Origin of the sequence: Stenotrophomonas sp. CCNWLW57 (assembly GCF_037203925.1) — a bacterium.
Classification (GTDB): domain Bacteria; phylum Pseudomonadota; class Gammaproteobacteria; order Xanthomonadales; family Xanthomonadaceae; genus Stenotrophomonas; species Stenotrophomonas rhizophila_A.
In genome coordinates this window covers 380,314-437,984 of the sequence record NZ_JBBCBJ010000003.1, presented here as the reverse complement: position 1 = coordinate 437,984, position 57,671 = coordinate 380,314, and the positions used below count along the sequence as shown (strand labels likewise).

General features: G+C 65.8%; 52 protein-coding genes and 1 tRNA gene (1 of these 53 running past the window's edge). 42 read left to right on the top strand and 11 right to left on the bottom strand.

Annotation, left to right across the window (positions count from 1 at the left end; all coding sequences use genetic code 11):
• On the bottom strand, positions 1-2,155 hold the 5' portion of the coding sequence (locus V9K91_RS09865; protein WP_336443200.1) for a UvrD-helicase domain-containing protein. It extends 566 nt beyond the left edge of the window; only the first 2,155 of its 2,721 coding nucleotides appear in the window; it begins with the start codon at positions 2,153-2,155; its stop codon lies off the left edge, out of view.
• A 134-nt stretch (positions 2,156-2,289) separates the two neighbouring features.
• Positions 2,290-3,510: an MFS transporter gene (locus V9K91_RS09860; RefSeq protein WP_320457165.1), complete on the bottom strand. Its 1,221-nt coding sequence runs from the start codon at positions 3,508-3,510 to the stop codon at positions 2,290-2,292.
• Between the two features lie 86 nt (positions 3,511-3,596).
• Between V9K91_RS09860 and V9K91_RS09855 the strand changes: the two genes are divergently transcribed.
• The 17 genes from V9K91_RS09855 to V9K91_RS09775 all read left to right on the top strand — a co-directional run bounded on the left by V9K91_RS09855 (position 3,597) and on the right by V9K91_RS09775 (position 21,086).
• On the top strand, positions 3,597-4,139 hold the full coding sequence (locus V9K91_RS09855; RefSeq protein WP_336443153.1) for a D-Ala-D-Ala carboxypeptidase family metallohydrolase: 543 nt from the start codon (positions 3,597-3,599) through the stop codon (positions 4,137-4,139).
• 156 nt (positions 4,140-4,295) lie between these two features.
• A complete protein-coding gene (locus tag V9K91_RS09850) occupies positions 4,296-4,556 on the top strand; it encodes a hypothetical protein (RefSeq protein ID WP_093536000.1) in 261 nt (86 codons plus the stop codon).
• Between the two features lie 30 nt (positions 4,557-4,586).
• Positions 4,587-6,260, top strand: coding sequence for a type IV secretory system conjugative DNA transfer family protein (locus tag V9K91_RS09845; protein WP_336443152.1), 1,674 nt, complete (start codon positions 4,587-4,589; stop codon positions 6,258-6,260).
• A gap of 406 nt (positions 6,261-6,666) precedes the next feature.
• The gene (locus tag V9K91_RS09840; protein WP_068852741.1) at positions 6,667-7,125 is read left to right on the top strand and encodes a hypothetical protein; all 459 of its coding nucleotides are present in this window, start codon (positions 6,667-6,669) and stop codon (positions 7,123-7,125) included.
• Between the two features lie 41 nt (positions 7,126-7,166).
• Complete coding sequence (locus V9K91_RS09835; RefSeq protein WP_184126969.1) at positions 7,167-8,288, top strand: VirB8/TrbF family protein; 1,122 nt, start codon at positions 7,167-7,169, stop codon at positions 8,286-8,288.
• Positions 8,285-9,061 (top strand): TrbG/VirB9 family P-type conjugative transfer protein, encoded by a 777-nt coding sequence (locus V9K91_RS09830; RefSeq protein WP_093535996.1) that lies wholly within the window; start codon positions 8,285-8,287, stop codon positions 9,059-9,061. The genes V9K91_RS09835 and V9K91_RS09830 overlap by 4 nt, the downstream gene beginning before the upstream one ends.
• The gene (locus V9K91_RS09825) at positions 9,058-10,311 is read left to right on the top strand and encodes a TrbI/VirB10 family protein (RefSeq protein ID WP_336443151.1); all 1,254 of its coding nucleotides are present in this window, start codon (positions 9,058-9,060) and stop codon (positions 10,309-10,311) included. Before V9K91_RS09830 ends, V9K91_RS09825 begins: the two co-directional genes overlap by 4 nt.
• Positions 10,312-10,326: 15 nt before the next feature.
• The gene (gene virB11 / locus V9K91_RS09820; RefSeq protein ID WP_068852730.1) at positions 10,327-11,376 is read left to right on the top strand and encodes a P-type DNA transfer ATPase VirB11; all 1,050 of its coding nucleotides are present in this window, start codon (positions 10,327-10,329) and stop codon (positions 11,374-11,376) included.
• Complete coding sequence (locus tag V9K91_RS09815) at positions 11,376-12,329, top strand: lytic transglycosylase domain-containing protein (RefSeq protein WP_249832660.1); 954 nt, start codon at positions 11,376-11,378, stop codon at positions 12,327-12,329. The genes virB11 and V9K91_RS09815 overlap by 1 nt, the downstream gene beginning before the upstream one ends.
• Before the next feature lie 45 nt (positions 12,330-12,374).
• On the top strand, positions 12,375-12,776 hold the full coding sequence (locus tag V9K91_RS09810; protein ID WP_068852724.1) for a TrbC/VirB2 family protein: 402 nt from the start codon (positions 12,375-12,377) through the stop codon (positions 12,774-12,776).
• The gene (locus V9K91_RS09805; RefSeq protein ID WP_083214171.1) at positions 12,769-13,077 is read left to right on the top strand and encodes a VirB3 family type IV secretion system protein; all 309 of its coding nucleotides are present in this window, start codon (positions 12,769-12,771) and stop codon (positions 13,075-13,077) included. The genes V9K91_RS09810 and V9K91_RS09805 overlap by 8 nt, the downstream gene beginning before the upstream one ends.
• 89 nt (positions 13,078-13,166) lie before the next feature.
• Positions 13,167-15,614: a VirB4 family type IV secretion/conjugal transfer ATPase gene (locus V9K91_RS09800; RefSeq protein WP_068852720.1), complete on the top strand. Its 2,448-nt coding sequence runs from the start codon at positions 13,167-13,169 to the stop codon at positions 15,612-15,614.
• Between the two features lie 65 nt (positions 15,615-15,679).
• On the top strand, positions 15,680-16,489 hold the full coding sequence (locus V9K91_RS09795) for a hypothetical protein (protein ID WP_141236185.1): 810 nt from the start codon (positions 15,680-15,682) through the stop codon (positions 16,487-16,489).
• Positions 16,490-16,568: 79 nt separating this feature from the next.
• The gene (locus V9K91_RS09790) at positions 16,569-17,711 is read left to right on the top strand and encodes a type IV secretion system protein (protein WP_095362698.1); all 1,143 of its coding nucleotides are present in this window, start codon (positions 16,569-16,571) and stop codon (positions 17,709-17,711) included.
• Positions 17,617-18,270, top strand: a complete 654-nt coding sequence (locus V9K91_RS09785) for a DUF4189 domain-containing protein (RefSeq protein ID WP_336443150.1) — start codon at positions 17,617-17,619, stop codon at positions 18,268-18,270. Before V9K91_RS09790 ends, V9K91_RS09785 begins: the two co-directional genes overlap by 95 nt.
• Positions 18,271-18,934: 664 nt before the next feature.
• A complete protein-coding gene (locus tag V9K91_RS09780) occupies positions 18,935-19,456 on the top strand; it encodes a DUF4189 domain-containing protein (protein ID WP_336443149.1) in 522 nt (173 codons plus the stop codon).
• Between the two features lie 379 nt (positions 19,457-19,835).
• Entirely contained in the window at positions 19,836-21,086 is a 1,251-nt protein-coding gene (locus V9K91_RS09775) for a hypothetical protein (protein WP_337308184.1), read from the top strand.
• Positions 21,087-21,166: 80 nt separating this feature from the next.
• On the opposite strand, the gene V9K91_RS09770 is transcribed toward V9K91_RS09775, so the two are convergent.
• The 6 genes from V9K91_RS09770 to V9K91_RS09745 all read right to left on the bottom strand — a co-directional run bounded on the left by V9K91_RS09770 (position 21,167) and on the right by V9K91_RS09745 (position 27,019).
• On the bottom strand, positions 21,167-21,403 hold the full coding sequence (locus V9K91_RS09770) for a DUF1653 domain-containing protein (protein ID WP_210130541.1): 237 nt from the start codon (positions 21,401-21,403) through the stop codon (positions 21,167-21,169).
• 59 nt (positions 21,404-21,462) lie between these two features.
• Entirely contained in the window at positions 21,463-22,788 is a 1,326-nt protein-coding gene (locus V9K91_RS09765; RefSeq protein WP_336443147.1) for an XVIPCD domain-containing protein, read from the bottom strand.
• Positions 22,785-23,468, bottom strand: a complete 684-nt coding sequence (locus V9K91_RS09760; RefSeq protein WP_336443146.1) for a hypothetical protein — start codon at positions 23,466-23,468, stop codon at positions 22,785-22,787. Before V9K91_RS09760 ends, V9K91_RS09765 begins: the two co-directional genes overlap by 4 nt.
• Before the next feature lie 137 nt (positions 23,469-23,605).
• On the bottom strand, positions 23,606-25,396 hold the full coding sequence (locus V9K91_RS09755) for a sensor domain-containing phosphodiesterase (protein ID WP_307106792.1): 1,791 nt from the start codon (positions 25,394-25,396) through the stop codon (positions 23,606-23,608).
• Positions 25,397-25,500: 104 nt separating this feature from the next.
• Complete coding sequence (locus V9K91_RS09750; protein ID WP_068852711.1) at positions 25,501-25,869, bottom strand: response regulator; 369 nt, start codon at positions 25,867-25,869, stop codon at positions 25,501-25,503.
• Positions 25,862-27,019 carry an ATP-binding protein gene (locus V9K91_RS09745; protein ID WP_307106793.1) on the bottom strand — a complete coding sequence of 386 codons (1,158 nt, stop codon included), beginning with the start codon at positions 27,017-27,019 and terminating at the stop codon, positions 25,862-25,864. The genes V9K91_RS09750 and V9K91_RS09745 overlap by 8 nt, the downstream gene beginning before the upstream one ends.
• A gap of 157 nt (positions 27,020-27,176) precedes the next feature.
• Here V9K91_RS09745 and V9K91_RS09740 point away from each other — a divergent pair, with 157 nt between their 5' ends.
• The 9 genes from V9K91_RS09740 (at position 27,177) to V9K91_RS09700 (ending at position 36,671) form a co-directional block, all read left to right on the top strand.
• Positions 27,177-30,275, top strand: a complete 3,099-nt coding sequence (locus tag V9K91_RS09740; RefSeq protein ID WP_336443145.1) for a response regulator — start codon at positions 27,177-27,179, stop codon at positions 30,273-30,275.
• Complete coding sequence (locus tag V9K91_RS09735; RefSeq protein WP_068854687.1) at positions 30,272-31,096, top strand: CheR family methyltransferase; 825 nt, start codon at positions 30,272-30,274, stop codon at positions 31,094-31,096. Before V9K91_RS09740 ends, V9K91_RS09735 begins: the two co-directional genes overlap by 4 nt.
• Complete coding sequence (locus V9K91_RS09730; RefSeq protein WP_336443144.1) at positions 31,096-31,680, top strand: chemotaxis protein CheB; 585 nt, start codon at positions 31,096-31,098, stop codon at positions 31,678-31,680. Before V9K91_RS09735 ends, V9K91_RS09730 begins: the two co-directional genes overlap by 1 nt.
• Complete coding sequence (locus tag V9K91_RS09725; protein ID WP_336443143.1) at positions 31,677-32,792, top strand: hybrid sensor histidine kinase/response regulator; 1,116 nt, start codon at positions 31,677-31,679, stop codon at positions 32,790-32,792. Before V9K91_RS09730 ends, V9K91_RS09725 begins: the two co-directional genes overlap by 4 nt.
• 54 nt (positions 32,793-32,846) lie before the next feature.
• Positions 32,847-33,305, top strand: coding sequence for a manganese-binding transcriptional regulator MntR (gene mntR, locus V9K91_RS09720; protein ID WP_095362687.1), 459 nt, complete (start codon positions 32,847-32,849; stop codon positions 33,303-33,305).
• Entirely contained in the window at positions 33,298-33,822 is a 525-nt protein-coding gene (gene tadA / locus V9K91_RS09715) for a tRNA adenosine(34) deaminase TadA (protein WP_336443142.1), read from the top strand. The genes mntR and tadA overlap by 8 nt, the downstream gene beginning before the upstream one ends.
• A 66-nt stretch (positions 33,823-33,888) precedes the next feature.
• A complete protein-coding gene (gene orn / locus V9K91_RS09710; RefSeq protein ID WP_093535972.1) occupies positions 33,889-34,461 on the top strand; it encodes an oligoribonuclease in 573 nt (190 codons plus the stop codon).
• 89 nt (positions 34,462-34,550) lie between these two features.
• A complete protein-coding gene (locus tag V9K91_RS09705; RefSeq protein ID WP_068852687.1) occupies positions 34,551-35,420 on the top strand; it encodes an EcsC family protein in 870 nt (289 codons plus the stop codon).
• A 135-nt stretch (positions 35,421-35,555) separates the two neighbouring features.
• Complete coding sequence (locus tag V9K91_RS09700; RefSeq protein ID WP_336443141.1) at positions 35,556-36,671, top strand: alkene reductase; 1,116 nt, start codon at positions 35,556-35,558, stop codon at positions 36,669-36,671.
• A gap of 65 nt (positions 36,672-36,736) precedes the next feature.
• Here V9K91_RS09700 and ppsA read toward each other — a convergent pair whose 3' ends face one another.
• The gene (gene ppsA / locus V9K91_RS09695; protein ID WP_336443140.1) at positions 36,737-39,115 is read right to left on the bottom strand and encodes a phosphoenolpyruvate synthase; all 2,379 of its coding nucleotides are present in this window, start codon (positions 39,113-39,115) and stop codon (positions 36,737-36,739) included.
• 144 nt (positions 39,116-39,259) lie between these two features.
• Between ppsA and V9K91_RS09690 the strand changes: the two genes are divergently transcribed.
• The 15 genes from V9K91_RS09690 (at position 39,260) to V9K91_RS09620 (ending at position 55,928) form a co-directional block, all read left to right on the top strand.
• Positions 39,260-40,081, top strand: coding sequence for a pyruvate, water dikinase regulatory protein (locus tag V9K91_RS09690; protein WP_068852678.1), 822 nt, complete (start codon positions 39,260-39,262; stop codon positions 40,079-40,081).
• Between the two features lie 86 nt (positions 40,082-40,167).
• Entirely contained in the window at positions 40,168-40,680 is a 513-nt protein-coding gene (locus V9K91_RS09685; RefSeq protein WP_093535966.1) for a DUF1249 domain-containing protein, read from the top strand.
• A gap of 61 nt (positions 40,681-40,741) precedes the next feature.
• A complete protein-coding gene (locus tag V9K91_RS09680) occupies positions 40,742-41,230 on the top strand; it encodes an 8-oxo-dGTP diphosphatase (RefSeq protein ID WP_336443139.1) in 489 nt (162 codons plus the stop codon).
• Between the two features lie 221 nt (positions 41,231-41,451).
• Positions 41,452-42,066 carry a phosphatidylcholine/phosphatidylserine synthase gene (locus V9K91_RS09675; protein WP_068852670.1) on the top strand — a complete coding sequence of 205 codons (615 nt, stop codon included), beginning with the start codon at positions 41,452-41,454 and terminating at the stop codon, positions 42,064-42,066.
• Positions 42,063-43,055, top strand: a complete 993-nt coding sequence (gene phaE, locus V9K91_RS09670) for a class III poly(R)-hydroxyalkanoic acid synthase subunit PhaE (protein ID WP_336443138.1) — start codon at positions 42,063-42,065, stop codon at positions 43,053-43,055. Before V9K91_RS09675 ends, phaE begins: the two co-directional genes overlap by 4 nt.
• Positions 43,052-44,119: a class III poly(R)-hydroxyalkanoic acid synthase subunit PhaC gene (gene phaC, locus V9K91_RS09665; RefSeq protein WP_068852663.1), complete on the top strand. Its 1,068-nt coding sequence runs from the start codon at positions 43,052-43,054 to the stop codon at positions 44,117-44,119. The genes phaE and phaC overlap by 4 nt, the downstream gene beginning before the upstream one ends.
• A complete protein-coding gene (locus V9K91_RS09660) occupies positions 44,119-44,490 on the top strand; it encodes a YfeK family protein (RefSeq protein WP_336443137.1) in 372 nt (123 codons plus the stop codon). Before phaC ends, V9K91_RS09660 begins: the two co-directional genes overlap by 1 nt.
• Before the next feature lie 88 nt (positions 44,491-44,578).
• The gene (locus tag V9K91_RS09655) at positions 44,579-44,785 is read left to right on the top strand and encodes a PspC domain-containing protein (RefSeq protein ID WP_336443136.1); all 207 of its coding nucleotides are present in this window, start codon (positions 44,579-44,581) and stop codon (positions 44,783-44,785) included.
• Complete coding sequence (locus V9K91_RS09650; RefSeq protein ID WP_083214167.1) at positions 44,782-45,234, top strand: hypothetical protein; 453 nt, start codon at positions 44,782-44,784, stop codon at positions 45,232-45,234. The genes V9K91_RS09655 and V9K91_RS09650 overlap by 4 nt, the downstream gene beginning before the upstream one ends.
• 130 nt (positions 45,235-45,364) lie before the next feature.
• Positions 45,365-45,580 (top strand): hypothetical protein, encoded by a 216-nt coding sequence (locus V9K91_RS09645; protein WP_095362682.1) that lies wholly within the window; start codon positions 45,365-45,367, stop codon positions 45,578-45,580.
• Positions 45,581-45,691: 111 nt separating this feature from the next.
• The gene (locus V9K91_RS09640) at positions 45,692-48,067 is read left to right on the top strand and encodes a Tex family protein (RefSeq protein WP_336443135.1); all 2,376 of its coding nucleotides are present in this window, start codon (positions 45,692-45,694) and stop codon (positions 48,065-48,067) included.
• A 161-nt stretch (positions 48,068-48,228) separates the two neighbouring features.
• Complete coding sequence (locus V9K91_RS09635) at positions 48,229-50,463, top strand: PAS domain-containing protein (RefSeq protein ID WP_210130528.1); 2,235 nt, start codon at positions 48,229-48,231, stop codon at positions 50,461-50,463.
• 203 nt (positions 50,464-50,666) lie between these two features.
• Entirely contained in the window at positions 50,667-52,493 is a 1,827-nt protein-coding gene (locus V9K91_RS09630; protein ID WP_093536028.1) for a methyl-accepting chemotaxis protein, read from the top strand.
• A 503-nt stretch (positions 52,494-52,996) separates the two neighbouring features.
• On the top strand, positions 52,997-53,881 hold the full coding sequence (locus V9K91_RS09625) for an AraC family transcriptional regulator (RefSeq protein WP_179197408.1): 885 nt from the start codon (positions 52,997-52,999) through the stop codon (positions 53,879-53,881).
• A gap of 184 nt (positions 53,882-54,065) precedes the next feature.
• Positions 54,066-55,928, top strand: coding sequence for a methyl-accepting chemotaxis protein (locus tag V9K91_RS09620; protein WP_336443134.1), 1,863 nt, complete (start codon positions 54,066-54,068; stop codon positions 55,926-55,928).
• Positions 55,929-55,981: 53 nt separating this feature from the next.
• Here the strand turns inward: V9K91_RS09620 and V9K91_RS09615 are convergent.
• Positions 55,982-56,068, bottom strand: a tRNA-Leu gene (locus V9K91_RS09615).
• Between the two features lie 124 nt (positions 56,069-56,192).
• Here V9K91_RS09615 and V9K91_RS09610 point away from each other — a divergent pair.
• Complete coding sequence (locus tag V9K91_RS09610; RefSeq protein ID WP_336443133.1) at positions 56,193-56,573, top strand: response regulator; 381 nt, start codon at positions 56,193-56,195, stop codon at positions 56,571-56,573.
• Here the strand turns inward: V9K91_RS09610 and V9K91_RS09605 are convergent.
• A complete protein-coding gene (locus V9K91_RS09605; RefSeq protein WP_249832637.1) occupies positions 56,555-57,511 on the bottom strand; it encodes an SOS response-associated peptidase family protein in 957 nt (318 codons plus the stop codon). The genes V9K91_RS09610 and V9K91_RS09605 overlap by 19 nt on opposite strands.
• Positions 57,512-57,671: the final 160 nt, after the last annotated feature.

The window sequence follows — 57,671 nt, the reverse complement described above, 5'->3', positions numbered from 1 at the left end:
GAAGCTGCTGCTGCAGTCGCTGCAGGTATTGGTAGATCGCATCCTGCAGGCGGTCGCGCGCGGCCACCTGGAAGGCCTGCAGGACCGGGCCCTGTACCGGTGCCAGCGAGCCCACCTGCTTGGCGATCTGCCCGGGGTTCCTTGAGACGAAGCGGCTCGAGGCGTCGCACAACGCCTGCGGGCAGCGAAAGGTGCGGGTGAGGTGCAGGATCTGCGACGGCCCGAAGGTCGCTTCGAAGTGGGTCATGCAGCTCACATCCGCGCCGGCGAAGCGGTTGATCGACTGCCAGTCGTCGCCCACCGCGAACAGGTGCCGCCCCGGCGCCTCCACCAGTGCCCGGCACAGCCGCGCACGGGCACGGGAGGCATCCTGGAACTCATCGGCCATCACCAGCAGATAGGGCGATGCGTAGCGGCCCTGTTCGAGATGTTCTGCGGCCTGGTTGAGCATGTCCTCGAAGTCGATGGCATTCTCGGCTGCCAGCGCATCGTCCCAGGCGTGCAGGATCGGGGTGGCCAGCTCGAGGAACAGCCGGTAGCGGTGCTTGAAGCGGTCCTCGGGCAGCTGGCGCAGGCGCCCGGCCAGGTCGGCCACGGCAAGGCCGTTGCTCTTGGCGTGGCTGATGAAGGTACGCAGCAGGCCGATGAGGTCGCTGTCCGGCATCGGCCTGGCACCTTCCGCAGGCAGCTCGCGGTCCGGGTTGGGGTCGAGCCCGATGCGGTGCGCGCTCAACGCCGTTTCGAGTGCCTCGAACAGCGCGCCGCTGCGCAGCTGTCCGCTGCTGGTCTGCAGCTGTAGCGCATCGCGGCCGCGCGGGTGCGGACCGGCGCCGTCACCCGTGCGATGCGTGTGGTACAGCGTGGTGCCCGGATAGAAGAAGTCCGCGCGCCCCGGTTGCCAGGTATCGGTGGTGGTATCCAGCACCGGGTGCGGTTCGTAGGTGTATTCAACGCCGTTGTAGAACAGCCAGTCGGCAATCACGCATTCTTCGATGTTGCCCACGCGTTCGCCACGAAGCGTGCGCACATAGCGGTGACCCTCGGCGTCCCAGCCGTCGGCCGGCGCGGCCTGGCCCTGCGGCGGCAGGTCGCGCGCGAACACCAGCCGGAACATGTCCCACTGGGTGCGGAAGTGCAGCGACCGGTCCTTGAGGCGGTCGATGATGTCGGCCAGCTGTTCGAAGCCCTGGGCGGCGTCCACGGCCCATGCAGGCACCTCCGGCATGCGCCCGGTGACCTTGCCGATGATCTGCCGACCGAGCGCGTGGAAGGTACAGGCGGTGACGTCGCCGGCAGGCAGGCCCAGCCGATCAAAGGCGGCGCTGGTGCGCTGCTGCAGTTCGCCGGCCGCTTCGCGGTTGAAGGCCAGCATCACGATCTGGTCCGGTGCCATCAGGCCGCGCTCGACGGCATAGGCGGCCTTGGCCACCATCGTCGAGGTCTTGCCCGAACCGGCGGCGGCCACCACCAGCATCCGGCTGTCGAAGCACAGCACCGCGCGTGCCTGCTCGTCGCTGAGGGGCAGCCGCTCCACGTGGCTCAGCAGTGCTGCCGCATCGGTCCGTTCGCGTTGCAGGTGCGCTTCATTGCGTGACGCCCACACCGCCGTCCAGTCGCCCGACCAGCGCAGCAGGTCATCCTCGATCACCGCAGCGTTCCCGGCGAGCTGCGGGCGCAGCGCAGGATCGTCGAACACCGCCCACAGCGCATCGTCGTCCAGCGCCAGCACCGGGCGCGCGTACAGCAGCGCATGCTGGTGTTCCTGGGTCAGCCAGCGGTCCGCGGCATCGGCACCCGCCATCACCGCGTCGACCTGTTGCAGCCACTCACGGATCTGCGCCAACGCTGCATTGGCCTCGCCCACCGCGTGGTCCTGTCGATGGACGTGCGCACTGGCGCTCCACAGCGCTTCCAGTTCGTGCGCCTGCGCGTTGGGGAGCCCGCCCAGGCGAAGCTCACCCTCATCGGTTGCCATGCACAGCGTGGTCCATACCGCACCGCGCTCAAGCTGCCATGCCTGGGTTGCGCTGATCGGCAGGGAAAACACCTGCGCGTCGACGGTGAGCTCGAAACGGTCATCGACCCGGCGCAGCCGCCAGTCCGGCGAACGCGAGAGGCGTCGGCCCCACGGGGAAGGGGACCAGTCGTGGATCATCGGTACATCCAGGGAAGCGGGCACGTACCGGAACGGGCCGGCACCGGGGAGAGGTGGGTCGCCATGATAGGAAAATCCCAAGCAAAAAGCCCCGCCGGAGCGGGGCTTCTTCAGCGCGGCGCCACGTTCGCGGATCAGCGCTCGCAGGCCACCACCGCACCGGTGCGCGACTGGCGCTGCACCAGTACTGCCACGACCCACAACAGCAGGCCGCCCAGCGCGGTGGCCGCACCGACATAGCCGGTCACGGCGGGGCTGAAGCCGGCGCCGATGGCCAGGCCACCGAACCACGGGCCCAGCGCATTGGCGGTATTGAACGCGGCATGGTTGGACGCCGCGGCCAGGGTCTGCGCTTCGCCCGCCACGTCCATCAAGCGGGTCTGCAGCACGGCGGCGAGGGCGCCCATGGTGCCTACCGCGATGATCATCGGGAAGATCGTCCACACCGAGTTGGCGGCCAGCGGATAGGCCAGCAGCACGACGATCGACCACAGCAGCACGATCGCCGCCGCCCGGAACTGGAAGCGGTCCACCAGCCAGCCGCCGGCGACATTGCCGATGATTGCGCCGATGCCGAAGATGCCCACCGCCACCGGCATCCACGATTCGGCCAGGCCGGTCACCTGCACCAGCGTCGGCGCCAGGTAGGTAAACACGCAGAACATGCCGGCAAAGCCCACCGAGCCGATCGCCAGCGCCAGCCACACCTGTGGCCGGTTGAACGCGCGCAGCTCGCGCATCGGCGAGGTCCGCACTTCATCCGGGTCCGGCAGCAGGAAGCGGGCAATCATCAGCACCGTGGCAATCGCCAGCACGCTCACCAGCGCGAACGCGGTGCGCCAGCTCAACTGCTGGCCCAACCAGGTGGTGAGCGGATTGCCGACCAGGATCGCCACCGACAGGCCAAGCAGCACCTTCGATACGGCGGCGCCACGCTGCGCCGGCGGACTGATCGCGGCGGCCACCAGCATGGCCACGCCGAAGTAGGCGCCGTGCGGCAGGCCCGCGATGAAGCGGGCGATCAACATCGTCAGGTAATCCGGGGCCAGCGCGCTGGCCAGGTTGCCCACGGCATAGAAGCCCATCAGGCCCAGCAGCAACGTGCGGCGTGCATACCCCGCGCCGGCGAAGGCCAGCACCGGTGCACCCACCACCACGCCGATGGCATAGGCACTGATCAGGTGGCCGACCTGGGTCTCGCTGATCGACAGCCCGCGGCTGATCTCCAGCATCAGGCCCATGCTGGCGAATTCGCTGGTGCCGATGGCAAAGCCGCCGAGCGACAGCGCCAGGATGATCAGCGTGCGCTGGCGCGCGGTGAGGCGCGCGGCCAGGGGGAGGGGAGTGGGGCTCATGGGCAGCAGGCGGAGAATGAAGCGGCCCATTGTACTGCTGCGGCGCAACATATGGCCGGAATCAAGGTGTCCGGTGCTGGAATGCTGTGGCGTGGCCGCTGGAACCGGGGATCGGTTTCGCCTTTTCTTCACGCGACCTTCACGTCCGCGAGGTGCGCACGCTCCACGCTTGGACCATCCCATTCCGCGTGTGGTTGCCGATGCTGCTGACGCCGAACTTCCATCTAGAAGAGTTCACCCGGACCGCGACAGGGCTGCCCAACGTGCCCAACCGTGCAGAGCGCGCCGCGCTACAGGCTTTGGCTACAAACGTGCTGCAGCCGTTGCGCGATTCAATTGGTAAACCGGTGTACATCACGTCCGGCTTCCGCTCGGCCGCGGTCAATCGCGCCGTAGGCGGGGTGGCTGACAGCCAGCACCGCAGTGGCCAGGCCGCAGACATCCAGGTGGAGGGGATGAGCTCCATGGCGCTGGCGAGACGCATCGTCGCGCTGCAACTTCCGTTCGACCAGCTCATCGAAGAATTCGGTGAGTGGGTGCATGTGTCCCATGCACCGCAACCCCGGCGACAACAACTGACCGCGGTGAGACGTGCGGGAAGTACACGCTATCTTCACGGCTTGCGATGAGTGTTGAACGCGATCTCGTTACATTGTCCCGCCACGCGCAACATTGTTGCGAGTACACCTGTATTCACAGCTGTATTGTAAGTAATTTCTGATTGGCATCGCCGTAAACGTGCATTAGCATGCGCGCATTGGCATCGACCCGAGGGAGCGTGCGTGATGGTGCAATTCCCTCACGCACTGCGGGTAGATGGCAGGTTTCAGCTGGTGGCTTTGACATATTCGCCGGTCTACAGTCCGGCCGATGTGTTCGGCTTCGCCGTCCTCACTTCCGACGGCGCGCGGCTGACCGATGTGGTGTCGCTTGATGAGGCGCACCTGCACTGGTCGCTGTTGCGCGAGGAAGCGAAGACGGCCCTTGGGGAAGTTGAAGCAACCGGTACACGCGCGGCGCCACGCAGGCGTCGGCGTCAGTCGTAGCGCCTTCGGGTGCGTCATGGAGGATTGGGTTTGTCCACGCAGAAGATCGTTGTCACCGCTGTTGTCATCCTCTTGACCGCACTTGTTGGCTACTGCCTTGCCGGCTACCTCACGCTGCTGTTGCTCGGCCTCGATACCGGGCTGTTCAAGTGGAATACCTACTACCAGTACGTCCAGGCGATGGACCAGCCGGCGGTTGCGCCGTACCTGACCAAGATCAAAGCGGCGGGCGTGGTGGGCTTCAGCCTGCCCATCGTGGCCTGCCTGGTTGCGCTGTTCTTCGTGCTGAAGCCGAAGAAGAAATCCCTGCACGGCGATGCCCGCTTCGCGGACGCCGCAGACCTGGCCAGGCACGGTCTGTTCAAGAAGACCGACAACGGCATCGTGGTGGGCAGCTTCGGCGGCAAGCTGGTCCGCCTGAGTGGCCAGCAGTTCGTGATCCTCGCCGCGCCGACCCGTTCGGGCAAGGGCGTGGGCGTGGTCATTCCCAACCTGCTCGAGTACGGCGAGTCGGTGGTGGTGCTGGACATCAAGCAGGAAAACTTCGATCTCACCAGCGGCTGGCGTGCCAGCCAGGGCCATGAGGTGTTCCTGTTCAATCCGTTTGCCGAAGACCGCCGCACCCATCGCTGGAACCCGCTCAGCTACGTCTCCGACGACCAGGCCTTCCGTGTCTCGGAACTGATGAGCATCGCCGCGATGCTGTACCCGGATGGTTCGGACGAGCAGAAGTTCTGGATCAGCCAGGCGCGCAATGCGTTCATGGCCTTCACCTTGTACCTGTTCGAGAACTGGGACGACGAGCGTCGCCAGGGCTTCCCCGGCGGGCAGGGCACGCCGACGCTGGGCGCGGTGTTCCGCCTGTCCACCGGCGATGGCAGCGACCTGAAGAAGTACCTCAAAGCCCTGTCCGAGCAGAAGTTCCTGAGCGGCAATGCGCGTTCGGCATTCGCCAACCTGCTGTCGCAGGCCGATGAAACCTTCGCGTCGATCATGGGCACGTTCAAGGAGCCGTTGAACGCCTGGATCAACCCGGTGCTGGACAAGGCCACCAGCGCCAACGACTTCCTGCTGACCGACCTGCGCAGGAAGAAGATGACCATCTACATCGGCATCCAGCCCAACAAGCTGGCTGAAAGCCGATTGATCATCAACCTGTTCTTCAGTCAGATCATCAACCTCAACACCAAGGAACTGCCCAAGTCCAACCCGGACCTGAAGTACCAGTGCCTGCTGTTGATGGACGAATTCACCGCGATCGGCAAGGTGGACATCATCGCCTCGGCGGTGTCCTACATGGCCGGTTACAACGTGCGCCTGCTACCCATCATCCAGAGCATGGCCCAGCTCGACGCGACCTACGGCAGGGACGTCTCGCGCACCATCATCACCAACCACGCCCTGCAGATCCTCTACGCGCCGCGTGAGCAGCAGGATGCCAACGACTATTCGGAAATGCTCGGCTACACCACCGTGCGCAGGAAGAATGTCACGCACGCCCGTGAAAAGACCCACAGCTTCACCGAAGAGCGGCGCGCGCTGATGCTGCCGCAGGAGCTGAAGGCGATGGGCAACGATCACGAAGTGTTCCTCTACGAGGGCATTCCGCATCCGGTCAAGTGCGACAAGATCAAGTATTACCAGGACCGCTACTTCACATCGCGTCTGTTGCCGAAGACGTCGGTGCCGACGTTGGATCTGTAACCGTCATATGTGAAGGCATGTGACGTGCGTCAAAGAAACACGGGATGAACGTTAAAAAATTGTCGCTTTTGACGTTGATTTGACGCGAATGTGTGGCATCGTATTTGTGATGGACGTTCTGTACGTCATGAATTTGTTGTTGAGACCAGTGCTGGAAGACATGCACTGAAGCAGTCAAGAGGAACATGGATGGCTTTTCTCGGGTTGGGTGTGCAGGCGCAGGGGCCGGACAGGCGTTCGGGGCGTTTACACACCAGACGGGGCGGGGGCCCGGTTGCACCGGTGAAAGGTGTTGCTCGCATCCAACGTTGCGTTGTCGGGCCTGACCGCAGGCCATGACACGTCAGCGTGTTGCCGTTATTTTCCGGTTAAAAGCCGCTATTCCGTACGTCATAGGGAAGTTCGTATGAAGCAAGCGTTTCTGTCAAAGGGATCCATCAGCGTTGCCACCGCCGTTGCCGTGCTGCTGCTCGCCGGTTGTGCGACTCCCGACGCGCCGGATTTTGGCGGTCGCTGGAAGCCGGTGAACCGCTTCGCCAGCACCACCATGGAAATTCCGCTGTACACCAGCTACGTGTACCAGGCCTCGCCCATGGATGGCACCTTGAAGACCATGCTTGAACGCTGGGCCAAGGATTCGGGGATGACGCTGGATTACCGCATCAGCTCCGATTACACGCTGTATGGCGCGGTCTCCACGATCGGCACCACCAATCCGCAGCAGGCGATGATCGATCTCACTGCCGCCTATGCAGGGCAGGGCGTGTCGGTGTCCATCGTCGGCAACCAGATCGTCGTGCAGTCCGCCTCCGCCGCATCGCCGACCGCTGCCGCCGGCAGTGTCGACGCGTCCAGCGGAAGCTGAGTTCCGCGGCCCCTTGATGTTCCAGCAGTACGGATGACCCCATGTTCCGAAAGAAGGAAACAGGCAACACCCCCAAGGTCGACCAGGCGGTCGCCAAGGCGGTGAGCTACGAGTTGACCGTTGCCGACATGGCGCGCCGCAGCGAGCGCCGCGCCTGGTGGGTGGCGACCGGTTCACTGGTGATGTCGCTGGCGTTGGCCGGCGGCTATTACTACATGCTGCCGCTGAAGGAGAAGGTACCGTTCCTGGTGATGGCCGACGCCTACACCGGCAACGCAACCGTGGCCCGGTTGGCGGGTAATTTCGGTGACGGATCGATCACCGCCAACGAAGCCATCAACCGCAGCAACGTGGCCCAGTACGTGCTGGCGCGCGAGTCGTTCGACTCGGCGGTGATGGGCCTGCGCGATTGGGACCTGGTGTTCACCATGTCGTCCGAGCCGGTCGCCGCCACCCAGCGCCAGCGCTATGCGAACAACAATCCGCAGAACCCGGTGTTCGTGTACGGCACCAACAAGGCAATCCGCGTCAAGATCCTGAGCATCACGCCGCTGGCCGCCGAAGGCAACGGCAGCTTCCGCGGCGCCTCGGTGCGCATCCAGCGCAGCCTGCTCGACAAGACCACCGGGGTCTCCCAGTTCCTGGACAACAAGCTGGTCACGATGCGCTTTGATTACCGCACCGACCTGGCGTTGAGCGAACAGGACCGGATCCTCAATCCGCTGGCGTTCCAGGTGACCGAATACCGCGTCGACAACGACTACGCCCGTGGCGTGCCGGTGCCCGACGACGCCGATATGGCCAGGCAGGCCAACCAGGCGGCTGCGGCGCAGGCGGCACAGGCGGCAGCGGCTGCCGCCGCGGCAGCGCCGGTGTACGACCCGAACAACCCGGCCACCGCCACCATGATCGATCCGGCCACCGGCCAGCCGGTTGCGGTGCCGGCCCAGGCCGTCCCCGGCCAGATGGTGGTGCCGGGGCAGCAGGTACCGGGCCAGATGACGGTGCCGGGCCAGGTGCCCGGGCAGCCGATGCAGCAGCAATACCCCGGGCAGGCAGTGCCGGGCCAGGCGATACCAGGACAAGTCGCGCCGCGGCAACCGGCCACCGTGCCGGCACAGAACATTTCCACCGGAACTGCTGAGGGAGCAAGCAACCGATGAGTAGTAGCAAACTTTGGTGGGCCGCATTGGCCTTGGTGCCGATGATGTCCCTGGTCTCCGCGCCTGCGAAGGCCCAGGTGGTCGACCACTACGAGTACGAACAGGACCGCATCTATCCGGTGCGCACCGGCCTGGGTCTCACCACCCAGATCGAACTGAGCCCGAACGAGAAGATCCTGGATTACAGCACCGGCTTCAGCAGTGGCTGGGAGCTGACCCGTCGCGAGAACGTGTTCTACCTCAAGCCGAAGAACGTCGACGTGGACACCAACATGATGGTGCGCACCGAGACCCATTCGTACATCTTCGAACTGAAGGTGGTGGCCACCGACTGGCGCCAGCTCGAACAGGCGCGCCGTGCCGGCGTGCAGTACAAGATCGCCTTCAGCTACCCCAGCGATACCGAGTTCGGTACCGCCCAGCAGGCGGTGGATGAAGAGGTCAAGCCGCTGCTCAGCTCTGAACTGGCCAAGGATCGCCAGTACAACTTCGACTATTCGTACTCCACCCGCCGCGCCAAGAAGATGGGCTGGCTGATTCCGGTGAACGCCTACGACGATGGCCGTTTCACCTACCTGAAACTGCCGGCGTCGCCGGAGTACAAGACGGGCATTTTCCCGGCGGTGTTCGGCCGTGAGAGCGAGTACGGTGAGGATTTCGTGGTCAACACGACGGTGGAGGGCAATTCGCTCATCGTGCATGGCACCTATCCCTACCTGGTCATCCGTCACGGTGACAACGTTGTTGGTCTGCGAAGGAACGTGAAGAAATGAGCCAGCACAACACTCCCGGCAACGAGCCGAACCACGGCCGCGACGACGGCGACGCGCCGAGCAATCCGTACTACGGCCAGAACGTGGCCGACAACAACCCCAACCTCGATGCCGCCGCGCCGCAGCTGCGCTCGGCCGAAGAACAACGCCTGAACCGCAAGGCGCTGGCGTTCCTGGGCGGCATCCTGGTGCTGATCATCGCCATGGGCTTCCTGCTGTTGCGCAAGAGCAGCGACGACCAGGACGGTCCGGCCAAGGTCAACGAACAGGCCCGCGTGTCCACCCCGGAACTGCCGACCGCGCAGCCGGTGCTGCCGCAGGCCCCGGTGGCCGATACGCAGCCCATTGAAATGCTGCCGCCGCTGCCGCCGCCGGAACAGGACAACCCGTACCGCACGCCGCCGGCCATTCCCAGTGACATGGGCATGTCCAACGAACCGCGTCAGCCGTCGCTGCTGGACCGCCGCATGGCGTCGGGCAACGGCGTGGGTGGCAGCAATGGAGCGGCTGGGGCCGAAGGGCAGGGTGGCTTCGGTGGCCGTCCGGATGACGAGTACACCCGCGCCATGATGGCGCAGCTGCCGGGTGCGCAGCAGCCGGCACCGGCCAAGGTCCGCCGCGGTCCCGACGTCGAAGACGTCTCCAGCGCTGCCTTCATCCGCAGCCCGGATGCGCTGCTGGTGCGCGGCACCTACCTGCGCTGCGTGCTTGAAACCCGCATCATCACCGACGTCTCCGGCTTCACTTCGTGCCTGCTGACCGAACCGGTGTATTCGATCAACGGCCGCAGCCTGCTGCTGCCGAAGGGTTCGAAGATCTACGGTGCGTATGGCGGCGGCCCGAAGGGCAAGCGCGTCGAAGTGATCTGGGACCGCATCACCACGCCGAACGGCATCGACGTGGCCATGTCCAGCCCGGGTATCGACCAGCTCGGTGGCGCGGGCCACCCGGGCGACTACAGCGCGCACTGGGGCAGCCGTATCGCCTCGGCGCTGATGATCAGCCTGATCGCGGACGCCTTCAAATATGCCGCGGCCGAACACGGTCCGGAGACCACCACCATCAGCAGCAGCGGTTTTGCCGTGCAGTCGCCCTATGAGAGCGCCACCGCGCGCAGCATGGAGCGCCTGGCCAACGAAGCGATGAGCGAGCGTCGCCCGCCCACCGTCACCATCAACCAAGGCACCGTGATGAGTGTCTACGTGGCCAAGGACGTCGATTTCAGCGACGTGCTGCCGCGCCGCCGCTGATCGCCTGGACAGAACATGGACGCCGAAGTGGCCCCTGTAGCCGACGTTTCCAGTGAGTTTCTCAGGTACCAGTACGAGGTCCTGGGCATTCACCAGTACATGACCTCGCCCGATGTGACGGAAATCTGCATCAACCGTCCGGGCGAGGTGTACCTGGAAACGCGTGACGGATGGCAGCGTGTGGAAGTTCCCACGCTGACCTTCGAGCGTGCGCGCCAGTTCTGTACCGCCGTGGTCAATGAAAGCAACACCGGCCAGCGCATCACCGACGTCGATCCGGTGGTGTCGCTGACCTTCCCGACCGGCCAGCGCGCCCAGTTCGTCATCCCGCCGGCGTGCGACGCCGGCAAGGTGTCGATCACCATCCGCCTGCCGTCCAAGCACACCAAGACCCTGGAGCAGTACCAGAGCGACGGGTTCTTCAACCAGATCCTGGAGCAGGGCCACGCGCTGAGCGAACAGGACCAGGAACTGCTCGCCCTGCGCCAGAACCGAGATTACGCCGAGTTCTTCCGCAAGGCCGTGCAGTACCGCAAGAACATCGTGGTATCCGGTGCCACCGGCAGCGGCAAGACCACCTTCATGAAGTCGCTGGTCAACCACATCCCGGCCAACGAGCGCCTGGTCACCATCGAAGATGCGCGTGAGCTGTTCATCAGCCAGCCCAACGTGGTGCACCTGCTGTACTCCAAGGGCGGGCAGAGCGCCAGCAACGTCACCGCCAAGAGCTGCATGGAAGCGTGCCTGCGCATGAAGCCGGATCGCATCATCCTGGCCGAGCTTCGCGGCGATGAAGCGTTCTACTTCATCCGCAACTGCGCCTCCGGCCATCCCGGCTCGATCACCAGCTGCCACGCCGGCAGCCCCGAACAGACCTGGGACCAGCTGGGCCTGATGGTGAAGGCCTCGGCCGAAGGCTCCGGCCTGGAGTTCTCGGTGATCAAGCGCCTGCTGAAGATGACCATCGACGTGGTCGTGCACATCAAGGCGCATGCCGGCAGCCGCTACATCACCGGCATCGATTTCAGCCCCGAACGCGCGTTGGCCGCAGGGAGTGACGCCTGATGCTGCCCGGTCTTGAAGCCATGGCGTGTCCGGAAATGGCCGTGTCCATGGACGTGATGCAGCACGTGATCAACGTGGAATCGTCGCGCAACCCGTACGCCATCGGCGTGGTCGGCGGAGCGCTGGTCCGCCAGCCCAAGCAGCTGGATGAGGCCCTGGCCACCGTGCGGATGCTGGAAGAGAAGGGCTACAACTTCTCGGTGGGCCTGGCCCAGGTCAACCGCTACAACCTGGCCAAGTACGGACTGGACTCCTACGAGAAGGCGTTCCAGCAGTGCCCGAACCTGCAGGCCGCCTCGCGCATCCTGGCCGAGTGCTATGGCCGCTCGGGCAAGGACTGGGGCAAGTCCTTCAGCTGCTACTACTCGGGCAACTTCACCACCGGCTTCCGCCACGGCTACGTGCAGAAGGTTTTCGCGTCCATTTCGCGTCAGCGCGGCAACATGGTCGCCGCCAACGGTGCCGCGCCGATCGACGTGGTCAGCCGTGCCCAGCGCCGCGTGGTCGACGTGGCCCACCACCCGCAGTTCAGCGGCCAGCCGCAGGGCGTGGCCGAAGCGCGCGTGCAGGCCATGCAGGCGCTCTCGCCCACGTATGCACAGGCCGTCGTGCCGGTGGACCCGGCGCGTGCCTATGAGGTCTACCCCTCCACCGGCGCGATGGTGCGCGGTGGCCTGGTCCGCACCGCCGACGCCGCGCTGTCACGCGTGGTGATGGGGGCCATGGACCAGGTGGTGCCGCAGCCGCAGGCCGCCCAGATGCCCGCACCGCAGCCCATCGCCCAGCAACCAGTCGCACCGCAGCCCATGCCGGCACAGAACGACGCCGGCCCGGTCGTGGTGCGCGCCTGGAGTGAACGCAATGCTCCGGTGGCATTACCCGCGCAGGCCGCACCTGCGCAGGCCATGCCGGTACAGAACATCCCCGCTGGGGATGAAGCCTTCGTGTTCTGAAGGACCGATCCAGTCGTGTTAGACCATCAACAAGGAAAACCCACCATGAAGCGTAACAACCTCGATATCGCCCAGGCCCAGCGCACGCTGAAGACCGTGCTGATGGCCGCTGCCTTCGCCGCTGCCGTGTTCGTGCCGGACGTGTTCGCCCAGTCCACCAACTTCGGCGGCACCGACACCAAGGTGTGCGGCTTCTTCTCCAACATCAACGGCCTGCTGAACATCGCCTCCATCGCCGTGGTGACCATCGCCGTCATCTTCGCCGGCTACCAGATCGCCTTCGCCCACAAGCGCATCGGTGACGTGGCCCCGATCCTGATCGGTGGCCTGCTGATCGGCGCCGCTGGCCAGATCGCCAAGATGCTGCTCGGTGACGGCGGCTCCAGCTCCTGCGCCGGCAGCGCCACCGGCGCCATCATGAACGCCGTCCAGTACTACAGTGCATAAGAACGTCCTGTTCCGCGGCTGCACGCGGCCAGCGATGTTTCTGGGCGTTCCGTACGTCCCGTTCTTCCTGGTCGCAGGCGGCTTGCTGTTGCTGAGCATGTACATCGACATGCGGCTGTTGATCACCATCCCGATTGCCATCTTCATCCTGCGTCACATGGCAAAGCGCGATGAAATGATCTTCCGCCTGATCGGGTTGCGCCTGCAGTTCAAGTTCCGCGCGCGCAACCTGCAGCAGCACGACGGAATGTGGGTGTTCACGCCCAACCATTACCGCGACAAGCCGCCGCCGTCGGACTGACCACGGCACGCTACAGGCCGGGCAGGCGATCACATCGCCTGCCCGGTGCAGGCCCCGCACCATCCCCGCAGCACCCTTTGGAAGCGCCCATGTTCAGTCCCGATACCTCGATCAGCGAATTCATTCCCCTGTCGTCCCATGTGGCGCCGACGGTCGTCAAGACCACGGGTGGAGACTTCCTGCTGACCTGGCACCTGGAAGGCCTGCCTTTCGTGGGCCGCGAGGATTGGGAGCTCGAACACCGCCACAACACCTTCAATCGACTGCTGCAGACCCTGCGCGCACCGGATTTCGTCAACGTCGCCTTCTGGGTGCACGACATCCGCCGTCGCCGCCAGCTCAAAGGCAGCAGCAAGTTCTCCCAGCGCTTCAACCAGGACGTGTCCGACCAGTACATGGGCATGCTGTCCTCGCAGCGCATCATGCAGAACGAGCTGTACCTGACCATGATCTACCGGCCGGTCGTGTCCGGTAAGCGCTTCATGGACAAGTCCTCCAGCATCACCCAGCTGCAGGCCGAGCAGGACCAGTCCGTGGCCAAGCTGCTGGAAATGGCCGGCAACGTGGAAGCGGTGATCCGCGACTACTCGCCGTACCGCATGGGCATGTACGAAGCCAAGAACGGCATGGTGTTCTCCGAGACCCTGGAGTTCTTCGGCTACCTGCTCAACCGGGTCGACGAACCGGTACCGGTGCTGTCCGCGCCGGTCAAGGACTACCTGCCGATCAGCCGCCACATGTTCTCGGCCAAGACCGGCGATTTCGTGATCAGCACGCCCAACGGCGTCAACCACTTCGGCGCCATCCTCAATATCAAGGAATACGCCGAGGGCACCTATCCGGGCGTGCTCAACGGCCTGAAGTACCTCGACTTCGAATACGTCATCACCCATTCGTTCAGCCCGATGGGCCGCCAGGACGCGCTCAAGGTGCTCGACCGCACCAAGGGCATGATGATCTCCTCCGGCGACAAGGCGGTCAGCCAGATCGTCGAGCTCGACCAGGCGATGGACCAGCTGTCCTCCGGCAACTTCGTGCTGGGCGAGTACCACTTCATCATGGCCGTCTACGCCGACAGCCAGGAAAAGCTGTCGCAGAACATCGCCACCACCCGCGCCGAGCTGTCCAACGCCGGGTTCGTGTCGACCAAGGAAGACCTGGCCGTCACCGCCTCGTTCTATTCGCAGTTCCCGGCCAACTGGCGCTACCGCACCCGCCTGGCCAACATCAGCTCGCTGAACTTCCTGGGCCTGTCGCCGCTGCACAACTTCGCCACAGGCAAACAGCACAACAACCCGTGGGGCGACTGCGTAACCACGCTGCAGACCACCAACGGCCAGCCGTACTACTTCAACTTCCACGCCACCCACCCGTCGGAGAACTCGCTGGGCGAGAAGGCCATCGCCAACACCATGGTGATCGGCAAGTCCGGTACCGGTAAGACCGCGCTGATCAACTTCCTGCTCAGCCAGGTCCAGAAGTACGACCCGTCGCCGACCATCTTCTTCTTCGACAAGGACCGCGGCGCGGAGATCTTCGTGCGCGCCTGCGGCGGCAACTACCTGGCGCTCGAGAACGGCCAGGCCACCGGCTTCAACCCGTTCCAGTGCGAGAACAACGAAGCCAACGTGCAGTTCCTGGCCGACCTGATCAAGGTGCTGGCCAACAAGCACGAGTACAGCGCCCGCGAGGAAGAGGACATCTTCCGCGGTGTCGAGAACATGCTCGACACCCCCATGCACCTGCGCAGCATGACCAACTTCCAGAAGAGCCTGCCCAACATGGGCGACGATGGCCTGTATGCGCGCCTGCGCAAGTGGACCTCGGGCAATTCGCTGGGCTGGGTGTTCGACAACCCGGTCGACACCGTCGACCTGAGCCGCGCCAACATCATCGGCTTCGACTACACCGACATCATCGACAACCCCGAAGTGCGCGTGCCGGTCATCAACTACCTGCTGCACCGCCTGGAATCGCTGATCGACGGCCGCCCGCTGATCTACGTGATGGACGAATTCTGGAAGATCCTGGACGGCGAGGGCGGCCTGAAGGAATTCGCCAAGAACAAGCAGAAGACCATCCGTAAGCAGAACGGCATGGGCATCTTCGCCACCCAGAGCCCGGAAGATGCGCTCAAGAGCGACATCGCCGCGGCGCTGATCGAGCAGACCGCCACGCTGATCCTGCTGCCCAACCCCAATGCCAGCCGCTCGGATTACATCGACGGCCTGAAGCTTACCGAGTCCGAGTTCAAGGTGGTCACCGCCCTGGACGAGCGCTCGCGCTGCTTCCTGGTCAAGCAGGGCCATGCCGCCAGCGTGTGCCAGCTCAACCTGCGTGGCATGGATGACATCCTGTCGGTGATTTCGGCCTCCACCGACAATATCGACGTGATGCACCGCGTCCTGCTCGACGCCGCCCAGCGCGAGAAGGTATCGCAGGCCGACCTCACCCCGGACCAGTGGCTCAGTGAGTTCTACAGGAAGCGCAAGGGCTCTGGAAAGCCCGCCGGGACACGACAGGACGCCGTTGCCTGACGGTCCCCCGGCCGATCAGGGACAGGCTTTCGCCGCATTCGATGGAGATAATTATGGACATTGCCATGAACAAGAACACGACCCGCCGCCGTCACTTCAGCTTCCGCCTGGCCGCCCTGTCGCTGGTGACCGTGCTGATGTGCAACGCGCCCGCGCCCGCCTACACGATGCCCGTGGTCGAAGTCGGCCCGAGCGTGTACCAGCAGATCATGAACCAGATCAACACCTACAAGGCCGAGATCACCGCGTACGCCTCCAAGGTGCAGGACGCGGCCGAGTATGTCGAACAGCGCACCCGCTGGATCCGCACGCTGGAGCAGTATGCGCAGGCGTTGGTCCAGGTGCAGGCGGTACTCAACAACTTTGGCATGCCGCAGGGTATCGCGCTCACTCCAGTGGCGGACAACTATCTGGTTGCGCAAAGCTGTGGCGGTACTACCGACCTGAGCGTGACCGGCCTGTTCAAGACCTTCGTCTTCAACCCGAAGGCCGATTTCAAGCAGCAGCAGACACAAATCTGCGTGAACATCCGCATGATGCAGAACCGGAAGTACAACGAGGCGGTCAAGTTCATGACCGAATCTGTGCCGCTGATGCAGTCGTCGCTCACCCGGATTTTCAACATGCGTATTTTCAGCAACAGCCAGGGCAACGTGCAGGGCACGGACAGTGAAGCCCTTCGCATGGCCAACGACCTGGCGGTTCAGGCGCAGATTTGGCAATCGCGGATGCACTCGTACGACGCCTACATCGAGGTGATGGAAGCCAACCAGAAGGTGGTTGCCGAGAACGCCCTCAAAGGAGATACAACCAACCAGATCATCGGGACACTGGTGAAGACCGCCGCCCTCAAGGGCGCGCTCAGCGTCAAGTAACTCGCCCAAGCAGGTTCAGCGGGTCTGCAAAGTAATGCCGGACCCAAAGCAGTAGCAGCATCACCAAGGGATTGTGGAAATGTCGATCAGGTCGATTGCCAACGTTTTTGATTTCTCGGGCGGATTGCAGGATCTGCTGGGCTACGCAGTGCGTGTCCAGTCGATTGGCGACTTCGTGTTCTTCAAGCTGATCCTGGATTACCTGCGCGAGCGCATCAACGATTTCGGTATCGAGATGATGGGCCGCATGATGGCCTGGGTCGGCGGTATTGCCTTGATCCTGATGACCCTGTGGGTGCTGATCCAGGGCTACCGCATCGTCACTGGCCAGAGCCGCGACTCGATGATGGTGCTGGTCACCAACATGGCCCGCGCGGCGCTGATCATCAGTGTGGCAACGTCGATGGCGATGTTCGGCAGCAGCGTCAGTGACTTCCTGACCAAGGACGTTGGTGGCCTGATCACTCGCGTTGTCACCGGCAAGAGCGGCACCGCTGAAGACCAGATCGACAAGAGCCTGGCTTGGATGCAGGTGGCGTTGTCCAGCATCGATGCGATCAAGGTGCTGGACGATGGCGGATTGCGCGAGGAGAAGACGCGCGCCATGTGGTTCATCGGCATTGGCACGGGCGGCCCGGCCGTGACGGCTGGCGCCATGCTGCTGCTTTACCAGGTTGCAATCGCGCTGTTCATCGGGTTCGGGCCGCTCTTCATTCTGTGTCTGCTGTTCGACCAGACCAAGCAGTTCTTCCAGAAGTGGTTGTTCTATGGCATAGGCACCATGTTCTCCATGGCGGTGCTGTCGGCCATGGTCTCCATCGCGTTGGACATGGTCATACGTGTCTCGGCCGCATTCTGGACATCGTCGCTGATCAACAGCTTCTTCCTCGATGATGCGATGAGCGACGGCATGACCAGCCAGGCCATGCAGCAGGGTGGCATGGGCCTCATCCTCACGACATTGATCCTGACTGCGCCCCCAATGGCCGCGATGTTCTTCCAGGGTACGTTGGGTAGCTTCATGGCATATTCCCAGATAGGTGGCTCGGCAGCCGCCGGCCCGCAAGGCCAGCCGCCGGGTTCCTATACACCACCGCCGCCAGCGCCTGCTAGATCTGCAGAGAGTGATGGAGCAGGAACGCGGGTTTCGGCGCCGGTCTACACCGGCTCAGGCGACGCGGGATCCACTCCAGGCAAGCTTGGTGCAGCTAAATCAGAATGAGGATCAGACAATGCGCAGCTTCTGGGCAGGTCAGTTGAAAGGCGGTCTTGGAGAATCAATACGGTCTCTGGCCTTTTTGATTCTGCTTAGCCCCGCGGGCTATGCGCTAGCGGAAGGTGCATGTCCTCCCGGTCAATATCCAATTGGAGGGCAGGGCGTTCAGGGATGTGCGCCAATCCCCAGTTCCGGATCAGGGGCCGGTTCGGGGTCTCCACGCCCCACTGGTGTCTGGCATAAGACGTGGGGCGCAATTGCGATCTCGACCGATGGCGCGGCGGGTGCGTCGACGGGCAAGCTCAGCAAATCTGACGCGGCGAAGGAGTCTGAGGCTAACTGCGCGAAGAGCGGGGGCCGTTCCTGCAAGGTCGCTTTCACATTCAAAAATCAGTGCGGTGCAGCGACGGTGCCAGCTTCAGGGGACGGTGGCACAAGTTTCGGCCGCGCCGAAACCAAGGAGAAGGCCGAAAAGCTCGCGATGGACCGCTGCGCTTCCGATGGTGGTATTGGATGCAATGTGATCTACGCAGCGTGCGCGAAGCCTGAGTTCGAGTCGTATTGACATTGCCCTGCACGAACAATCGAGTGATCCCGCATTGAGTCAGGATTCTTCAGCGAGCGCCCATGTGTTCTTCGATGCGCGCCTTCGGGCCCTTCGTCAGATAAAGAGCATGGAGTTCGGTAGAAATCGAGCCTTGGCTGTTCTGATTCTTGTTTTGATGGCTGTTCCGACAACCTCGCTTGCAGAAGGTCGATGCCCTCCCGGCCAGTATCCGGTTGGCGGGCAAGGGACAGGTGGCTGCGCCCCGATCCCATCGTCGGGTGGTGCCGATGCGCGAGGGCCCGTTCCGACTGGTAAGTGGGAGACGCGTTGGGGGGCTATTTCGGAAGACCTGACCACGCTTGCTACTGGAGCATCGGTTTCCATGAAGTCGAAGCGGCAGGCAATTGCAGCTGCGACTGCTGAGTGCGAAAAGCTGGGCGGGAAAGCGTGTAAGACGCGTTTGACCTACTTCAATCAGTGCGCGGCACTTGCCGATGCAACTGCGGAGAGCTTGAACGGCGAAACAGGAACTTCGATTGCTGCGCATGCAGAGACGGAGGATCAAGCGAAGAACCTGGCTCTCGCCCAGTGCGGCAGCGCCCAAGGTGGTCAAAAGTGCAGCATTGTCTACTCTGCTTGCAGCATGTCTGAGTTCAGATCATTCAGGTGAGGGGGTGACTAGGTGGTCCGGACGCATAACCGAGCGATAGGGTTCCTGTTGTCGGTAATAGTGCTGTCCACGGGCGTCGTTGGACGCTCAGTTGCTGAGGGACGGTGCCCTCCAGGGCAGTATCCCATCGGCGGACAAGGGGCAGGGGGCTGTGCACCAACCGGTGCAGGTTCCGGCGGGAGCGGCGATCCGGTCCCGACAGGACGATGGCACAAGACCTGGGGGGCGGTTGCCTTTTCCAAGTCGGGGGATGCTGGGGCAGTCGTCGGAAAGATGTCAAAGGCGGAAGCTGTCGCGGGTGCCGTCGAGAAGTGCTCTCAATGGGGGGCTACTGACTGCAAGGAGGGGCTGACATTCAAAAACCAGTGCGCAGCGGTGATCCAGGCGGACAAGTCGCTTGGGACACGACTCGATACGGGGGCGACGAAGGAGATCGCGCTTGAGCGCGCGACAACGGCATGCAGGAAGTCCGGCAGCAATAGCTGTACGACGATCTACGCTGAGTGCAGCATGCCGTATTTTGAGAGGTTCTGATTGATTGCCATTCGTGGAACTTAGTCGTCGGAACACGGCGACCCCTGCGGAGAGTGCAACCTGACTACTTGTGACGGAATTCGCGTAATTGAAAGGCGCGGAGCGCGAACATGGTGGTATGCCGCAACGTCGAATCGTTGCGGTGCAGACATGACCCCTACAGTTCATTTATTAGTTCAAGGACGACATGATGCGTAAGAGTTCGGTTATCTCCCGTAGCTTGGAAATTGGCTGTTCGGCATCGCTTCTGCTGCTGTTGCCGCTTACCACATTCACTGTGCAAGCTCAGGCGTCGCCAGAGGTTGTAACTCCCGCATCGACGGTTAACGAGGCAGCAGGTGTCGCCAGTTCGTCAAATTCGCCCGCAACGACCGCATCGATGAGCGAAAAGGAAGCGACGACTGTCTCTGGGCCTGCCCTGGTCAATCTGCCTGCGACTGTGACCCCAGGTATTGAGCCGCGGCCGGTTGAACCGGTTGAAACGGTGAGTCGAGAGCCTTCCGCTACAATTGAAAAGGTTGATGATGTGGCACCGACCGCCGTCGTCGAAGGCGGAATCGAGGCGCCGGCGGCGGCGCCTGCAGCGACAGTCGATCCCACGGCCACCATTTCGGCACCTGTGTCGCCTGCGGCGGCGCAACGTCCTGTGATCGCTTCTGCTTCCGTGGACGCGGCGGGAGCGGCAGCTGCAGCTGCATCGGTGGAAACATCGTCAACGACCAGTCCGCCAGCCGAACCAGAAGCTTCTTCCGAACCGGCGCCCGTCGCTCCGCGCCCGCTGCTTATCCCCACGCTTGCGAATGACAACAACCAGATCGAGCGTCAGCTCGGTGCGCGTTGTCCGAACGACCTGGCCGCACGTCTGGCCACCCAGGCGGACCTCCTGATCGGGGCCTGCCAAGGCACGCTGCCGCCGCACCTTTCAGCGTTGCTGGTGTCCATTCCGGAACAGCAACTGCTGCTGCCGCGCACTTGGCGCGAGCGCCAGGTCTCTCAGAAGGGATGGTTCAAGGCCGTGCCGGGCTACGGGCTGCGCCCGGACTTCCTGGCGGTGCAGGGCGATGTCTGGGTGCGTTCGTTCGAAGGCGCTGACCCGTCCACCACGGCGTACTTGGTGTCCGGCCCGTTCGCGTGTGCCGACAGCCGCAGCCCCGACGCCGAGCCGGCCAAGACGGTGCGCCTGCCGGCCGGCAGCTGCCGCGAGGGACTGGTGCAGCAGCGCGTCTACCGCGTGAGTGCTGGCGCGGCGCCGGTGGACATCACTCAGCAGGCGCTGCCGGCAGAGCCGTTGCTGTCCGATGCTGACCGGAAGCGTTACGGCGCCGACGGCGCGCGCGTGCAGCTCGATGCGGGCAAACTGCAGTTTGGCCCGGCGTTGCGCTGGTATGTGGACGTCGGCACCACCGAGAAGCCCGAGCCGCGCAGCTACGGCGAATGGGGTCGGCTGCACCTTGGCTTCGCGGTCTGGAATGGCGAGCGCTTCGAGCCGCGCGATACCGTGCCGCGCGCGGTGTGGCCGTGCGATCCGGTGGCACCGGGCGACGCCAGCTGCGGTGCCTACGCCGATGCCGGGCGCGACCCGTTCATCGTGGTCGGCGCCTCGGCCCAGGGTGTGACCGCGACACCTTGAGTCCATGGCTTTGATCCCATAGCAAAAAAGCGCCCCTCGGGGCGCTTTCTTTTTGTGTGCACAGCAGCGACTGCGTCAGCTCAGCTTTTGTCCACCAACGCGAACCGTGGCCGCAGCACACCATCCACTTCGACCTGCGCGGTGAACATCTCGTACGGCCGCACCCAAAGTCCCAGGTCCTCGTCGAGCGGGCGATACAGCACCATTGGCAGCAAGGTCTCGCTGTGGCGCACCACGTCGATCACCTGATAGTTGCCGCCCTTGAAATGGCGGTAGTGGCCCGGGGCAAGGACGGGCAGGGGCGCAAGGTCGGACATGGGGAAATGCAGGCGTTGGAAAGGTCGCATTATGGCAGCGACGGAGTGGATGCCGGAGGTCAGGCGGTCATGCTACGCGTGGCAGCCTGGCTTTCGGTCAGCTGGCGGTTCTGCTGCTCCAGCTGTTGGCTGGCGGCGGTAGCCTCCATCTGGCGGCTGCTCTGCTCCAGCGGCGTGTTCATGGCAACCACCGTGTCGACGCTGACGCGCAAGTGGGCGGGATCATCTACCTTGCCCTGTACGGCAAACGTGCGGGCGGCATCGCCGCTCATCAGCACGGCATCGATACGCGTGCCACCGGCGGCATGCATTTCCGTGGCCAGGCTGCCGGCGAGCTGGTCGCTGGCGTGATCGGATACGCGTCCTACGCGCGCATCCTGGGAATGGACGCCACGCCGGGCATCCTGGAACAGCGCGTACCCCGGATGGCCAGCCTCATCCATGCGTGAACTGCTCTGGTCGTTGCGGTGTTGTTCCGTATCGCGGCGACCGGGTTCGCCCGGTTCTAGCGGCCCGCGCATCTTGTCGTAGGCATCCATCACACCGCCCGGGACACCTCGGGAGATGACGGTTGCTCCCGTGCGCAGTCCCTCGATGTCACTGCGGTACTCGCCGATCATCCGGGCATTGTCGTCGGCCAGCATGCGTGCTCGGCCGGTGGCCAACACCGATTGGTCGCCAAGGAACTGACCCATCTTGTGGGAGTCCAGCGATGCGGTCGCCACGACGAGCGGGTAGTCGGGTATCAGCAGGTTGAGGGCGCTGTTGCTGTATTGCGCCTTGGACAGGGTGTCGATCTCCTGCTGCCGGGCATACACCCGCACCTCGCCAAAGTGTGGCGAGGCCGCGCTGACGGCATCGGCGGCCATGACGTGGTTGATCACGCTGTGGCCACCTTCCGGGATGCGGTAGCCGCTCAGGCTGACCGCACCGTAGGCGTTGAAGGTTTCGCCTTTGAGCCCGTAATGATGGGCGGTGATCTGGGCCAGCGAGCCGCCCAGTGAGTGGCCTGTCACGGTCACCTCTGGCACCCGACCGGTTTCAATGCCGAGTCGCTCCGCATCCGCCACCGCGCGGCCTGAGAGGGCGAGGGCCTGAGCGGCCTGCGGGTTTCTGCGGGCTGTGACCATGACAGCGTCGCTGACAACGCCATCCTTGATCAGCTCCTGCGTGCCGCGATGGGCAACGATGATGTCCTGCGTATCCACCCGCTGGTAGGCGGTTCCCTGGTAGCCGGTCCGCCGGTCATCAACGTGCTCAAGTATTTTGTACTGGTGGCCGTTGAGGTAGACCTTCTCTTCCTGGCCAGGCTCTCGGCGGCCTACAGCGCGATCCTTGTAGGCATCGTCCGAGAGAGCGGCGTAGTCCTGGCTTGTAACACTCATGCCTTGATCGCAACGGCCGAAACGGTGATTGAGAACAGCTTGTCCTGGAGCGCGGGAACGAATTCGTTGCGGTCCTCTCGTCCGCGAGACGGATAGTCATCCCGCCAAGGCAGGTCCGGACGGCCCTCCACGGGTCCCGCGCGCGGGTAGTCATGCTTAGGGTAATACCGGGTGTATGTCTTGCCAGCCACCAGATCCGGCGCATCCACGAACGTCAGGAACCGCGTCTCCTCCTGCTCGCCAGTGGCCTTCAGCAGCGCACCTGCGCCAGTGAACTCCCAACGGCAGATCCCGCGCCCGTAGTAATCCTGGTCCTTCATGCGGTCCAGATACACAGTGCCTTGGTATTCCTCGTCGGAGATGCGGGTCAGCTCCAGTGGTTCCTGGCTGGTGATGCGCGATGCTGTGCCCGTGGCCGTTTCGATGTTGCCGCACTGGTCTTCATTGATGACGTCGTACTGGGCGGTCCCGCGGACATGCTGGAACGCGCCGGGTGCGCCATGGAGGCGCAGCGTGATCTGGTATGCCTTGACCGGTGCTGGGTTGAGGGTGGCAAGCCCACGCCCACCGGCAGCGACATCGGCTTCGGCGTTGGACAGGTCATGGCTCATGGCAGGCTCCGAACGGTTACAGGCCGTCATCAATACGGCGGTCAGGCAGAACAGGGTCAGTCGCTTCAAGGTGGCACTCCAGCCGGGCGTTCGCGTACAGGGCCGCGCAGCGATCATCGGGGCGAACGAGACAGATCGCCGGTACCCCGATGCTAGCAGGACAGGCCAATCTGCCTGTGTGTACTGGTCACGGTTCCAACCGAAGACTAGTCGCTCTCGATATCGCTCGGCGGCCCGGCGCGACAGGCCAGCACCAACTGCGTGACGGCATCGGCGCTCATCGGCCGGGCCAGGTAATACCCCTGCGCCTCGTTGCAGTCCCACAGCCGCAGCAGCGACAGCTCGGACTCATGCTCCACACCCTCGGCCACGGTGCGATAGCCCAGCTGCTGGGCGAGCCGGATGATGGCCTCCACCTTCAGCCGCGCGGTGCGCGAGCGCGCCAGGCCGGTGACCAGGCTCTGGTCTACCTTGATGTGGCTGATCGGCACTTCGCTCAGGTACCCGAAGTTGCTGTAACCACTGCCGAAGTCGTCGATGGCGATGCGCACGCCGGCGGCGGCCATCGCGCGCAGCTGGGGCAGCGCGGCGGGGTGGCTGTGCAGCCACTGGCCTTCGGTGATCTCTACTTCAATCTGTGAGGGCACCAGCCCGTTCGCCTGCAGGCGCTCGGCCATGCCGGTCCACAGGTTGGCGTTATCGAAATCGCGGGGGGACAGGTTGATCGACAACGTGAATCCCGGCAGCAGCTGCTGCCAGCGCGCCGCCTGCGCGAACGCGTGCTCGATCACCCATTGGCTGAGCGCCGGCATCAGCGCCGTGCACTCCAGCACCGGAATGAACTCACCCGGGGTGATGGGTCCCAGCATCGGGTGGGTCCAGCGCAGCAATGCTTCGGCCGACACCGGCTGGCCATCGCGCAGGTCATAGCGCGGCTGGTAGACCAGGCTGAACTGGTCCTGGGCCAGCCCTCGCGCAGCATCGGAGGCGAGCCGGTAGCGGCGGCGCAGGTGCGCATCGCGGTCGGCCGAATACCAGCACAGGCACGCGTCGGTCTGCAGTGCGTGATTCAGCGCCACCATGCACTTGCGCACCAGGTCGCCGGCTTCATCCGGATCGGCACGGAAATCGCACAGCCCGGCGTGGAACTGCGGCGACATTGGAATGCTGCCGACCATCAACGGCCGCCGCATGCGCTCGCGCAGCCGCTGCATCAACGCCTCGACCTGCGCGTGGTCGTGGTTGCGCACCACAAAGGCGAACCGGGTGGAGGCCACGTGGTAGACCTGCACGTCGTCGGTCAGCACTTCCTGCACGCGCAGCGACGCCTGCCGGAGCAGGGATTCCACCGGTTTGAGGCCCAACGCCTGGCCGGCGTCATTCGCGCTCTGCAGGTCGAACACATCCAGCAGCACGCCGGTGAACTGGTTGCCGCCGTCCTGGCGGCCGAGCACGCTCAGGTCGGCCTGGAACTGCTGGCGGTTGGGCAGCCCGCTGATCGGCTCGCGCCGGCCCAGCGACATCTTCAGTTCCATCTGGTTGACCACGATCCGCGCCAGGGTCTGCAGCTGGCGCTGCTCATCGGCGGTCAGCACGCGCGGGGTGCGGTCCATCAGGCACAGCGTGCCCAGCGCGATGCCGTTGCGGGTGACCAAAGGCGCGCCGGCGTAGAAACGCATCTGCTCGGGGCCGGCCACGATCGGGTTGTCGTGGAAGCGGGGGTCCTGGCGCAGGTCTTCGATCTGCAGGATCCCGCTGGACTGCAGCGCGCACGAGCAGATCGAGTGGTGGCGGTCGGTGCGTTCCAGTGCCAGCCCGACCCGCGAGATGAAGCGCTGCGAGTCGGCGTCGACGATGGAGATCAGCGCAATGGCGGTGCCGAAGGTAAACGCCGCCAGTTCGGTGACCGGGTCCAGCGAGCGCCCCAACGCGGGATCCATCACGTTGAGCGCTTCGATCAGCGCAATGCGTTCCAGATCCTGGCTGCGGTCGAGCATTCCGTGCGTCCTGTCAAACGGAGTACGCAGGTACTATCCCGCCGCGTTTGCAGTGCCGGTGTGAAGTGCGCCGTTCAGGTATGAAGCATTCACCTCGGCGCGCATCAGGTCGCCGGTGAGGATTCCTTCAACAGCGTCACCAACTGCTTGAGCCGGTAGGGTTTCGGCAGGAATTCAACATTTTCCGGAAGCGGCGGCAGCTGGGAGCGCGCATAGCCGGACGACAGGATCATCCGGGCGTTCGGCAGGGCATTGGCGACATGCGCGCTCAATTCCAGGCCGCTCATGCCTTCGGGCATGTTGATGTCGCTGAACACGACATCGAAACCGCCGTTCATGTCGATCAATTGAACGGCCGCCGGGCCGTCAGTCGCCGTATGCACATCGATGCCGAAATCACGCAGCGCCTGTCCGATCAGCTCGCGCAGGTCTTCCTGGTCTTCGACCATCAACACACGAAGGGGCTCAGACATGCGCGACTTCCTCTAGGGCAGGTAACAACAAACGGACAGTGGTGCCGCGTCCGGGGGCGGTCTGTACATCGACGAAACCGTCGCACTGGGACACGAAGCCAAATACCTGGCTCAGGCCCAGACCGCTGCCCTTGCCGACTTCCTTGGTGGTGAAGAACGGTTCGCTGGCACGCTCGGCCACATCCGGGGGCATGCCATTACCGTGGTCCGTCACCGCGATGGCCACATAGCGGCGCTGCGTCGGGTTGGCCAGGTCCGGGGCCAGGCGGTGTTCGGCCGTGGCACTGATGGTGATGGTCCCGCCCTGCGGCATGGCCTCGCAGCTGTTGAGCAGCAGGTTCAATACAGCCGTATGCAACTGTACGCCATCGGTGGTGATTCGAGGTAGGTCGAAAGGCACTTCCAGACGCAGCCGGATGTTGTCCGGGCAGGCCCGCTGCAGCACCGGCAGTTCCTGTTCGAACAGCCGCGCTACCTGCAAGGGCTCGCGGACCAGGGTCTGGTCGGCCGAGAACGCCAGCAGCTGGCGGGTCAGCAGCGAGCCCCGGTCGGCGGCGGCCTGGGCCAGTTCGGTCAGCTCGCGGGTGCGCGCATCGGCGCCGGGGCGCAGCGAGATCAGGTCCAGCGCGTTGCCGATGGTGGTCAACAGATTGTTGAATTCGTGCGCCAGCCCACGCGTGAGCCGGCCCACGCCCTCGAACTGCTGCAATTGCTCGCGGGCACGCTGGGCGTCCTGCAGCAGGCGCTGGGCGTGGTAACGCTCGGTGACGTCCTGGGTGACCTTGACGAAGCCGAGCAGGGTGCCGTCCTGGCGCACGGCTTCGATCACCTCGCTGGCGCGGAAGCATTCGCCGCTGCGGCGCACCCGCCAGCCTTCGCCAGCGTAGCGGCCATGCTGCTCGGCTTGGCCGAGGGTGTGTTCGGCGGTGCCGGAGGCGCGCTCGTCGGGGGCGTAGAACAGCCGCACGTGCTGCCCCATGACTTCTTCGGCGGAATAGCCCTTGACCCGCTGGCAGCCCCGGTTCCAGCTGCGGATGCAGCCATGCGCGTCAAGCAGGTAAATCGCGTGATCGGATACGTGATCGATCAACAGCTGCAACTGCAGACGATCATCAGCAAGCGGCGCGATATCGGTGACTGCCTGGACCACGGCGGCGGTTTTACTCCCCTTTAAGGGGCTGAACCGTAGAAGCCGTGATGTGAAGATAGTGTCAACATTGGTTCTGAACACGTCGCCATTTGGCGTATAACGCCCGAATTCACAGTTCGGTTAACATCGAACCCCTTTTCACGCTGGAACCGTGTGCATGAATGCTGCGCCAACCGCTCGCGACCGCTGGATATGGCTGGCATCGGCCGGCCTGATGGCCTTCACCATCGGTTTGGAACTGGTGGTTCCGCTGGGCTATGCGGTGTGGCTGACGTACTTCATGGCGGTGGGCATCACCTTGTTCCAGCGCCGGCTCGAGGTGCCGCTGCTGGTCGCGGCCGGCTCCTGCATCCTGCTGGTCGTCGGGTACCACCTGGCCCCGGCGAGCACCAATTCCGCATTTTCCTTCGTCAACCGCACCATTGGCGGGATCTGCTTCCTGTTGATGGCGTTGACGGTGATCAAGGCCATCCAGGCCCGCCGTACGGCCGCCGATGCGCTGTGGCTGCAGGAAGGCGAGAACGCGGTGACGGTGAGCCTGCGCGGGGATCCGGAACCGCGCACGCTGGCCGACGAAGCCATGCGCACGCTGTGCGCGCAGCTGAACGCGGATGTGGGTGCGGTCTATCGCCTGCAGGGCGAACGCCTGGTGCTGGTTGGCGGCGCGGCGCTGCCGCCGCACCTGCCCGATTCCCTCCAGGCGTCTGCCGGGCAGTGGGGCGAAGTCCTGCGACAGGGCCAGCCGCGTCGACTGGAAGAAAGCGAAAGCCTGCTTGAGATTGAAACCGCGCTGGGCCGCACCCCCGTGCATCAGCGCCTGCTGGGACCGATCACCGCTGATGGCGCGGTGATCGGGTTGATCGAGCTGGGGCGCGCAGGGGTGTCCCCGGCGCGTTCACTGGAACTGGAACTTCTGTTGCAGTGCGCCGAGCCGATCGGCATGGCGCTGCGCACCGCACTGCTGCGCGCGCAGCTGGTGGAGCTGCTGGAAGAAACCCAGCGCCAGAGCGAAGAGCTGCAGACCCAGCAGGAAGAGCTGCGGGTGGCCAACGAAGAGCTGGAAGAACAGAGCCGCAGCCTGCTGCACTCGCAGGCCAACCTGGAACAGCAGCAGGCCGAGCTGGAACAGACCAACGTGCAGCTGGAAGAGCGCACCCATGAGCTGGAAGCGCGCCAGCAGGCGCTGCTGATCGCGCAGGGCCAGCTGGTGCAGAACAGCCGCGAACTGGAGGCGAGTTCGCGCTACAAGTCCGAGTTCCTGGCCAACATGTCGCACGAGCTGCGCACCCCGCTCAATAGCGCGCTGATCCTGGCCAAACTGCTGGCCGACAACAAGGACGGCACGCTGACCGCCGAACAGGTCAAGTACGCGCAGGCCATCCACTCGTCCAACAACGACCTGCTGGCGCTGATCAATGACATCCTGGACCTGTCGCGCATCGAAGCCGGGCATGTCGAACTGGCCGAAGAAAACCTGGCGGTGTCCAGCGTGCTGCAGCGCCTGAAGGAGACCTTCGAGCCGCTGGCCGCGCAGAAGGGCCTGGCGCTGGACATCCGCGCCGACACCGATGCGCCCAGCCAGCTGGTGGCCGATGGCCAGCGCCTGCAGCAGATCCTGAAGAACCTGCTGGCCAACGCGGTCAAGTTCACCGAACACGGCAGTGTCTCGCTGGTGGTGCGCGGCAACGGGGCAGGGCGCATCCAGTTCGCGGTGACCGATACCGGTATCGGCATTCCGCAGGCGCAGACCGACGTGATCTTCGAAGCGTTCCGCCAGGCCGATGGCAGCACCCGGCGCCGTTACGGCGGCACGGGCCTGGGCCTGTCGATCTCGCGCGACCTGGCCGCGCGCATGGGCGGCAGCATTTCCGTGTCCAGCGAGCCCGGTCGCGGGAGCTGCTTCACCCTGGACCTGCCGCTGGCGGCGGGTACTGCGACGGCAGCGCCGATGGCGGCGCCCGACGTGCGCCCGGCGCCGGCCGCCAAGCCGGCCGCACCGGCGCCGCTGTTCGGCAGCGCGCATGACGCGTCCGCCGCTGCCCCGTCGCCGCGCGTGGTGGATGACCGTGGCCGCCGCAGCCGCGCCGGGCGCATGATCCTGGTGGTCGAGGACGACGTGACCTTCGCCGAGGCGCTGGTGGGCATGGCCCATGAGCTGGACTTCGACTGCGTGGTCGCGCAGACCGCCGAAGAAGCCCTCGCGCTGGCCGCCGAGCTGCGCCCCAACGGCGTGCTGCTCGATATCGGCCTGCCCGATGTGTCCGGCCTGAGCGTGCTGGAGCGGCTCAAGCGCGACCCGGCCACCCGGCATATCCCGGTGCACGTGGTCTCCGGGCTGGAACGCTCGCAGGTGGCGATGGAGCTGGGCGCGATCGGGTATGTGATCAAGCCGGCCACGCGCGAACGCCTGGTCGAGGCGATCCAGCAGCTGGAAGCCACCAGCGAGCGCGACGTGCGCCGCCTGCTGATCGTCGAGGATGACAGCGCGCTGCGCTCCAACCTGCAGCTGCTGCTGGGCCGCGACCAGCTGGAGATCACCGCGGTGGGCAGCCTCGCCGAAGCAAAGGCCGAACTGGGCACCTCCACCTTCGACTGCATGGTCACCGACCTGGCGCTGCCCGACGGCACCGGCTACGACCTGCTTGAGTACATGGCCGGCAACGAGGCGGTCGCCTTCCCGCCGGTCATCGTCTACACCGGGCGCGCACTGACCCGCGACGAAGAGCAGCGCCTGCGCCGCTATTCCAAGAGCATCATCATCAAGGGCGCGCGCTCGCCCGAGCGCCTGCTCGATGAAGTGACCCTGTTCCTGCACAGCGTGGAAGCCTCGCTGCCCAGCGACCAGCAGCGCCTGCTGCGCGAAGCGCGCCGCCGCGATGCGGTGCTGGATGGGCGCACCGTGCTGCTGGCCGAGGACGACGTGCGCAACATCTTCGCCCTGTCCAGCGTGCTGGAGCCGCTGGGGGTGAAGCTGGAAATTGCCCGCAACGGAAGGGAAGCCTTGGACAAACTGGGCCCTGACATCGACCTGGTGCTGATGGACATCATGATGCCGGAGATGGACGGGCTGACCGCAATGCGCGAAATCCGCCGCGACAACCGCTGGCGCGACCTGCCGATCATCGCGCTGACCGCCAAGGCCATGCCCGATGACCGCGAGCATTGCCTGCAGGCCGGTGCCAACGATTACATCGCCAAGCCCATCGACGTGGACAAGCTGGTCTCGCTGTGCCGCGTGTGGTGTTCGCGCCGATGAACGACGCCGAGCTGTTCGACCTGGAGTTGCGGCTGCTGTTGGAGGCCGTATACCAGCGCTACCACTACGACTTCCGCGACTACGCGCTGGCGTCGCTGCGCCGGCGCATGCGCCACGCCATGGCCCGCTTCGAGTGCGACAACATGGGCGCGCTGCAGCACCGGCTGCTGCATGAGCCAGAGACCTTTGCGCTGGCCATGCAGTACTTCACCGTGCAGGTCTCGGAAATGTTCCGTGACCCGGCCTACTTCCGCATGCTGCGCGAGCACGCCATCCCGGTGCTGCGCACCTATCCGTCGATCAAGCTGTGGATCGCAGGCTGCAGCACCGGCGAGGAAGTGTGGTCGCTGGCGATCCTGCTCCAGGAAGAAGGCCTGCTGGACCGCGCCATCATCTACGCCACCGACATCAACCCCGATGCGCTGGAAGCCGCCGAAACCGGCGCGTTCGCGCTGGACCGGATGGCCCAGTTCAGCCGCAACTACCTGGAGGCGGGCGGCACCGGTTCGTTGTCGGATTACTACAGCAGCGGCTACGGCAGCGTGGTGTTCGACCGCCGGCTCAAGCGCAACATCGTGTTCGCCGACCACAGCCTGGCCACCGACACCGTGTTTTCCGAAGTACACCTGGTGTCGTGCCGCAACGTGCTGATCTACTTCCAGCGCGCCCTGCAGGACCGCGCCATTGGCCTGTTCCATGAGGCGCTGGTGCACCGTGGCTTCCTCGGCCTGGGCAGCAAGGAGTCGCTGCAGTTCGGCGAGCACGCCGATGAATTTGAAGCCTGCGCGCGCGAACAGCGCCTGTACCGGAAGCTGGCCTGATGGACGCCCCGGTCGAGCAGCCCGAATTCGAGCTCATCGTGGTTGGCGCCTCCGCCGGCGGCGTGAGCGCGCTGCAGCAGCTGCTGGCCGCGCTGCCCGCGGACCTGCCGATGCCGGTGCTGGTGGTGCTGCACCTGCCACGTGACCGCCCCAGCCGGATCGCCGACCTGCTCGGCCTGCGTTGCCCGCTGGCGGTACGCGAAGCCGAGGACAAGCAGCCGCTGGCGCCCGGTACGGTGACATTCGCGCCGCCGGACTACCATCTGCTGGTCGAAAGCCGCGGCAGCCTGGCCTTGTCGGTGGACGCGCCGGTGCTGTTCTCGCGGCCGGCGATCGACCCGCTGTTCGAAAGCGCCGCCGAGGTGTTCGGCAGCGGCGTGCTCGCCATCCTGCTGACCGGGGCCAGCAACGACGGCAGCGCCGGCGTTGCCGCGGTCCGCAGCGCGGGTGGGCAGGCCTGGATCCAAAGCCCCGATGATGCCTATTCCCCGATCATGCCGGCGGCTGCGCTGGCGCATGCCGGCGCCGATGCGGTGCTGACGCTCACCTCCCTATGCTCGCGCATGAAAGGCCTTGCCCGATGAACCTTATCGAGTCCACCACGACGCCGGCCACCGAGCGCGTGAACCTGCTCATCGTCGATGACGTCCCGCAGAACCTGGTCGCCATGGAGGCGCTGCTGCGCCGCGACGGCCTGGACATCCTGTGCGCGGCCTCGGGGGCCGAAGCGCTGGAACTGCTGCTGGAACACGAAGTGGCGCTGGCGCTGCTGGACGTGCACATGCCGGAGATCGACGGTTTTTCGCTGGCCGAGCTGATGCGCGGTTCGCAGCGCAGCCGCGATGTGCCGATCATCTTCCTGACCGCCTCGCCGAACGACCCGGTGCGCGCCTTCAAGGGCTACGAAAGCGGCGCGGTGGATTTCCTGCACAAGCCGATCGAGCCGCAGGTGATCATGAGCAAGGTCAATGTGTTCATCGAGCTCTACCAGCAGAAGCAGCTGCTCAAGGCGCGCAACCAGGCCCTGGAGCACGCGCTCAAGCTCAATGAAACCATGATGGCGGTGCTCACCCACGACCTGCGTACGCCGTTGTCGGCGATCCTGCTGTGCGCCGACAAACTGTCGCTGGACCTGCCCGACGACCCGTCCGCACAGCAGACCCTGGTGCACCTGGAAAACAGCGCGGTGCGCATGGCGCGCATGGTCGAGCAGCTGCTGGATTTCTCGCGGATCCGTAGCGGTGGCCTGCGCCTCCAGACCGAGGAATGCGATCTGGCCGAAGTGGCCGCCGTGGTGGTCAACGAGGTCGGCCGCGCCCACCCGAAGGCGAAGATCGAGCTGCAGGTGGAAGGGGATACCCGCCTGCAGGGCGATCCGGACCGCTTGGCGCAGCTGCTCTCCAACCTGATCGGCAACGCGGTGCTGCATGGCGGCGATGCGCCGGTCCAGGTGCTGGTGCGTGGCCTTCCCGGCGATTCGCTGCGGCTGCAGGTGCGCAATGCCGGGCAGATTCCCGAAGCGCTGCTGCCGCGCCTGTTCGAGCCGTTCAAGGCCAGCTTCCACGACAGCCGCGGGCTCGGGCTGGGGCTGTTCATTGCCCACGAGTTCGCCCGGGCGCATGGGGGGTTGCTGTCGGCGCGGAACCTGGACGGGGCGGTGCTGTTCGAGACCGGGTTGCTGCGTCGCGCGGATTGAGCGTGGCCCGGCTGCCATGACGGGCAGGGCCCGTCACTACGGTAAACTGGGGGCATGTCGCCTTCTCGAGCCAAGACATCCACCCCGCTGATTGATGCCCAGGTGCACGTGGAGGGTTTCGTGCAGGTGCGCGAGGCGCGCCGCTCGGAGCTGGTCGAAGACTACGTGGAGCTGATCGCGGACCTGATCGCCGATGGCCGCGAGGCACGGCAGGTGGACATCGCCACCCGTCTGGGCGTTGCCCAGCCCACGGTGGCCAAGGCGCTCAAGCGCCTGGTCAAGGAAGGCTGGGCGATCCAGCGGCCGTACCGGGGCGTGTTCCTGACCCCGGCCGGCGAGCAGCTGGCGGTGGAAATGCGCGCCCGCCACCAGACCGTGGAGCGTTTCCTGCTGGCGCTGGGCGTGGATGCCGATTCGGCCCGACGCGATGCCGAAGGGATCGAACACCATGTCAGCGAGGCCACCCTGGCGGCCTTTGACGCATTCCTGCGCAAGGCCGATGGTCGTGGTTGAGCGCCTGCCGCCGCCTCCGCCGCTGGGCGTGCCGGTGCACGACCAGGACGAATACTGGATGCAGCACGCATTGGGCCTGGCTGCACGCGCCGAGCGCGAGTTCAACGAGATCCCGGTCGGTGCGGTGCTGGTGGGTGCCGACGGCACGTTGCTGGGTGAAGGCTGGAACCTCAACATCGCCGACCACGACCCCAGCGCCCACGCCGAGATCGTGGCGATGCGCCAGGCGGGCAGGGCACTGGCCAACCATCGCCTGCTGGGCAGCACCCTGTACGTGACGCTGGAGCCGTGCGCGATGTGCGCGATGGCAGTGGTGCATGCGCGGGTGGCGCGGCTGGTGTATGCGGCCACCGATCCCAAGACCGGGGCCTGCGGCAGCGTGTTCGACCTGCTCGGCGATGCGCGCCACAACCACCGCGTGGAACTGCACGCCGGGGTGCTCGCCAAGGAAGCCAGTACGCGGCTCACCAATTATTTCCGGGCCAAACGCGGCAAACCGCCGCTGCTGCTGGAATGATTTCACGGCAGGGCCACACCGCGAAGGCGGTATCATGTCGCATTACACTCTGCACAAGGGCATGACATGGCGGACAACGGCGCCGAAGGCGAACGACTGATCTGGATCGACCTGGAAATGACCGGTCTGGATACCGACAACGATTCGATCATCGAGATCGCCACCGTCGTCACCGATGCGCAGTTGAACGTGCTGGCCGAGGGCCCGGAGTTCGCCATCCACCACCCGGTGGAGCGCCTGGAAGCCATGGACGAATGGAACCGCAACCAGCACCGCCGTTCCGGGCTGTGGCAGCGCGTGGTCGACAGCCAGGTGACCCTGGCGCAGGCCGAAGCGCAGACGGTGAATTTCCTGGCGCAGTGGATCAAGGCCGGCGCCTCGCCGATGTGCGGCAACTCGATCTGCCAGGACCGCCGTTTCCTGCACCGTGAAATGCCGCGCCTGGAGAAGTACTTCCACTACCGCAACCTGGACGTGTCCACGGTGAAGGAGCTGGCCCGGCGCTGGGCACCGACGGTGGCCGCCGGCGTGGGCAAGACCTCCAGCCATACGGCGCTGAGCGACGTGCATGATTCCATCGCCGAACTGCGCCATTACCGGCAGTTCATGGGAGCGCTGTCCGGCCTGCCGGTCGCCTGACCTCCTGAACGTTTCACGTCCCCGTGGTCCGGCCAACGGCCGGGGCTATCGTCGTGCTTCATTCAATCTGCGGGCGGTATGATCCGGGCATGAGCCATATTGTCCGTATCGTACCGCCGCCGCTGGAAGCACAGATCCTGCCGACCTCGCAGGACTGGGCTGACCTGCAGCGGGCGGTGGGCCTGCTGGAATCGCCCACGCTCACCGCCAAGATGGCCAACCTGATCGGTTCGCCGCTGGAGTTCGCGGTCAAGAAGCTGCCGCAGTCGGTGTCGCGGCGCATCCACGGGGCGGTCGAGGCGGCGCTGTTCAAGTCGGCGCAGGCGGCGTTGTGGAGCATGGACAACACCCCGGGCAAGGCCGCATCCACGCGCTGGCACAAGCTGGCGGCCGCCACCACTGGTGCGCTGGGCGGCGCGTTCGGCTTCACCGCGCTGTTCCTCGAGCTGCCGGTGTCGACCACGATCATGATGCGCTCGGTCGCCGACGTCGCGCGCAGCGAGGGGTTCGACCTGAGCGAGATGGGCACCCGCCACGCCTGCCTGGAAGTGTTCGCGCTGGGCGGCAACTCCGGCCAGGACGACGCCAGCGAGACCGGCTACTACATCACCCGTGGTTTCACCGCCGAAGTGATGCGCCACCTGTCGGCCGAACTTGCCGGCGCGGCGGTCGGCGGCGGTGGCGTGATGATCGGCCTGACCCCGAAGGAAGCCGGCAAGTGGCTGGCCAAGATCGTCGAAAAGGTCGCCGCCCGCTTCGGGGTGGTGGTCACCGAGAAGTTCGCCGCGCAGGCGGTGCCGATCATCGGCGCCGTGGCCGGTGCCACCCTGAACACCATGTTCACCGACTACTACCAGGACATGGCCCGCGGCCACTTCATCGTGCGCCGGCTGGAAAAGCAGTACGGCTACGAAACCGTGCGCGCCGCGTACAACCAGCTCGCTGGCGAAACCCCGTAGCGACACGCCATGCGTGTCCCAGGCGGTCCTGGCGTTCGATCATTGCATCCACGGCACAACTGTTTTGCCGGAACAGGCCTGTTGCCACCGCCACGCCGTCCCCATCCTTGCCACAGTCTCCAGCAAGGAACCCCCATGCTCTTCACCCCCTACCGCCTCGGCCCGCTGACCCTGCCCAACCGTATCGTCATGCCGCCGATGACCCGCTCCCGCGCGGCCAGCGGCAACGTCGCCACCCCGCTGATGGCGCAGTACTACGCCCAGCGCGCTTCGGCCGGCCTGATCGTCAGCGAGGGCACCCAGATCAGCCCGCAGGGGCAGGGCTACGCCTGGACCCCCGGCATCCACGATGACGCCCAGGTTGCCGGCTGGCGCGGCGTGACCGATGCCGTGCACGCCGCCGGCGGCCGCATATTCGCCCAGCTCTGGCACGTGGGCCGCGTCTCGCACGTGGACCTGCAGCCCAACGGCGTCGCGCCGGTTTCGTCCTCGGCCCTGCAGGCCGAAGGCGTCAAGGTCTTCGTCGACGTCGCGGGCGCCGGCCCACAGGGCGGGGTAGGCGAGATGGTCCAGCACTCCATGCCGCGCGCCCTGGACACCAGCGAAATCCCGCAGATCGTGCGCGACTACGCGCTGGCCGCCCGCCGCGCCATCGACGCCGGCTTCGACGGCGTTGAACTGCATGGCGCCAACGGGTACCTGATCAACCAGTTCATCGATTCGCAGGCCAACCAGCGCACCGACGGCTACGGTGGTTCGCTGCAGAACCGCCTGCGTTTCCTGCGCGAAGTGGCCGAAGCGGTCGCCGCCGAAGTAGGCGCTGACCGCCTCGGCGTGCGCCTGGCCCCGCTGACCACCCTGCAGGGCGCCGTGGACGACACCCCGCAGGCCACCTACCTGGCCGCCGCGCACATCCTGGACAGCATCGGCGTGGCCTACCTGCACATCGCCGAAGCGGACTGGGAGGACGCCCCGGTGATGCCGGTGGCGTTCAAGGAAGCGCTGCGGATGATCTATCGCGGCACCCTGATCTATGCCGGCAAGTACACCGTCGAGCGCGCCGAAGAAGCGCTGGCCAAGGGCTGGGCCGACCTGATCGGCTTCGGCCGGCCGTTCATCGCCAACCCCGACCTGCCGCTGCGCCTGCAGCACGGCCTGGAGTTGAACGCGCCGGACAAGGCGACCTTCTTCGGCGGCGCCGAAGCCGGATTCACCGATTACCCCAGCGCCGAAACGATCGAAGCGTACTGACACGCCACGCGTGTCAACGCGGAGCCCGAACACAAAAAACCCCGCCGAAGCGGGGTTTTTCGTTATCAGCCCTTGGCCTTCAACTTGGCCAACCGCAGCCAGGTATCGACCACGGTGTCCGGGTTCAGCGACACCGACTCGATGCCTTCCTGCATCAGCCATTCGGCCAGGTCCGGATGATCGGACGGGCCCTGGCCGCAGATGCCCACGTACTTGCCCTTGGCGCGTGCCGACTTGATCGCCATCGACAGCAGCTTCTTCACCGCCGGGTTACGTTCGTCGAACAGGTGCGCCACGATCGACGAATCGCGGTCCAGGCCCAGCGTCAGCTGGGTCAGATCGTTCGAACCGATCGAGAAGCCGTCGAAGATTTCCAGGAACTCATCGGCGAGCAGCGCGTTGGACGGCACCTCGCACATCATGATGATCTTCAGGCCGTTCTCGCCCTGCTTCAGGCCGTTCTGTTCCAGCACCTCGACGACCTTGCGGCCTTCTTCCAGCGTGCGCACGAACGGAATCATGACCCACAGGTTGCCCAGGCCCATCTCGTTGCGCACGCGCAGCACGGCCTTGCACTCCAGCGCGAAGGCGGCCGAGAAGCTTGGGTCGACATAGCGGCTGGCGCCACGGAAGCCGATCATCGGGTTCTCTTCGTGCGGCTCGTAGCCGCTGCCGCCGATCAGGTTGGCGTACTCGTTGGACTTGAAGTCCGACAGGCGCACGATCACCGGGTTCGGCGCCACCGACGCGGTCAGCGTGGCAATGCCTTCGGCCAGGCGGTTGACGTAGAAGCTGACCGGATCGGCGTAACCGGCGATCTTCTCGTCGATCTTCTTCTTCGTGGCCGCATCCTGGCGGTCGTATTCCAGCAGCGCGTTGGGATGGATGCCGATGTGGCTGGCAATGATCATCTCCAGGCGGGCCAGGCCGATGCCGGCGTTCGGCAGCTGGCCGAAGTCGAAGGCACGTTCCGGGTTGGCCACGTTCATCATGATCTTCAGCGGCGCCGGCGGCATGTTGCCCAGGTCCGTGGTGGTGCGCTCGAAGTCCAGCTTGCCTTCATAGATGAAGCCGGTGTCGCCCTCGGCGCAGCTGACCGTCACTTCCTGGCCGTCCTGCAGCACCTGGGTGGCGTTGCCCGAGCCGACCACGGCCGGAACGCCCAGCTCACGCGCGATGATCGCCGCGTGGCAGGTACGGCCACCGCGGTTGGTGACGATCGCCGAAGCGCGCTTCATCACCGGCTCCCAATCGGGGTCGGTCATGTCGGCGATCAGCACGTCGCCCGGCTGCACGCGCGCCATGTCCTCCAGCGACTTGACCACGCGGGCCACGCCGGCACCGATCTTGGCGCCCACCGCGCGGCCTTCGGCCAGCACCTTGCCGTCCTTCTGGTTCAGCGCGAAACGCTCGATCTGGGTGGCATGGCCACGCGACTTCACCGTTTCCGGGCGCGCCTGCACGATGAACAGCTTGCCGCTCACGCCGTCCTTGGCCCACTCGATATCCATCGGGCGGCCGTAATGCTTTTCGATGATCAGCGCCTGCTTGGACAGTTCCTGCACGTCCTCGTCGCTGATCGAGAAGGTATTGCGGATCTCGACCGGGGTGTCTTCGATGCGCACGCGCTCACCGGGTACGTCCGAATACACCATGCGGATCGCCTTACTGCCCAGCGAGCGGCGCAGGATGGCCGGCTTACCCGCATTGAGCGTGGGCTTGTAGACGTAGAACTCGTCGGGGTTGACCGCACCCTGCACGACCATTTCGCCGAGGCCGAAGCTGGAGGTCACGAAGACCACGTCGCGGAAGCCCGATTCGGTGTCCAGGGTGAACAGCACGCCGGACGAGCCCACGCCCGAGCGCACCATCAGCTGCACGCCGGAAGAGAGGAACACGTCTTCGTGCTTGAAGCCGTGGTGCACGCGGTAGGCGATGGCACGGTCGTTGTACAGCGAGGCGAACACTTCCTTGACCTTGTGCACGACATCGTCGGCACCGGTGACGTTGAGGAAGGTTTCCTGCTGGCCAGCGAAGGAGGCATCGGGGAGGTCTTCGGCGGTAGCCGAGGAGCGCACCGCCACGGCCACGTCGCCGCCGCCGTTTTCGTCGCACAGCTGCCTGTAGGCGCTGCGGATGTCCTGGTCCAGCTGCGGCTGCAGCGGTGCGTCGATCACCCAGCCGCGGATTTCCTTGCCGGCAGCGGTGAGCGCGGCGACATCTTCCACGTCCAGCGTGGCCAGTTTGTCGAAAATGCGCTTGGACAGATCGTTGTGCGCGATGAAGTCCTTGAAGGCTTCAGCGGTGGTTGCGTAACCGCCGGGGACGGATACCCCCAGACCGGCAAGATTGCCGATCATTTCGCCCAGCGACGAATTCTTGCCGCCTACGCGGGCCAGGTCGGCCAGGCGCAGTTCGTGCAACCACAGGATATTCTCGTTCAAGCGCGATGCTCCGTTTGGCCATCGCCCGAGGCGGGCTTGGATGGCCACGTCCGTAGGAAGAAGCCGATATGATGCCGGGCATACCGCCGTCGGCACAAGCTTGTATCGTCGGCCTTTTTAAGCTTCAGAGGGGGTAAATGGCGCATGTCGACGATCCGTCCGGTGTTTTACGTATCCGATGGAACCGGTATCACCGCTGAAACCATTGGGCATAGCCTCCTGACCCAGTTCTCCGGGTTCAGCTTCATCACCGATCGAATGTCGTTCATCGACGATCCGGAAAAGGCCCGCGAAGCCTGTGAACGGATCCGCGCGGCGGGGGAGCGCTACCAGGTCCGGCCGATCGTGGTCAGTTCCTGCGTGGACAGCGGGCTGAGCATGATCCTGGCCGAGAGCGGGGGGCTGATGCTCGACGTGTTCGCCCCCTTCATCGAGCCGCTGGAGCGCGAACTGGCCGTGAACCGCCATTCCCGGGTGGGCCAGGCGCACGGCATGGTGGACTTCGAGACCTACCACCGCCGCATCAACGCGATGAACTTCGCGCTGACCCACGACGACGGCATCGCCATCAACTACGACGATGCCGACGTGATCCTGGTGGCGGTGTCGCGGGCCGGCAAGACCCCGACCTGCATCTACCTGGCCCTGCATTACGGGGTGCGCGCGGCCAACTACCCGCTGACCGACGAGGACCTGGAGCAGGACCGCCTGCCGGCCCGCCTGCGGCCCTACCGCAAGAAGCTGTTCGGGCTGACCATCGACCCGGACCGGCTGCAGCAGATCCGCCAGGAGCGGCGCCCGAACTCGCGCTACGCCAACCTGGAGACCTGCCGGCGCGAGGTCGCTGCGGCCGAGACCATGTTCCGGATGGAGCGCATTCCCACCCTGAGCACCACCCATACCTCGATCGAGGAGATCTCGAGCAAGGTATTGACCACGCTGGGGCTGCAGCGCGAGTTGTATTAACGGAAGGCGTCACGACCAACGGTCGTGACCTACCGGCGCAGCGGGCGCGTCCCCACGTTTGATTCTTCAACGTGTAGGATCGAGACATGGCCCAGGCATCACCCCGCATCGAACGCATTCCCCGGCTCAGCCGCCTGAGCTGGCTGATGGGCCTGTATGCCGAGAATTACCGCCACCTGGTGCGGCTGTTCGAGCCGGCCGGGCTGGAACCCGGCAGCTACGTGTCCTCGGTGGGGGATGGCCTGGATGTGCGGCTTGATGTCATCGAATGCCACCCCTATACGGTCGAACTGCGCCTGACCTACGACTTCGCCGACCCGGTGACCGGCCAGCCCGACCCGTCGGCCTATGTGCGCCTGTACCGCGATGCGCGCCAGGCCGAGACCACCCATTGCTACGTGGGCCGGCGCTGGCAGGACGTGGTCGGCATGTACCCGCCGCCGGCCGAGCTGATCAGCCACCGCATGCGCATGAACACCTTCCTGGGCAAGTGGCTGGAATACCTGGCCGAGCGCGGCCATGGCGTGGCCACCCTGCGCCGCGACCACAACGCGCTGGCGGCCCCGGCCGACACCCGCCGCGCCCAGGTGGCCGGCTGAGCGACCGGCCCCGCACGGATCGCGCATAATCGGCGATTGTGTCCTGCGAGCCGTTGCCTCCATGCCCTATACCCCGATCGTGGCCACGCTGGGCTACGTGCTGTCGCCCGATGGCCGCCAGGCCCTGATGATCCACCGCAACGCACGGCCGGGTGACCAGCACCTGGGCAAGTACAACGGACTGGGCGGCAAGGTCGAGCGCGACGAGGACGTGGCCGCCGGCATGCGCCGGGAAATCCTCGAGGAGGCCGGGATCGAGTGCGGCACCATGCGGATGCGCGGCACGATCAGCTGGCCGGGGTTCGGCAAGCACGGCGAAGACTGGTTTGGCTTTGTGTTCGTCATCGACGACTTCACCGGCACGCCCCTGACCTCGAACCCGGAGGGCAGCCTGGAGTGGGTGGACGTGGACAAGCTGGAGACCCTGCCGTTGTGGGAAGGCGACCGCCAGTTCCTGCCGCTGGTGTTCGACGAGGACCCGCGCCCGTTCCATGGGGTGATGCCGTACCGCGACGGCACGATGCAGTCCTGGTCGTTCACCCGGCTGTGACGATAGGCGCGGCTTATCCACAGGGGGTGTGGATGACCGGTGCGTAAGTTTGTGGATAACGCGCGGCGGCGACCAGCCCCCATGGCTGTCAAGATGGGTGGCTAAAAATTCGCCGCTGGTCAGCATCGCGTGAGTACGATGCGAAGGTCGGCAACCGTGAAGGCTGTCGCGGTTCGGCCCGGTCGCGGTACTCTTTCGGCATTGCCGCCCACCGAGCTTCCATGAAACGTCACTTCACGATGCTGCGCGAGTTCCACCTGGCCGACTGGTTCACCCTGGCCAACGCGTTCTGCGGTACCGGTGCGGTGTTTGCGGCCATGCGCTACCTGCAGGACGGCGAGCGCAGCTACCTGCTGTTCGGCATGGCGCTGATCCCGCTGGCCTTCATCTTCGATGCGCTGGACGGGCGGATCGCGCGCTGGCGCAAGTCCAGCTCGACCCTGGGCCGCGAGCTGGACTCGCTCTCGGACGTGATCTCCTTCGGCGTGGCCCCGGCCGCGCTGGCCTATGCCTGTGGCATGCAGGGCGGCTGGGACTGGCTGGTCCTGAGCTACTTCGTCTGCTGCGGGGTGAGCCGCCTGGCCCGCTACAACGTGACTGCCGAAGCGCTGGCCGGCGATGGCGACAAGGTGCCGTACTTCGAGGGCACGCCCATTCCGACCAGCCTGGCGCTGGTGGTGGTGCTGGCCGTTGCCGCCAGCATGGGCGCGATCGGCCATGACCTGTGGCTCGGCCGCTGGCAGCTGGGGCCGTGGCAGCTGCACCCGCTGGTGCTGCTGTTCGCGCTGTCAGGGTCGCTGATGATCAGCAAGACCCTGCGCATTCCCAAGCCATGAGTACCGCCGGCGGCGGCCACGACGCAGGCGACTTCGAGGCGCTGGCCCGGCAGTACTTCAGTGCCTGGGGCGATGCGCTGCGGCACGCCGCGGTCCCCCCCGGGGGCGACCCCACCGGCGCCGCACCGGGCACCTGGCAGCAGACCATCGAGGGCTGGGCGCAGCTGATGTCCAACCCGGGCAACCGCCAGTCTGAAGACGCCGTGCACCGGTTCCGCGAGCAGGCCGGCGGCTGGTACGGCACCATGCAGCAGGTGGCCGCGCGTTTCGCCGGCCAGGACAGCAGCAGTGCCGATATCGCCCAGGCGTGGCGCGAGGCCGTGGAGGGGCAGGGCGACGGCCTGCTCAAGTGGATGCTGCAGGGCGCACGCGGGCATACCCAGGCCGGTGGGCCGGATCTGCTGGCGCTGCTGGAACGGCTGCAGCAGGACCTCGGGCCGTGGCTGCAGAGCCCGGCGTTCGGCCCCGGTCGCGAACACCAGGCGCGCTGGCAGGCGCTGCTGCGCGCCCAGCAGGAGTACCAGGGCCACGCCCGTGACTACGTGGACCAGATCAAGCAGGCACTGGACGATGCGTTCACCCTGTTCGAGCAGCGCCTTGCCGAACATGAGCAGCCGGGCAACCAGCTGACCAGTGCGCGCGCGATGTTCGACCTGTGGATCGAGGCGGCCGAAGAGGCCTACGGCAAAGTCGCGATGTCCGAACCGTTCCAGCAGGTCTACGCCGCGCTGGGCAACGCGCAGATGCGCCTGCGCGGCGCAGCGCAGCAGGAAGTGGAGCGGATCAGCGAGGCGTTCGGCCTGCCGACCCGCACCGAGATGGATGCCGCGCACCGGCGCATCACCGAACTGGAACGACTGGTACGGCGCATGGCGGCGGCAACCAGGCGCTCGCCGTCGCCCGCTGCCGGCACGCCGGAAAAGAAGCCTGCGAAAAAGCCCGCGAAGAAGGCCGCGCCCAAGCCGCGTGCGCGCAAGGCAGCCCCATGAAAGGACCCCTGGGCTTCAATGCCGAAGACCTGCTGCAGGAAACGCTGTCCATGCAGCGCAAGCTGATGGATGGCCTGAAGCTGCTGCCGTCGGTGGAGGACGTGGATTACGGCGCCACCGCGCGCGAGGAAGTCTGGCGCGACGGCAAGGTCACGCTGTACCGCTTCGTCGGTGAGCAGGCGCCGGTGCAGCGCACCCCGCTGCTGATCGTGTACGCGCTGGTCAACCGCCCCTACATGGTCGACCTGCAGGCCGACCGGTCGCTGGTCCAGCGCCTGCTGGCGCTGGGGCACGACGTGTACGTGCTGGACTGGGGCTACCCGGACCGCTCCGAGCGCTACCAGACCCTGGAAGACTATCTGCTGCGCTATGTGGAGGGCGCCGTCGACCACCTGGTCGCCGCCAACGACGGCGCACCGGTCAACATGCTGGGCGTCTGCCAGGGCGGCGTGTTCGCGCTGTGCTACGCCGCGCTGCGCCAGCCGAAACTGGCCAACCTGATCACCATGGTGACCCCGGTGGATTTCCAGACCCCGGACAACATGCTCTCGCACTGGGCGCGGCAGGTGGACGTGGACCTGCTGGTGGACACGCTGGGCAACATCCCGGCCGACCTGATGAACGCCAGTTACCTGATGCTCAAGCCGTTCCGGCTCAATATCCAGAAGTACGTGGGGTTGCTGGACATCCTCGATGACAAGGCCGCACTGCAGGACTTCCTGCGCATGGAGAAGTGGATCTTCGATTCGCCCGACCTGGCCGGTGAGGCCTTCCGTGACTTCATCAAGCAGTTCTACCAGGGCAACGGCCTGATGCGTGACGGGGTGACGATCGGCGAGGAGCATGTCGACCTGCGCCAGGTCACCCTGCCGGTGCTGAACATCTACGCCGAGCAGGATCACCTGGTGCCACCGGATGCCTCGCGCGCGATGGGCGCGCGGATCGGCAGCACCGACTACACCGAAAGCAGCTTCCGCGGCGGCCATATCGGCATCTACGTCTCCGGCCGCGCCCAGCGCGAAGTGCCGGGCACCATTTCGGCCTGGCTGGCGGAGCGCAGCTGATGGACATCCGATGCAGCGTGTTGCTGGCGATGCTGCTGGCCGCCACCGCCGGCAGCGCGTCGGCAGCGCCCAGCGAGGCGGCCCGCCGCGAGATTGGCGCCCTGATCGGTGCGCTGGACGGCTCGTCCTGCCGCTTCCAGCGCAACGGCAGCTGGCACGATGCCGCCGAGGCGCGCGCGCACCTGCAGCGCAAGTACGATTACCTGCTGAAAAAAGACAAAGTGGATACCGCCGAGCAGTTCATCGAGCGGGCCGCCAGCCAGAGCAGCATCAGTGGCAAGGCGTACCGGATTGCCTGCCCGGGCCAGCCCGAGCAGACCGCGGCGGCGTGGTTCGGCGCGCGCCTGCAGGCGCTGCGCCAGCCGCGCTGAACCGGGCCGGCCCGCCGCTCCATTCAAAACGCATCGGCTACACACCCGCTGCGCTACCGTTCCCCCATTACCGTTGGAGGACCTCGCCATGAACACCACCGCCCCCCGCACGCTGTCGCGTTCGCTCAGCGACCGCATGATTGCCGGGGTGATGGGCGGCATCGCCCACCGTTTCGGCTGGAGCCCGACCCTGCTGCGCGTCCTGTTCGTGCTGGTGTCGCTGGCGTCGGCGGCGTTCCCGGGCATCCTGGTGTACCTGGTGCTGTGGCTGCTGATCCCCAACGAGGCCGATTGAGCCTGCCGCCACCGGCGCTGCGCGCGCTGCAGGGGCTGGGTGCGGTCTGGACCGCGCCCAACACCCTGATCGGCGTGCTGGGCGGGCTGGCCGGCATGCTGGCCGGCGCGCGCCCGTACTGGAGCCGGCGCGACTGTGCGCTGGTGTTCCGTGAGTACCCGTGGGGGCCGGGCGGGGCGATCACCCTGGGCAACGTGATCCTGCACACCGGTGCCAGCCTGGAGATCCCCTGCCGCACCTATGCGCACCAGGCCGGACACTGCACCGAGCCCGTGATCGGCCTGCATGACCACGAACGCGCGCATGTCTACCAGTACCTGGTGCTGGGGCCGTTCTACCTGCCGGTTTACCTGCTGTGCGGTGGGGTGAGCGCGCGCAACCCGTTCGAGCGCGCGGCGGATCTGTACGCGCTGCACGGTCACGGCTGGTGGCCGTTAAAAAAACGGTAAGCAATGCGCCGGTAACGCGACGTCATCTGCATGCAAACAAACGTCATTAGCCTCCTGACACACCAGTCAGGCTGGGCGCGCTAAGCTGTGCCGGCAGTACCTGCATGACGTTTCTGGAGGAACACATCACATGGCAATCGTTCTTTATGTCGGTGGTAGCAAGGATGGCGACAAGGGCCTGGTGCCCCACGGCTTCACCAAATCACGTGCCGATACCGACATCGGCCCTGAGATCTACACCGAGCGCTTCATGGAACTGCAGGGCCTGGGCAGGGTCCGGGTGATGGCCCTGGAGTCGTTGCAGGATGAGGCGGTCAGGGTCCGCGCAGCCCAGCATTACCGGTAGATGCCGACCGCGGGTCGGCATGGGCATTTTTCGGGAATGTCAACGGGTTTCCCCCGCCGCCCGGCGTTGCCACAATCGGTGTTTTCCGCATAGTGGCTTCGGCCGGACGCAATGCCAGACCTCAAGCTCGCCCAGCAGATCGCCCAGACCATCGCCGATGAAATCGGTGCCCAGCCTGCCCAGGCTCACGCCGCCATCGCCCTGCTCGACGAAGGTGCCAGCGTTCCGTTCATCGCCCGCTACCGCAAGGAAGTCACCGGCGGCCTGGATGACACCCAGCTGCGCAACCTGGAAAGCCGGCTGACCTACCTGCGCGAGCTGGAAGAGCGCCGCGCGGCGGTGCTGGCCAGCATCGACGAACAGGGCAAGCTCAGCGACGAACTGCGCAACGACATCCTCGGCGCGGACACCAAGTCGCGCCTGGAAGACCTGTACCTGCCGTACAAGCCCAAGCGCCGCACCCGCGCGCAGATCGCCCGCGAAGCCGGGCTGGAACCGCTCGCCGACGGCCTGCTGGCCGACCCGGGCCTGGATCCGCAGGTGTTCGCCGCCGGCTTCGTTGACGCCGACAAGGGCGTGGCCGACCCCAAGGCCGCGCTGGAAGGCGCGCGCGCGATCCTGATGGAGCGCTGGGGCGAAGACGCCGCGCTGGTCGGTGAGCTGCGCGCCTGGCTGGGCGAGCACGGCGTGATCCGTGCGCGCGTGGCCGAAGGCAAGGAAGAGCAGGGCGCCAAATATCGCGATTACTTCGAGCACGCCGAAGCGCTGGCGAAGATTCCCTCGCACCGCCTGCTGGCGCTGTTCCGCGCGCGCCGCGAGGACATCCTGTTCCTGGAACTGGATCCGGGCAGCGACGCCGAGGCCGGGCACGTGTATGCAGAAGGCCGCGTGGCATTCAAGGCCGGGATCCGCGACGCGGGCCGCCCGGGCGACCGCTGGCTGCTCGACGCCTGCCGCCTGACCTGGCGCGCCAAGCTGCACATGCACCTGCTGCTGGACCTGTTCAACCAGGCCCGCGAAAAGGCCGAGGCCGAGGCCATCGCCGTGTTCGGTGACAACCTCAAGGACCTGCTGCTGGCGGCGCCGGCCGGGCCCAAAACTGTGCTCGGGCTGGACCCGGGCATCCGAACCGGCTGCAAGATCGCCGTGGTCGATGCCACCGGCAAGCTGGTGGCCACCGACACCATCTACCCGCACGAACCCCGCCGCCAGTGGGAGCAGTCGCTGCAGACCATCAAACAGCTGTGCATGAAGCACAACGTGGAACTGATCGCGATCGGCAACGGCACCGCCAGCCGCGAAACCGACAAGCTCGCCGGTGAAGTGATCCAGGCGCTGGGGGAAGCCAAGCTGCAGAAGATCGTGGTCAGCGAAGCCGGCGCCTCGGTGTATTCGGCGTCGGAGTTCGCGGCGAAGGAATTCCCCGACCTGGACGTGTCGATCCGTGGCGCGGTCTCCATTGCCCGCCGCCTGCAGGATCCACTGGCCGAGCTGGTCAAGATCGAACCCAAGGCGATCGGCGTGGGCCAGTACCAGCACGACGTGGACCAGTACCGGCTGGCGCGCGCGCTGGATGCGCGCGTGGAAGACTGCGTCAACGCGGTCGGCGTGCACGTCAACACCGCTTCTGCCGCATTGCTGTCGCGGGTTTCAGGCCTGTCCTCGACCGTGGCCGAGAATATCGTGCGCCACCGCGACGAAAACGGTCCGTTCAAGCGCCGCAAGGACCTGCTCAAGGTGCCGCGCCTGGGCGACAAGACCTTTGAACAGTGTGCCGGCTTCCTGCGTATTGCCGACGGCGACCAGCCGCTGGATGCGTCCTCGGTGCACCCGGAAGCGTACCCGGTGGTGGAGCGGATCGTGGCCGCCACCGCGCGCCCGATCAAGGCGCTGATCGGTGATGGCAGCTTCCTGCGCGGCCTGAAGGCCGAACAGTTCACCGACGACACCTTCGGCGTGCCGACCGTGCGCGACATCCTCAAGGAACTGGAGAAGCCCGGCCGCGACCCGCGCCCGGAATTCAAGGCCGCACGTTTCGCCGAAGGGGTGGAAGAGATCAAGGACCTCAAGCCGGGCATGGTGCTGGAAGGGGTTGTCAGCAACGTCGCCGCCTTCGGTGCGTTCGTCGACATCGGCGTGCACCAGGACGGCCTGATCCACATTTCGGCGTTGTCCGACACCTACGTGAAGGACCCGCGCGACGTGGTCAAGGCCGGTGACATCGTCAAGGTGAAGGTGCTGGAGGTCGACGTGGCGCGCAAGCGCATCGCGCTGACCCGGCGCTTGGACGATACCCCGGCCCCGGCCAAGGCGCCCGGCGAGCGCGATGCGCGCCCGGCCGGCGGCGGTCGGCGTGACGGAGGTAGCGGTGGCGGCGCCCGCCAGGGTGGCCGTGGCCCGGCGCCCGGCCCGCGCCCGGGCAGCAGTGCGCCGCCGGCCAACAACGCCCTGGCCGACGCCTTCGCCCGGGCCAAGCGGGGCGGTTGAGGCCGCCCTCGTCACGGGGTTGACGATGGCTTGATCCCGTTTCCCGTTGAATGCCGGTACGCTGTACCGGCGGCGGGAGGCCAGATGACAGACCAGCAGGCGGGGCAGTGGGGTCCGAGCCAGAGCGACACTGCCAGCCCTGGCGGCGTCCGGGTGCCCGCATGAAACGAAACGGCGCCCCGCCGGACGGTGACGAAGCGGCCGCGTTGGCCCGCGCGCTGCAGGACACCACCGAGCAGCGCCGACGGCTGGAAATGATCATCGACGGCACCGCGATGGGTACCTGGGAGTGGAACTGCCAGACCGGTGCCATGCGGGTCAACGAACGCTGGGCGCAGATCGTCGGCTACACCCGCGAGGAACTGTCGCCGATCACATCGCAGACCTTCTCCCGGCTGGTCCATCCCGATGACCTGGCGCAATCCAATGCGCTGCTGCGTGAGCACCTGGACGGACGGTCGCCGCACTACGACAGCCTGTGCCGCATGCGCCACAAGCAGGGACACTGGATCTGGGTACAGGACCGCGGGCGGGTCTACGAATGGGACGCCGAGGGCCGGCCACTGCGCATGGCCGGTGCGCACGCCGATGTCAGCGACCTGCAGAATGCACGCGAAGACGCGGCGGACACCCGCCAGCGCCTGCAGGCGGTGGTCGATGCGTCCGACGAGGTAGCGGTGATCGCCACCGACATCCATGGCGTGGTCAACCTGTTCAATACCGGTGCGCAGAAGCTGCTGGGCTACACGCCGGAAGAAGTGATCGGCCAGGTCAATCCGGGCCTGTTCCATGAGATCCATGAAATGCAGGATTACCTTCGGCCCCTGGCCGATGCCGAGGGGCGTCTGCCGACGGTGTTCGAAGCGCTCACCGCACACGCCGCGCAGGGCACCTGGTCGCACCAGTGGACCTTCGTGCGCAAGGACGGCGAGCACCGGCAGGTGCGGCTGTCGATCAGTCCGCTGGATTCGGGCAGCGGCCAGCGCATGGGCTACGTCGGCATGGCGGTGGACATCACCCCGCTGCTGGAAGTGCGCGAGCAGGCCTACCTGGCGGCGGAAAAATTCGCGGGTGCGTTCTCATCGGCCGCGCTCGGCATGGCACTGGTGTCGCTGGAAGGGCGCTGGCTGGACGTCAACGACGCGCTGTGCGGCATTCTCGGCTACACGCGCGCCGAGCTGCTGGAGATTGATTTCCAGACCCTGACCCATCCCGACGACCTGCATGCCGACCTGGCCCTGGTGGGCGACCTGCTGGCCGGGCGCCGCGACCACTACCACATGGAGAAGCGGTACCTGGGCAAGGGCGGCAACGTGGTCTGGGGCCGGCTGTCGGTATCGCTGGTGCGTGCGCCGCACGGCGAGCCGCTGCATTTCGTCTCGCAGATCCAGGACGTCACCGTGCAGCGCTTCAGCGGCCAGCAGCTGCGCGAATCGGAGCACCGCACCCGGGTGACCCTCGATGCGGTCGCCGACATGGTGCTCACCCTGGACCTGGCGGGGCATATCCAATACGCCAATGCCGCCGCGACCCGGGCGCTGGCCGGGGAGGGCGCCGCCCCGGTGACCGGCAGCCAGATCCAGGATGTGATGGAGCTGACCACCGAATACGCCCCACGCTCGCCGCTGGACCTGGCCGTGCTGCTGGATGCGGAAAGCAATGCGGTGGACCTGCATTCGGACCTGCTGCTGTCGGTGGGCGCCCAGTTGCTTCCAGTGGACCTGACCCGGGCCTGGCTGCAGGGCGAGGACGGGCAGGTGAGTGGCACAGTGTGGGTGATCCGTGATGTGACCCAGCAGCGCGCCCGCCAGCGCGAGGCCCGCCACCTGGCCGAAGTCGACCCGCTGACCGAGCTGAGCAACCGGCGCGGCTTCGAAGCGCACCTGCAGGAGGCCATCACCCGGGTGGCCCGCACTGGGCAATCGGCCTCGCTGATGTTCATCGACCTGGACAATTTCAAGCCGATCAATGACAGCCACGGCCACCTGGCGGGAGACGCCATGCTGTGGGCGGTCGCCACCGTGCTCCGGCATGGCGTGCGCGATTCGGACATCGTGGCACGGCTGGGCGGCGATGAATTCGCGGTGATCCTGGCCGGCTGCTCGCTCCGGCGCGCGCGGCGCATCGCCAGTGACCTGCTGGAATCGGTGCGCACGCTCAGCGTGCCATGGGGCGCGGGACGCCTGGTGGTCGGCACCAGCATCGGCATCGCCGCGATCGGTGGCCACATGAGCGTGGATGCGGCGGTCGCCGCAGCGGACGCCCAGTGCTACCGGGCCAAGGCGCTGGGCAAGAACAACGTGCAGGTCGAAGCGCCCGTGCATGGTGGCCCCGACCCCCTGGACGTAGGTGACGCCGAACTCGATGGCGAGAGCAGCGAAGGCGGCCCAGGCTGAACCTGCTCAGGGTTGGCGTCCCAGTACCGTGCCCGATACCTCAAGCTTGATGGCCGAGGGTCGATACCTTCCTCGCAATCGGCCCCACCCCGCAGACGTCTTCGCAGGTCCCGAAGCCAACGTGATTCCGCGCCGCACAGCACCCGCGTCGCATCCCCATCAGCTGATCGGACATCGAGGATATGGAAATGTTCAGCTCAAGCATGCAGTTGCCCCTGTCGGCAGCGGACACGGCTTCCGCCCCCGCATCGCGCTGGCGCCCGTTCGCCGCGCTGTTCAGCGCTCGCCGCGCGCTGCGCGACGACGCCCGGCAGGCCGCACTGCACCAGGCCGAGCTGGAAGCGCAGGTCGCCGCGCTGCACCGGGTCCAGGCGGTGATCGAGTTCGCGCTCGACGGCACCATCCTGACCGCCAATGCCAACTTCCTGCAGGCGCTCGGCTACTCGCTGGACGAGGTGCGCGGGAAGCACCATGCCATGTTCGTCGACCCGGCCCAGGTCGCCACGCCGGCGTATCGCGAGTTCTGGGCGCGGCTCGGCCGCGGCGAGTACGACGCCGGCCAGTACCGCCGTTTCGGCAAGGGCGGGCGCGAGATCTGGATCCAGGCCTCGTACAACCCGGTGCTGGACCCGAACGGGCGCCCGTACAAGGTCGTCAAGTTCGCCACCGACATCACTGCCCAGATGATGCAGGCGGCCGATTTCGCCGGCCAGCTCGCGGCCATCAACAAGTCGCAGGCGGTGATCGAGTTCAGCCTCGATGGCCGCATCCTCGGCGCCAACGAGAATTTCCTGGCCACCACCGGCTATACGCTGGAGGAAGTGCGCGGCCAGCACCATGCCATGTTCGTCGCCGCCGACTACCGCGGCAGCGACGAGTACCGCGCGTTCTGGGAGAAGATGGGGCGGGGCGAGTACGACGCCGGCCAGTACCGGCGCGTCGGCAAGGGCGGACGTGACATCTGGATCCAGGCGTCCTACAACCCCGTCCTGGACGTGGACGGCCGCCCGCTCAAGGTGGTCAAGTACGCCACCGACATCACCGCCCAGGTCCGCGACAGCCAGGCCCTGCAGCAGGCGGTGGCGCAGACCCGCGAGGTGGTGGCGGCCGCGCAGGGGGGCGACCTTACCGGGCACATCGCCGTCGATGACAAGACCGGCCCCATCGCCGAACTGTGCTGCGGCATCAACGCGCTGGTCGAAGCGATGGCCGGCATCATCGGGCAGATCAAGTTTGCCGCCGACACCATTGCCCTCGGCGCCAGCGAAATCGCGGTCGGCAACGCCGACCTGTCCCAGCGCACCGAGCAGCAGGCCGCGTCGCTGGAAGAAACCGCAGTATCCATGAAGGACCTGGCCGATACCGTGCGGCGCACCGCCGACAATGCCCGCCAGGCCAGCGAGCTGGCCAGTGGCGCAGTGGGCGTGGCGGCGCAGGGCGGCCACGTGGTGCACGAGGTGGTGTCGACCATGGCGCTGATCAACGAGTCCTCGCGCCGCATCGTCGACATCATCGGCGTGATCGACGGCATTGCCTTCCAGACCAACATCCTGGCGTTGAACGCGGCGGTGGAAGCGGCCCGCGCGGGCGAACACGGGCGGGGATTCGCGGTCGTCGCGGCGGAAATCCGCTCGCTGTCGCAGCGTTCGGCCGGCGCGGCCAAGGAGATCAAGCAGCTGATCACCGACTCGGTGGACAAGGTCGGTACCGGCACCAGCCAGGTAGAGAGCGCCGGGCGCACCATGGACGAGATCGTGGTCAACGTGCGGCGGGTCAGCGACCTGATGACCGAGATCAGCACGGCCACCCGCCAGCAGAGCGAGGGGATCACCCAGATGAACCGGGCGGTCGACCAGATCGACGAGGGCACCCAGCAGAACGCCGCGCTGGTCGAAGAGGCCTCCGCCGCGGCGCGCAGCATGGAAGAGCAGGCCAGCCAGCTGCTGCAGACCGTGGCGGCGTTCCGGGTGGATGCGGCGGTGGCCACGGCGCTGCGCCAGGGCGCACAGCCGGTACTGCGGCTGGTCTGAAACGCGGCGCCCCGTCAACGGCCGGATCCTTGGGGTCCGGCCGTTTTTCGTGGTGGCTGCCAGCGTGGTGGAACCACGCCAGGGCACCCCGGATGGAGGTGCCGGGATTATGTCGGGAAGAAACTACGCATTTTACCGGCGAGGCCGTTTTCCAGGCCCGGCAACGGGGTGCTGGACAGTCCCCACCGTCCAGGCACCCCATCGCGAGGCGGGCTCATTCTTACTGGCGCAGTTTCCGGATCGCTACGTAAAGTTCGCCAAATCAAACGAAATAAACCATGACCAATAGCCGTGCACCTGCCTGTTCACGTGCCGTAGAGTAGGCGCGGTTCCGCAGTGCGGCGCGCGCGAAGATCGATTGATCGATCTACTTCCTGTTATCTCAATCGATCCAGAAAATAATGCCCTCCCTGATTTTCCCGGACTTCGAGGCATATTCAAATTCAGTCAAGGGAATTGACAGCCATATACGGGTTACCGGGCGGAGTGATGGCGCGTGGGTGTTGAATCTGCTCGACCTCGGCGAAGTGATACTGCTGCACGGCATGGACGGCGCCCCCGTGGTGTACCGCGGCGCACCGCTCGCTTCGCGTTTTGCGGCCTATTTGGCGCTGCCGGGAAGCCAGACCGAGGTGGACGGCCAGCACGTGGGCGAGGCCGAGGTCTCCTGGCTGGCGCCACGGATCGAGGTGCATGGCTTCACCCGGGTGCCTGCGCGCTTCTTGTGCATCGACGTGGCCGAGCAGCTGCTGCTGGACCAGGCCGCGCATATCGATGGACTGGAGGTGAGCCGGCTGTACCGCACCGGCAACATCACCTCGAGCCCCACCATGGTGGCCGATATCGGCGGGATGGTGCGGCGCGCGCTGGACATCCACGACCGCGACCCGGAGGCATTCGCGCAGGCGGGCGCGCGACGCGCCTTCGCGGCCCAGCTCAGCGCCCTGCTGCTGCAGTGCCACCTGCAGGCCGCCGGCGAACCTGCCGTCGCCCGGCGCGGTCGCCCGCCGCTGCCGCGCCGGGAGATCGTCCGCCGCGGCATCGAGCACATCCAGCGCAGCCTGCGCGGCGAGGCGGCGTTTTCGGACATCCCGTTCGCGGTAGGGGCCTCGCAACGTTCGCTCAACCGGGCGTTCGACGACCTGTTCGGGATGGCGCCGCACCAGTTCTATCTCGTCGAGCGCCTGCATGCGATCCGCAGCGCGCTGCGCTCGGCCGCGCCAGGCGATACGGTCACGGGCATCTGCTCACGGTTCGGGGTCTGGGATCTGGGGCGGATGGCGGCGCTGTATGCCCGCATGTTCGGCCTGCAGCCGGCACAGGAGCTGTCCCGGGCCGTCGGCGGCAAACCGTCGGCGACCGGGGCCACGTCCACGCGCAGGCGCTGAGCCGATATCGCCCTAAAGTTTTCCCGGCGGGTGCCGCTGACGGATATGCAGTCGATCTGTTTTGCCCACGGAAGGGACGCCAGCACCACGGCGGTCTTCGTGAGTCCCCAAGCGTTCTTGCGTACTACCCCGGGCATGTCGCCCGGCGTAGCCCATTGAGCTTGTTGGAACCGAGGAAACATCGATGTCCATCGCAGCCCTGCAGTCGCCGGCGTCCCCCCGCACCGGTGCCTCCACAGCCACGTCTTTCCTGCGCTCGCTCGGCGCGCTCGCCTTCTCGCCGCGGGCCACGCGGCAGGCCAGCACCGCCCTGGCCCAGCGCCATGCCGAACTTGAAGCGCAGGTCGCTGCGCTGCACCGGGTACAGGCGGTGATCGAGTTCGACCTGGAGGGCACCATCCTCCAGGCCAATGACAACTTCCTGCAGACCCTCGGCTACACGCTGGAGGAGATCCGCGGGCGCCACCATTCCATGTTCGTCGACCCGGAGCACGTGCGCAGCAGCGCCTACCGCGAGTTCTGGGCGCGGCTCGGTCGCGGCGAGTTCGATGCCGGCCAGTACCGGCGGGTGGGCAAGGGCGGCCGCGAGATATGGATCCAGGCGTCCTACAACCCGGTGTTCGACAGCAGCGGCCGGCCGGTCAAAGTGGTCAAGTTCGCCACCGACATCACGGCCCAGCAGATGCAGGCGGCCGACTTCGCCGGCCAGCTGGCCGCGATCAATACCTCGCAGGCGGTGATCGAGTTCAGCCTGGACGGCTGCATCCTGTCGGCCAACGACAACTTCCTGGCCACCACGGGCTACGCGCTGGAGGAAGTGCGCGGCCAGCACCATTCGATGTTCGCCGAACCCGAGTACGCCCGGAGCGCCGAATACCGGCAGTTCTGGCAGAAGCTTGGCCGGGGCGAGTATGACGCCGGCCAGTACCGCCGGCTGGGCAAGGGCGGGCGCGAGATCTGGATCCAGGCGTCCTATAACCCGATCTTCGACATGAACGGCCGTCCGTTCAAAGTGGTCAAGTACGCCACCGACATCAGCGCGCAGGTGCGTGATGCGCAGGCGCTGGCGGCTGCTGTCGCGCAGACCCGCGAAGTGGTTGCCGCCGCCCAGGCCGGCGACCTGGGCAGGCGCATCGATGCCGGCGACAAGACCGGCGCCATCGCCGAGCTGTGCGAGGGCATCAATGCCATGGTCGAGACCATGGGCAGCGTCATCGGCCAGATCCGCGTTGCCGCCGACGCGGTGGCGCTGGGCGCCAGCGAGATCGCCACCGGCAATGCCGACCTGTCCCAGCGCACCGAACAGCAGGCCGCGTCGCTGGAAGAAACCGCAGTATCGCTTCAGGGCCTGACAGGCACCGTACGGCAGAGCGCCGAGGATGCCCGACAGGCCAGCCAGCTGGCCGGCGGCGCGGTGGACGTGGCCGCACAAGGGGGCAGGGTGGTCAGCGAGGTGGTCACCACCATGAGCCTGATCAACGCCTCGTCGCGCCGCATCGTCGACATCATCAGCGTGATCGACGGCATCGCGTTCCAGACCAACATCCTGGCGCTCAACGCGGCCGTGGAAGCGGCGCGTGCCGGCGAACACGGGCGCGGCTTTGCCGTCGTGGCCGGCGAGATACGCTCGCTGTCGCAGCGGTCGGCCAGCGCGGCCAAGGAGATCAAACAGTTGATCGACGACTCGGTGGACCGGGTCGGCACGGGCACCGCCCAGGTCGAGAGCGCCGGCCGCACCATGCAGCAGATCGTGGACAGCGTGACGCGGGTCGATGCCCTGATCGCACGCATCAGCACCGGAGCGCAGCAGCAGAGCGAAAGCATCGGCCAGATCAACCAGGCGGTGGAGCACATCGACCAGAGCACGCAGCAGAACGCGGCGCTGGTGGAAGAGGCATCGGCGGCCGCGCGCAGCATGGAAGAGCAGGCCACCCAGCTGCTGCAGACAGTGTCCGCATTCCGTGTCGACGGCGCGGTGGCCCAGGTGCTGCGCCAGGCGGCGCAGGGGAATACCCCGGGTGGACCGGCCGCGCTGCGGCTGGTCTGAGTACGCACCAAAAGCAGAAGGCCAGATCTTCCGATCTGGCCTTCTGGATTCCATGGTGCCGAAGGTGGGACTCGAACCCACACGCTTTTAAGGGCGGCGGATTTTGAGTCCGCTGCGTCTACCGATTCCGCCACTTCGGCTGGCTGGCCGCGTAGTGTATACAAACCCGGCCGGATTGGGGAGGTCTGAATCGTTCAGTCGACCCCGGACCTTCATTTTTCCGCGACGCTATACTCATTGCGCTGAACGATACAGGGAGCAGCGATGAGCGCGTTGCAGGGTCTGCGGGTACTGGTGGTGGAAAACGACGCGATGAGCGCGTCGTTGCTCGAGATGCAGCTGATGCACGCGGGTGCGGTGATGGTCGGGCCGGCGTCGTCGGTGGCCGAGGCACTGCACCTGATCGAGGAGGCTGCGCCGCAGATCGTTCTGCTGGATTACCGCCTGGCCAACCACGAGACCAGCGACCCGGTCGCCGATGCGCTGACCACGCTTGGCATTCCTTTCGTGGTGGCTACCGGCATGGCGCATTTCCAGCTGCCCGAAGCGTTCCGCGCGGGCAGGGTGCTGACCAAGCCCTATCTGGCCGTGGAGTTGAACCAGGCGCTGACCGCTGCGCTGCAGGATCACGCCGCCTCGGCGTAATCCAGCTCGACCGGCTCGCGGTCGTCCAGGATGCGGTACAACGCGGCCAGGTCCTGCGGATCTGGATTCAGCCACGCATCCAGGTTTTCACGGCGGATCGGCACGATGCAGCGGTCATGCCCGGCCGCGGCCACGTCGCGCGGGGGGGCGTCGGTGATGGCGGCGAACGAGAGCAGGCGGCCTTCGGGGCCTTCCCATTCCGACCAGAGGCAGGCGATCAACAGGTCGCGCGGTGGCTGCGGGCGGAATTCGAGCACCACGTTCCGTGGATTCTCGCCCGGCGCCAGGCTGCGCTGTTCCAGCGCATGGCGGGGCACGTGTTCGTAGAACGATTGCACGACGACGACGCCGTGGTGGTGGCCGAACGCGTTCTTCCAGTAAGCCTCGAGGCTGTCGCGGCGGGCGTTGTAGGTGCCCGGATAGAGCGCGTCGTTGCGTGCGGGCTTGTCGGGCAGGCGGCACTGGTAGCGCATCGGCTTGATCACGCGTTGGCCCTGTTCGGACACGATCACCGGGGCGTATACGCCGGGAAAGATGCGGCTGTCGCGCGGCAGCAGGCCGGTGCGGTGCAGGTCCGCCAGGCGTGCCTGGGCGCGGTCAACGCGGTTGCCGGCAATGCGGATGTCATTGCGGGCCTTCTGGGTGGGGCGGTGCGCCAGGCTTTCTTCGGCCTGCTTCCGGCGTGCGGACTGGACGCGGATTTCCTCGTCCAGCGCCTGCATTTCTTCGGCATGCCATTGCTGGATCTTCGCCACGATATCCTGGCCCTGCGCGGTGCGCGCACCGGCAAAGCCGTCGTCCATGGCCTTGGGGGTCTTGGGGCGTTGCTTGCCGGCGTCATGGGCGTAGAGCTGGGCGAACTCGTCCAGCGAAATGGCGGCGCCGAACTCGCGAACCAGCTTGGTGTAGTCGGCGCGGATCTGGGCGGAATAGCACATGGGCCTGGACCGGAGGGTATCAACTGTGGGTTGATACGCTACCAAACAAAAAGCCCCGGCATTGCCGGGGCTTTCTGCGTTGTATTGGCGTCCCCACGGGGATTCGAACCCCGGTCGCCACCGTGAAAGGGTGATGTCCTAGGCCTCTAGACGATGGGGA

Excerpts from the sequence above, each read along its gene's own strand:
- V9K91_RS09860 (WP_320457165.1), bottom strand. The coding sequence starts at position 3,510 with ATGAGCCCCACTCCCCTCCCCCTGGCCGCGCGCCTCACCGCGCGCCAG.
- V9K91_RS09850 (WP_093536000.1), top strand. The coding sequence starts at position 4,296 with ATGGTGCAATTCCCTCACGCACTGCGGGTAGATGGCAGGTTTCAGCTG.
- V9K91_RS09840 (WP_068852741.1), top strand. The coding sequence starts at position 6,667 with ATGAAGCAAGCGTTTCTGTCAAAGGGATCCATCAGCGTTGCCACCGCC.
- V9K91_RS09835 (WP_184126969.1), top strand. The coding sequence starts at position 7,167 with ATGTTCCGAAAGAAGGAAACAGGCAACACCCCCAAGGTCGACCAGGCG.
- V9K91_RS09830 (WP_093535996.1), top strand. The coding sequence starts at position 8,285 with ATGAGTAGTAGCAAACTTTGGTGGGCCGCATTGGCCTTGGTGCCGATG.
- V9K91_RS09825 (WP_336443151.1), top strand. The coding sequence starts at position 9,058 with ATGAGCCAGCACAACACTCCCGGCAACGAGCCGAACCACGGCCGCGAC.
- virB11 (WP_068852730.1), top strand. The coding sequence starts at position 10,327 with ATGGACGCCGAAGTGGCCCCTGTAGCCGACGTTTCCAGTGAGTTTCTC.
- V9K91_RS09815 (WP_249832660.1), top strand. The coding sequence starts at position 11,376 with ATGCTGCCCGGTCTTGAAGCCATGGCGTGTCCGGAAATGGCCGTGTCC.
- V9K91_RS09810 (WP_068852724.1), top strand. The coding sequence starts at position 12,375 with ATGAAGCGTAACAACCTCGATATCGCCCAGGCCCAGCGCACGCTGAAG.
- V9K91_RS09800 (WP_068852720.1), top strand. The coding sequence starts at position 13,167 with ATGTTCAGTCCCGATACCTCGATCAGCGAATTCATTCCCCTGTCGTCC.
- V9K91_RS09795 (WP_141236185.1), top strand. The coding sequence starts at position 15,680 with ATGAACAAGAACACGACCCGCCGCCGTCACTTCAGCTTCCGCCTGGCC.
- V9K91_RS09790 (WP_095362698.1), top strand. The coding sequence starts at position 16,569 with ATGTCGATCAGGTCGATTGCCAACGTTTTTGATTTCTCGGGCGGATTG.
- V9K91_RS09785 (WP_336443150.1), top strand. The coding sequence starts at position 17,617 with ATGGAGCAGGAACGCGGGTTTCGGCGCCGGTCTACACCGGCTCAGGCG.
- V9K91_RS09775 (WP_337308184.1), top strand. The coding sequence starts at position 19,836 with ATGAGCGAAAAGGAAGCGACGACTGTCTCTGGGCCTGCCCTGGTCAAT.
- V9K91_RS09770 (WP_210130541.1), bottom strand. The coding sequence starts at position 21,403 with ATGTCCGACCTTGCGCCCCTGCCCGTCCTTGCCCCGGGCCACTACCGC.
- V9K91_RS09765 (WP_336443147.1), bottom strand. The coding sequence starts at position 22,788 with ATGAGTGTTACAAGCCAGGACTACGCCGCTCTCTCGGACGATGCCTAC.
- V9K91_RS09755 (WP_307106792.1), bottom strand. The coding sequence starts at position 25,396 with ATGCTCGACCGCAGCCAGGATCTGGAACGCATTGCGCTGATCGAAGCG.
- V9K91_RS09750 (WP_068852711.1), bottom strand. The coding sequence starts at position 25,869 with ATGTCTGAGCCCCTTCGTGTGTTGATGGTCGAAGACCAGGAAGACCTG.
- V9K91_RS09740 (WP_336443145.1), top strand. The coding sequence starts at position 27,177 with ATGAATGCTGCGCCAACCGCTCGCGACCGCTGGATATGGCTGGCATCG.
- V9K91_RS09735 (WP_068854687.1), top strand. The coding sequence starts at position 30,272 with ATGAACGACGCCGAGCTGTTCGACCTGGAGTTGCGGCTGCTGTTGGAG.
- V9K91_RS09730 (WP_336443144.1), top strand. The coding sequence starts at position 31,096 with ATGGACGCCCCGGTCGAGCAGCCCGAATTCGAGCTCATCGTGGTTGGC.
- V9K91_RS09725 (WP_336443143.1), top strand. The coding sequence starts at position 31,677 with ATGAACCTTATCGAGTCCACCACGACGCCGGCCACCGAGCGCGTGAAC.
- mntR (WP_095362687.1), top strand. The coding sequence starts at position 32,847 with ATGTCGCCTTCTCGAGCCAAGACATCCACCCCGCTGATTGATGCCCAG.
- orn (WP_093535972.1), top strand. The coding sequence starts at position 33,889 with ATGGCGGACAACGGCGCCGAAGGCGAACGACTGATCTGGATCGACCTG.
- V9K91_RS09705 (WP_068852687.1), top strand. The coding sequence starts at position 34,551 with ATGAGCCATATTGTCCGTATCGTACCGCCGCCGCTGGAAGCACAGATC.
- V9K91_RS09700 (WP_336443141.1), top strand. The coding sequence starts at position 35,556 with ATGCTCTTCACCCCCTACCGCCTCGGCCCGCTGACCCTGCCCAACCGT.
- V9K91_RS09690 (WP_068852678.1), top strand. The coding sequence starts at position 39,260 with ATGTCGACGATCCGTCCGGTGTTTTACGTATCCGATGGAACCGGTATC.
- V9K91_RS09685 (WP_093535966.1), top strand. The coding sequence starts at position 40,168 with ATGGCCCAGGCATCACCCCGCATCGAACGCATTCCCCGGCTCAGCCGC.
- V9K91_RS09680 (WP_336443139.1), top strand. The coding sequence starts at position 40,742 with ATGCCCTATACCCCGATCGTGGCCACGCTGGGCTACGTGCTGTCGCCC.
- V9K91_RS09675 (WP_068852670.1), top strand. The coding sequence starts at position 41,452 with ATGAAACGTCACTTCACGATGCTGCGCGAGTTCCACCTGGCCGACTGG.
- phaE (WP_336443138.1), top strand. The coding sequence starts at position 42,063 with ATGAGTACCGCCGGCGGCGGCCACGACGCAGGCGACTTCGAGGCGCTG.
- phaC (WP_068852663.1), top strand. The coding sequence starts at position 43,052 with ATGAAAGGACCCCTGGGCTTCAATGCCGAAGACCTGCTGCAGGAAACG.
- V9K91_RS09660 (WP_336443137.1), top strand. The coding sequence starts at position 44,119 with ATGGACATCCGATGCAGCGTGTTGCTGGCGATGCTGCTGGCCGCCACC.
- V9K91_RS09655 (WP_336443136.1), top strand. The coding sequence starts at position 44,579 with ATGAACACCACCGCCCCCCGCACGCTGTCGCGTTCGCTCAGCGACCGC.
- V9K91_RS09645 (WP_095362682.1), top strand. The coding sequence starts at position 45,365 with ATGGCAATCGTTCTTTATGTCGGTGGTAGCAAGGATGGCGACAAGGGC.
- V9K91_RS09640 (WP_336443135.1), top strand. The coding sequence starts at position 45,692 with ATGCCAGACCTCAAGCTCGCCCAGCAGATCGCCCAGACCATCGCCGAT.
- V9K91_RS09635 (WP_210130528.1), top strand. The coding sequence starts at position 48,229 with ATGAAACGAAACGGCGCCCCGCCGGACGGTGACGAAGCGGCCGCGTTG.
- V9K91_RS09630 (WP_093536028.1), top strand. The coding sequence starts at position 50,667 with ATGCAGTTGCCCCTGTCGGCAGCGGACACGGCTTCCGCCCCCGCATCG.
- V9K91_RS09620 (WP_336443134.1), top strand. The coding sequence starts at position 54,066 with ATGTCCATCGCAGCCCTGCAGTCGCCGGCGTCCCCCCGCACCGGTGCC.
- V9K91_RS09610 (WP_336443133.1), top strand. The coding sequence starts at position 56,193 with ATGAGCGCGTTGCAGGGTCTGCGGGTACTGGTGGTGGAAAACGACGCG.
- V9K91_RS09605 (WP_249832637.1), bottom strand. The coding sequence starts at position 57,511 with ATGTGCTATTCCGCCCAGATCCGCGCCGACTACACCAAGCTGGTTCGC.